This is a genomic window from Klebsiella sp. D5A (assembly GCF_001620885.1).
Taxonomy (GTDB): domain Bacteria; phylum Pseudomonadota; class Gammaproteobacteria; order Enterobacterales; family Enterobacteriaceae; genus Klebsiella; species Klebsiella variicola.
Map to the genome: position 1 here is coordinate 281,254 of NZ_KV407481.1, position 56,883 is coordinate 338,136.

A 56,883-nucleotide genomic window follows, 5' to 3' on the forward strand; every position below is an offset into this window, starting at 1 on the left:
GTCGCCGCAGGCGAGCTGTAAGAGAAGCGTGAAGCAGGCAGGGTGGGTTAAATGATATGTTAACTGAATGTTTGATGGCTGTTTATTTATATTATTTGGTAATACAAATAACCATTCTGAATAAATTCAAATAACACATTCAGTTGCGATATGTCGACAGTGAATACGCATTTCCAGGAAAAAAGTTTGATTACCTTTTGACAGCTTTGAGGTATTCGATTTATGCTGTTTACGGGAATAGGATGATTCTCATGGAATAACGTTTCAATTTGTAAATTGCCAAGGCTATTTATAAATTCACGACTGTTTGTATATTTTTTTATTCATTTAACCACCATGGCGGTGGGTAGCAGCTAAGGAGAGTTTTAAGTGATTAATTTAAATGGAAATTCATCATCTTCTCGTCAGGTCACATTTATTACCCATCCGTCAATTCAGAGCAAAGCTTTTGCCAGCTATCTGAGCGAAACCCTGATGGCACCAGTGGTTTTACAAAATATTAATAAACCACTGGCACAGCGCCTGGCGAAAGATTCTGTAATATTATTTGATATCGCAGTGTCAAATAAGAAATTAAATGGGGTATGGCGAGATATTATTCGACTGCAGGCAGATAATCCTCGTTTGTTGATTATTAATAGCGCACAAAAGTATGAGTTATACGAAATGGCGCAGTGGCCGGCTTTATATGGCGTGTTCCGCCATGACGATGATGAATCGCGCTTAATTGAGGGCGTTAAGGCCGTACTAAACGGCGAACAGACGGCTGAATTGAGCGTGATGCACCCGGCGATGTACGCTGCGGACCATGCATCGGCGCCCGTTGAGAACTCGCCACTCACCGAGCGGGAATGTGAGATCCTCAACGAGCTGCGCTGTGGGGCGACGAATCTGGATATTGCCCGTGCCCTGTTTATCAGCGAGAACACGGTGCGTACGCACCTGTACAATGTGTTTCGTAAACTGAGCGTGAAGAATCGCACTCAAGCGGTGAGCTGGGCGAACGAACATCTGCGCCACTAAGCGGTCGGAAGCGCGCCGTCAGCAATTTGCCGGCGGCGCAGGAGAGCAGAGCCTAAAAGCTCTGCTCGAAGTAGCTTTCCAGAATGACCACGGCTGAGGCCGAATCAACGCTGCCTTTATTCAGCGCGCGGTAGCCGCCGTGTTCAAATAAGCCTGCCCGAGCCTCCACCGTACTCAGACGTTCATCGTGAAGGACGATCGCGACGCCAAAGCGGCCATGAATTTTATTGGCGAAATTCCGCGCGCGCGCCGTCAGCGGTTGCTCGGTGCCGTCCATATTCAGCGGCAGGCCAACGATCACCGCCTCAGGCTGCCACTCTTTGAGCAGTTTTTCGATGACATTCCAGTCTGGTTTACCGTCCTGCGCCTTCAGCGCCGGTAACGGTCGCGCGGTAGCGGTGATGCGTTGCCCCACCGCCACGCCGATGCTTTTGGTGCCGAAATCAAAGCCGAGAAAGGTTCCGCTCATCATGCATGCCCCGCGACGCCTGGCATCGTCACAATGTCGATACCAATCAGTTTAGCCGCCTCGCGCCAGCGATCGGCGATGGGCGTGCGGAAGAGAATATTCTGGTCGGCAGGGGCGGTAAGCCAGGCATTATCTAAAATCTCCTGCTCCAGTTGCCCTTTCTCCCATGAGGAGTAGCCCAGCGCCACCAGTACGTTGCCCGGCTGCCTGTCGGTACCTAAGGTTTCAAGAACATCCCGCGAGGTGGTGACCACTGTGTTATCCGAAATGCGGATACTCGAGGAGAAGTCAGAGGGCGGGGTATGCAGAATAAAACCGCGGTCTTCCGCCAGCGGGCCGCCCAGCATCACCGGTTTATCCAGACGGATCTCCGGATTGCGCGGCTCCGGAACAATCTTGAGCTTCTCAAGGATCCCTTCCACCTGCAGATTTTCCAGCGGCTTATTGATAATAATGCCCATGGCTCCCTCGTCGTTATACTCGCAGATATAGACCACGGAGCGGCGGAAAATCGGGTCCTGAAGCGCAGGCATGGCAATCAGAAAGTGATGCTGTAAATTCATTGTCAGAGGTTCTGTTCCTGGTTCAAAAAGCAACACCCAGTATGCGGGCAAAGTAGAATAGTGTCGATGCACTTTATCTGGCTGGCGCCCGAGTGGCGCCTGGCTGGCGGCGTTTCACGAGCGCGGTCAACCGCGCTCGCTGCGCCATGAGCGGACGTTTATCCGCCCTGGTGTTTATTTGGTGATACGTCTTTCGATAGCGTCCATCAGCATGCCGGTGATCGAAATATCCGGGAAGGCGGCTTCAATCTCACGCACGCAGGTGGGGCTGGTGACGTTAATTTCCGTCAGACGGTCGCCGATGATATCCAGGCCGACGAAGATAAGACCTTTGGCTTTCAGCGTCGGGCCGACGCGGCGGGCAATTTCCCAGTCGCTTTCGGTCAACGGGCGAGCTTCGCCACGGCCGCCGGCGGCCAGGTTGCCGCGGGTCTCGCCGCCCTGCGGAATACGCGCCAGGCAGTAAGGCACCGGCTCGCCGTCCACCACCAGCACGCGCTTGTCGCCGTCTTTAATGGCGGGCAGATAGTTCTGCGCCATGCAGTAGCGGCTGCCGAGCTCGGTCAGGGTCTCCGTGATCACGCCGAGATTCGGATCGCCGGCTTTGACGCGGAAAATAGAGGCACCGCCCATGCCGTCGAGCGGTTTCATGATGATATCGCCGTGTTTTTCCCAGAAGGCCTTCAGCTGGGCTTTATTGCGGGTGACCAGCGTTTCCGGCGTCAGTTCTGAGAACCAGGCGGTGAACAGTTTCTCGTTACAGTCGCGCAGGCTCTGCGGCTTGTTGACGATAAGCGTGCCTTTCTCTTCCGCCCGCTCCAGGATGTAGGTGGCATAAATAAATTCGGTATCGAACGGCGGATCTTTACGCATCAAAATAACGTCAAGATCGGCCAGCGGCAGATCCTGCTCACCGGTGAAGTCATACCATTTATCGTAGTTCTGTTCGACGCTCAGCGTGCGCGTACGGGCGCGGGCTTCGCCGTTGATCAAATAGAGGTCGCTCATCTCCATATAATGGAGTTCATAGCCGCGACGTTGCGCTTCCAGCAACATAGCGAAGCTGGTGTCTTTCTTGATGTTGATGGTTGCGATGGGATCCATCACGATGCCGAGCTTGATCATGGTTCTTCTCCGTTAACGCCTCAACCTAAGTCGCCAAAACGCACCTGCAGGGCGGTGATGGCGGTGAGCGCAGTAGTCTCTGTACGCAGAACGCGCGGTCCCAACAGGATATCAGTAAACTGGTATTGCGCGGTCATCGCTATCTCTTCTGCCGATAGCCCACCTTCTGGACCAATCAGCAAACGGACGCGTTCAACCGGTAGCGGCAGCGTATTAATGCTGGCGCTGGCGCGCGGGTGCAGGTTGAGCTTCAGCCCGCTGTCCTGCTCGGCGCACCACTCTTCCAGCTGCATGGCCGGACGTATTTCCGGTACCACATTACGACCGCTCTGTTCGCAGGCGGCAATAGCGATTTTCTGCCACTGCTGGATCTTCTTCTGCAAACGTTCGGCGTCCAGTTTAACGCCGCAGCGCTCGGAAAACAGTGGCGTTATGAGGCTTACCCCGAGTTCGATCGATTTCTGGATAGTAAATTCCATTTTTTCACCGCGCGACATCACCTGGCCTAAGTGAATATGCAGCGGCGATTCACGATCGTCGGGTTCGCCGCTGAGCACTTCAACCGTGACATTTTTCTTGCCGGCCTCAGTGATGACAGCGTCAAATACCTGGTTACTGCCGTCAAAAAGCTGTAGGTGCTGACCTGCGGTCATGCGCAGGACGCGACCGACGTGGTTGGCCGCGTCATCGCTCAGCGCAATCTGGCTGCCGACAGTGAGGCGTTCTGGATGATGGATGCGAGGAATGCGCATGCTTGATATTCCGTTCGTTGCGCAGATGCCTGCTTCCCGCCACCGGGCGGGAAGCACAGGGCTGCAAATTAACAATTGCCGCTAGTGTAGGTTAGCTCTTTTGCGCCTGGCAAGCCTGCTGGACATACGGATTATGGTTGCCCTGCACTTTCGCGATGCGCTCATCGCGCTCACATTCCCAGGCGGTGACCGGGTACTGTTTATCCCAGGCGGTAAACAATTGAGTTTGCTGGCGGGAAAGATTCAGCTGGTAGCGGTCGCGCATATAGAAGTAGGTGCGGGCGATAGCGCCGCGGGCGCGGGCAGGGGGCTCGGCGACTTTATCTTTAAAATCGACCTTCATGGTGCACTGGCCGTACTGGCCTTCACCGCCGTTCCACTGGCTGTACATAAAGTTGCCGCGATCGCCATTGACTTCCCCTACCGCCGGCTGCAGGTTGTGCATATCGCTTTCCATCTTGCGGTACTCCGGATCTTTGGCGCAGTTTTGCCGCCCGCCTTCCTGCCAGCACTGGCGCTGATGGCCGAACTGCCACGCCGGCACCACGTGTTCCCATTCAACCCGGCTGGCGCGGTTCTCATTTTTACGCACTTTATAGCCGCAAGATTCCAGATCGATAACGCCTTTTTTACCCTGCCAGTCGATTTTACAGCCGCAATAAAAGTCGCCCGGAACGTCGGCGTTCACTTTGACGCCAGCGGCCTTGGCCTGGGAAAAACTATTAATACCGGCGGCCGCGAGCGGGCCACTGACTGCCGTGCTCAATACCGCAACGGCTAAAATATGCATACGGGACATCGTTAACTCCGTGTCAAAACGAGCCCGCAACGTAGCGAATGAGGGTGCTGGATGCAATCAGTCAGATCAGAAAGTTTCTAATAAATTCTGATGGTTATTTTTCAGCCACCAGCAGATCGCCGCAGTGAACGCAGCGGTAGGTGGCCTCGCCGCGCACCACCCGGTTATGGCGACGGACGGTGAGCTGATGCTGCTGACAGCGACAGCGGTAGGGGAAGGTGTTCTGGCGGACCGAATCGAGTTCAAAACGGTGAGTGCGACGCGCGGGAACGCCAAGGACGTTCTCCATCATCCATTTCCACTCTTTACCGTGCGGCGCGACGCGGCCAAAGTGCTGCCAGACCAGCAGGTGCGCCAGCTCGTGCGGCACCACTTCATCGATAAACTCCTGCTGATTTTCCAGCAGCAGCACCGGATTTAAACGAATTTCGTTTTTCTCCAGCCAGGCGGTGCCGGCGGAGGTACCGCGCTGCTGGTAGACCAGCGTCGGCTCAGCGTAGCGGCGTTCCAGTTTGAGGTTCGCTTTGGCGAGATGCTCCCGCAGGCTGCGCATCACGGCCTGCTGAATAGCGATGGGAATACGGGGTGTTTTCATAGCGCCAGAGGATAGTGCGACGGGCGGGGGAGAGCAAGAGGAAGCTTCCTCCCGGGAGGGGAGGAAGCTCAGGCGGGTTAGTCGCGGGCGCCGATTTCACGCAGCGGACGACCCTGCATCAGGTTACGTTCAATATGTTCCAGCGAGACGTTTTTGGTTTCCGGAATCAGCCAGATAGTCAGCAGGATAAACAGCACGTTCAGACCGCCGTACACCCAGAAGGTATTGGCGCTGCCCAGCGAGTTGAGCATGGTCAGGAAGGTGGCGCCGACAATCATATTGGCAATCCAGTTGGTCGCTGTGGAGCAGGTGATGCCGAAGTCGCGGCCTTTCAGCGGCTGGATTTCGGAACACAGTACCCAAATCAGCGGACCGGCGCTCATGGCGAAACCGACGATGAACATCAGCAGCATCAGGACGGCGATGTACTGCGCGGTAGAGGAGTGAATGCCGATGTGCATCATGCTACCCAGCACGCCCATGCCCGCGGCCATCACGATAAAGCCGAGGATCAGCGTTGGTTTACGGCCCCAGCGGTCGACCAGACCGATAGCGATAAAGGTGGCCAGCACGTTGGTCAGACCGACGATCACCGTCCCCCACATCTGCTCGGTGGTGTTGGCATAGCCCGCCAGTTCAAAAATCTTCGGTGCGTAGTACATGATGACGTTCATGCCGGTGAACTGCTGCATCACCTGCAGCAGAATACCGAGGAACACCGCGCGGCGGAAGTTACTGTTGTCTTTGAACAGCGACCAGCCGGACTGTTTCACCTTCAGGCTTTCGCGGATTTCGTCGAGCTCACGTTTCGCTTCGGCGCTGGTATCGCGCAGGCGCAGCAGCACGCGTTCGGCATCGACGAAACGACGTTTGGCGGCGAACCAGCGCGGGCTGTCCGGCAGGAAGATAACGCCGATCAGCAGCAATACCGCCGGAATAATGATCACGCCGAGCATCCAGCGCCACGCGCCGCTGTAGCTGAAAGCGGTGTCAGAGAGATAGGCACCGAGGATCCCGATGGTGATCATCAGCTGGTACATCGAAATCATACTGCCGCGGATTTTCTCTGGCGCGATTTCCGACAGATACAGCGGAGCCGTGTATGAAGCGACGCCCACCGCCAGGCCCAGCAGCACGCGGGAAACCAGCAGGATCTCGACGTTTGGCGCGGCAGCGGAGAACAGAGAGCCGGCGACAAAGAGGATGGCGCCGATCATCAGGCTTTTTTTACGGCCCAGTTTGAAGGAGAGCCAGCCGCTGCCGACCGCACCGACGGCAGCCCCGAACATCATGGAGCTGACCACCCACTCCTGGGTGTGGGCTGAAATCTGGAACTCATTGGCAATAAAGGGTAAGGCACCCGCAATAACACCGATATCAAGGCCGAACAGCAGGCCAGCCAGCGCGGCGAGGAAACAGACGAAGAACGTCATAGTCTTGTTCGAACGCCCTTGTTTTTTGTTGTCAGGCATAACGCCCTCCAGTTGAGTTATTGATTCTGTCGATGGTTAGGGTAGGACACTCGACGGTAAAAAAACGTGATTATAGTCACGGCTGTGTAATCGTTTACACAAAGGTAAAGAAACGTAATCCATTAAATGCTTTTTAAATCAGCAGCATATACAAGGATAGTCGACATTTTGAAAAACGGTAATCAGAGTTGACCGAAACAATATGTAACATTGTGAAAAATACCCGCACGCTATGCCTGTTATGGAAACAAAGGGGCAGTCATCATAATGTAATCGCTTTCATCGCGTTACCGCGTTTCGCTGAAGCGAAGCGCAGGGGGGAGGGAGACGGAAACAAAAAGGCCAGCGCGAGGCTGGCCTTGAAGAGAGGAAGCAGGGGTTATTTCAGACCGGCCGCTTCGCGCAGCAGAGCCGCTTTGTCGGTTTTTTCCCATGGGAAATGCTCGCGACCAAAGTGACCGTAAGCCGCGGTTTCTTTGTAGATCGGGTGCAGCAGGTCCAGCATCTGAATCAGGCCGTACGGACGCAGGTCGAAGAACTCGCGCACCAGCAGGGTCAGCTGTTCAGAAGGCACTTTCTCGGTGCCGAAGGTTTCCACCATGATCGAAGTCGGTTCAGCGACGCCGATAGCGTAGGAGACCTGAATTTCACAACGATCGGCCAGGCCCGCGGCAACGATGTTTTTCGCCACATAGCGCGCCGCGTAGGCTGCGGAACGGTCAACTTTAGACGGATCTTTACCGGAGAACGCGCCGCCGCCGTGACGAGCCATGCCGCCGTAGGTATCAACGATGATCTTACGACCGGTCAGACCGCAGTCGCCCATCGGGCCGCCGATAACGAAACGTCCGGTCGGGTTGATGAAGAATTTGGTCGAAGCGTTCAGCCATTCGGTCGGCAGGGTCGGCTTGATGATCTCTTCCATCACCGCTTCCTGCAGGGATTTCTGGTCGATGTCTTCCGCGTGCTGCGTGGACAGAACCACCGCATCGATGCCGACGATTTTGCCGTCGTCATACTGGAAGGTCACCTGGCTTTTCGCATCCGGACGCAGCCACGGCAGGGTGCCGTTTTTACGCACTTCAGCCTGGCGCTGCACCAGACGGTGAGCATAGGTCACCGGCGCCGGCATCAGCACGTCGGTTTCGTTGGTCGCATAGCCAAACATCAAACCCTGGTCGCCTGCGCCCTGTTCCAGCGGGTCGGCACGGTCGACGCCCTGGTTGATGTCCGGAGACTGTTTACCAATGGCGCTCAGAACGGCACACGAGTTGGCGTCAAAGCCCATATCGGAATGCACGTAGCCAATTTCGCGGACGGTGTTACGGGTGATCTCTTCGATATCAACCCATGCGCTGGTGGTGATTTCGCCGCCTACCAGCACCATGCCGGTTTTGACATAGGTTTCACATGCGACACGCGCTTTCGGATCCTGCTCGAGGATCGCATCCAGCACGGCATCAGAGATTTGGTCAGCAATTTTGTCAGGATGCCCTTCTGATACGGACTCAGACGTAAAAAGGTGTTTTGCCATATTTTATTTCACCTGTGGACGATTCGGATAGCTCATACTGTTGTGTAATGTGGCTTTGGTGGATAATCAGCGCAAAGCCGCGCAGGTAGCGACACGAGCAGTCTGAGTGTTAATCAGTATAGACGGATTAACTTCTGGATGGCTATTTTAGGTCAATTCTTGAGCCCATTTCCAGCCTTTTTTGATGGCGGTCGCATTTATGGGAAAACCCGCCTGGCAAATTTTCCTGACAACCGCGCAAACGCACACATTTTTATTTTGCTTTTTACCCTGCTTCTCGGTATAAAACGCCGCGCGCGGCTCATTAAAAAAGCGCACGGGGCATCGCCCTGTGGTGCCACTTCCAGCCGGGTTAAGCAGTCTGTATTTACAGAATCTCGCAGCGGCGTAGCGCCTGTTGCCCGGTATGTATAGCTTTGGCTTGTCGCCGACCCTGTCGCAGGGCGGTGTGGAGGTGATACCAGATAATGAACCAATGTTTTTCGCTTGATTCGTCGCGTCGTTCTGTCGCGCGTCAGCACTCCGCAACCTGCATCTCTCTCATGCAAACCAGCCGATGTTCACCCCATCTCGGCGCTTCTCAGGATTCCAGGGCCGGTCGGTCGTTAGAAAACTGAACAAGGGCGCTCTTGCCAGGCAAGAGTTTTCTCGTGGTTTCTCCGGACTGTCATACTCTGTTCGGCTACGTGTTTTACGATGATATGAATAAGAAACCGGTCGCGCAGTCGCAAAACCAGCAGATAGTGCTGGGCTTTAGGACTGTTCATGGGTTGTTATCGCATCTTTGGACTGCGATAGTAGTTAACTGTCTTACACTTATTATTAAAAATTGAGGTTCGCTATGTCTGACGACATGTCTATGGTTTCGCCTTCGTCAGCAGGCGAACACGGTGTACTACGTTCCATGCAGGAGGTAGCGATGAGCTCCCAGGAAGCCAGCAAGATGCTGCGTACTTATAATATTGCCTGGTGGGGCAATAACTATTATGACGTCAACGAACTGGGCCACATCAGCGTTTGCCCGGATCCGGACGTCCCGGAAGCGCGCGTGGACCTCGCGGAATTAGTCAAAGCCCGCGAGGCGCAAGGGCAACGTTTGCCGGCGCTGTTCTGCTTCCCGCAGATCCTGCAGCACCGCTTGCGCTCGATCAACGCCGCCTTCAAACGCGCGCGTGAATCGTACGGTTATAATGGCGATTACTTCCTTGTCTACCCGATTAAGGTTAACCAGCACCGTCGCGTGATTGAATCGCTGATCCATTCCGGCGAGCCGCTGGGACTGGAAGCCGGTTCGAAAGCCGAACTGATGGCCGTGCTGGCGCACGCCGGGATGACCCGCAGCGTCATCGTCTGTAACGGCTATAAAGACCGCGAATATATCCGCCTGGCGCTGGTGGGCGAGAAGATGGGCCACAAGGTCTATCTGGTCATCGAGAAGATGTCCGAGATCGCCATCGTGCTGGAAGAGGCCGAGCGCCTGAACGTGGTGCCGCGCCTTGGCGTGCGTGCGCGTCTGGCCTCGCAGGGCTCCGGCAAATGGCAATCCTCCGGCGGAGAGAAGTCCAAGTTTGGCCTCGCGGCGACCCAGGTACTACAGCTGGTCGAGATCCTGCGTGCCGCAGGGCACCTTGAGAGCCTGCAACTGCTGCACTTCCACCTCGGTTCGCAGATGGCCAATATTCGCGATATCGCCACCGGCGTGCGTGAATCCGCGCGTTTCTACGTCGAACTGCATAAGCTGGGCGTCAACATTCAGTGCTTTGACGTCGGCGGCGGTCTGGGCGTGGACTATGAAGGGACCCGCTCGCAGTCTGACTGCTCGGTGAACTACGGTCTGAACGAATACGCCAACAACATCATCTGGGCGATCGGCGATGCCTGCGAAGAGAACGGCCTGCCGCACCCGACGGTGATCACCGAATCCGGCCGCGCGGTGACCGCGCACCATACCGTGCTGGTTTCCAACATCATCGGCGTGGAGCGTAACGAATACACTGAGGCGACCCCGCCGGCGGAAGACGCCGCGCGTCCGCTACAGAGCATGTGGGAAACCTGGCTGGAGATGCACGAGACCGGCAACCGCCGCTCGCTGCGCGAATGGCTGCACGACAGCCAGATGGACCTGCACGATATCCATATCGGCTACTCCTCTGGCACCTTCAACCTGCAGGAGCGCGCCTGGGCCGAGCAGCTGTATCTGAACATGTGTCATGAAGTGCAGAAGCAGCTCGACCCGAGCAACCGCGCGCATCGTCCCATCATCGATGAGCTGCAGGAGCGGATGGCGGATAAAATCTACGTCAATTTCTCGCTGTTCCAGTCGATGCCGGATGCCTGGGGGATCGATCAGCTGTTCCCGGTGATGCCGCTGGAAGGGTTGAACAAGTCGCCGGAGCGCCGCGCGGTGCTGCTGGACATCACCTGCGACTCCGATGGCGCCATCGATCACTACGTGGACGGCGACGGGATCGCCACCACCATGCCGATGCCGGAGTACGACCCGGAGAACCCGCCGATGCTGGGCTTCTTTATGGTCGGCGCCTATCAGGAGATCCTTGGCAACATGCATAACCTGTTTGGCGATACCGAGGCGGTGGACGTGTTCGTCTTCCCTGACGGCAGCGTTGAGGTTGAGCTGTCCGACGAGGGCGATACCGTGGCGGATATGCTGCAGTATGTGCAGCTGGATCCGAACACGCTGCTGACCCAGTTCCGCGATCAGGTGAAAAATACCGGCCTGGACGACGCGCTGCAGCAGCAGTTCCTCGAAGAGTTTGAGGCGGGACTGTACGGCTATACTTATCTGGAAGACGAGTAACCATTGATGCCCGGTGGCTTAGCGCTTACCGGGCCTGCGAAGGTAGGCCGGATAAGGCGAAGCCGTCATCCGGCGGAATGCGATACTTACTTGAACCCGTATGCATTACCGGCGATAATTCACGCCAATAAGCGATTTATCTATCAAACCCTTCCTCGTCGGGCCTAACGACGCGGAGGGGTTTTTTTATACTTATTTTTTACGTTCCACGACTGCGAAAAGAGGTCATATCCATGAGCACTTTAGGTCATCAATACGATAACTCCCTGGTATCCAATGCCTTTGGCTTTCTGCGTTTGCCAATGAACTTCATGCCGTATGAAAGCGATGCGGACTGGGTCATCACCGGCGTGCCGTTCGATATGGCGACCTCCGGGCGCGCGGGTGGCCGTCATGGCCCGGCGGCTATCCGTCAGGTTTCCACTAACCTCGCCTGGGAGCACAACCGTTTCCCGTGGAACTTTGACATGCGCGAACGCCTGAACGTGGTGGACTGCGGCGATCTGGTGTACGCCTTCGGCGACGCGCGCGAAATGAGCGAGAAGCTGCAGGCCCACGCCGAGAAACTGCTGGCGGCAGGCAAGCGCATGCTCTCCTTCGGCGGTGACCACTTTGTTACCCTGCCGCTGCTGCGCGCCCACGCTAAGCACTTCGGTAAAATGGCGCTGGTGCACTTCGATGCCCACACCGACACTTACGCCAACGGCTGCGAGTTCGACCACGGCACCATGTTCTACACCGCGCCGAACGAAGGGCTTATCGATCCGAACCACTCCGTGCAGATTGGTATCCGTACCGAGTTCGACAAAGATAATGGCTTTACGGTGCTGGACGCCGGCCAGGTTAACGACCGCAGCGTTGATGACGTCATTGCCCAGGTGAAGCAGATCGTCGGCGACATGCCGGTGTACCTGACCTTTGATATCGACTGTCTGGATCCGGCGTTTGCGCCAGGCACCGGGACCCCGGTTATCGGCGGATTGACCTCAGACCGGGCGATCAAACTGGTGCGTGGCCTGAAGGATCTGAACATCGTGGGGATGGACGTAGTGGAAGTCGCTCCGGCCTACGATCAGTCCGAAATTACCGCTCTGGCGGCGGCGACTCTCGCTCTGGAAATGCTCTACATCCAGGCGGCGAAGAAGGGCGAATAAGCCGGGTAACCCCAACCCTCTCCCTTCCCGGGAGAGGGTTGCGCGCGGCACAGAGGGGTTATCAAGGCGCCGGGCGAGTGCTCCTGTGCGCCGGGAGAGGGCCGGCGCGCAGGAGAGGGGTCATTATTGCGTCAAAACACGTTAAACGGATATTCGACGTAGAACCGGACTTCATTCCCGCTGACGTTATAGTCGCTGGCGTTGCTGGACACGCGCAGCACCGAATAGCGTAATCTGAATTTCAAATCTTTCGCCACGCCGTTTTGTACCTGGTATTGAACCTGGTTGAACCATTCGTGTTCTTTGCCGTTGCTGGTCTCTGAAGTTTTAATGTTATCACCGCGCACATAGGCGGTGGTCCAGGTCAGCCCCGGTAATCCCAGCCCGGCAAAATCCAGTCCGTACGATGCCTGCCAGGAGCGTTCATCTTCACCGTTAAAATCAGACCAGTAGGAGTTGGCCAGCCAGATGGTGTTCCCGCCATCGCCGACGCCGCCCTGGTTCTGGTAACCGCCGTAGTGGTAACCGGTGCTGCCGCTGCTTTGCTGATAAGCGACTTTAAAGGTATGAATATCCCAGATGTAGCTGGCGGCCAGGCTCCAGATGCTATTGCTGCGACCGGTGCCATTGGCATCGGCATATTCTTGATCCAGGCGTGAGTTATAGCCGTTGAAATCGAGAACCAGCTGTTGGTTGGCGGCGAACGGCTGCTTATAGTTCAGGCCAAGATACTGTTTGTTCAGCACATCTTCGACGTGTGACGCGTACAGCGCGCCGCTGAGCTGGTCGTTGAACTGGTAGCTGGCCCCGCCGAAGGTCAGGCTTTTCAGGCCGCTATTATGGCTGTCGTCGCTTTTGCGCTGCTGGTCGGTGAGATAACCGGCGTTAATTTCCAGGCCGTCGATTTCGCGCGAGGTGAGCATGGTGCCGGTATAGCTCTCGTACAGCAGGCGTGAGTCGTCAGCGTAGACGATGGGCAGCATCGGGCGCTGGCTGCCGTAGCTGAGCACAGTATTTGAGAAGCGCATTTTGCCGGTAGCGCCGAATTTCGCGAGGTCGGATTTTGCGTGGCCGTCGTCATCCTGGGCGAAAAAGTCGATCCCGCCCGCGCCGCTGCGCCCACGACCGCCGTCAAGGCGCACCGCATACTGGGCGATACCGTCCACGCCGAAGCCGACCGGTCCCTGGGTAAAGCCCGATTCGAAGGTGGCGATAATCCCCTGGCCCCATTCGGCTTTATCCGGCAACCCATCGCGATAATCACGTTTGATATAAGCGTTACGCAAAAAGAGATCCAGATGGCTGTCGTCAATAAAGCCCTGACTGGCGGATTGTTGGCTGGCGAAAGTCGGCGTGGCGGCAATAATGCCAAGTGCGATTAACGATAATTCTTTTTTCACTGAAGGCACTTCTCTGTCTGTCGATATATTCAAGGGAATCACTGCAGTCGCGATATTCTCCTGAAATAATGTCGAAAGCAATCATTGTGTGAGCAATGGTATCGCCAGGAAACAAGCTGTGTGGCGCACGCCGGCTGCGTTTGGCGAAGAGGGGTGGACTATTTATTATCTGGAGGAACGCGGTTCTGAAAGGCGGATTGTGTACGCTGTTTTTTATTTGCCAAATAATATCTTGCTGAGTGACAGCGCTTAAAATAATTGGCTGTGACGAGGTGCAGCAATAATTAACGGTTTGTGCGCTTAAGTTATCAATTCATGCGGCTAAATATTTTTACAGGGATATAAAAAAGGGAGGCGATAATGCCTCCCGCTGTCGATTATTTAATCCCGTCGGCTTTCATGCGATCGCGAATATGCTGGGCGCGCGCTTCGGAGGCCGGGTGATCGTCAAACATAGAGCTCTGACGACCGGCTTCCAGCTTGGCCAGTTTTTCGAAGCTGGTGGCCAGTCCCGACGGATTGATGCCGCGCTTACGCAACAGGTCATAAGAGTAGTCATCCGCTTCCGATTCCTGACGCTGGGAGAACTGCGAGTTCACCAGTTTTTCGCCTAAATCGCCCAGCTGCGACTGCGACAGGCTGCCGACGATGCCGCCGGCGGAGGCCGCCGCCGCACGCACGGCGTTGGTCCCCAGCGCGACCTGCATGCCTTTCTTCACGTGGCCCAGCGCAACGTGACCCATTTCGTGGCCGATAACCGCTTCAACTTCATTATCGTTCATCAGGTCCATCAGCCCGCTGTAAACGCGGATGCAGCCGTTCGCCATCGCGAAGGCGTTCACATCCTTGGTCTCATAGACCTTGTAGTTCACTGGCTGGCCATTGATGTTATCGCCCAGCGCGGTCGCGATTTTGCTCAAACGCTGGCTGTATTCACTGCTGGCCGGGGCGATTTTTGCTTTGGCGTCCATCTCTTTACAGGCCTGGTCGCTTAAGGTTTTCACCTGCGCGTCGCTGAGGGAGTACGCCTGGAAGGCTTCGGCGCCTGAGCTGAGCAGACCATTGGAGTCCATGTTCTGACATCCGGTGAGGGTTGCTGCGATCCCAAGAGCAAGTACGGTTGAGCGAATTTTCATTTTTTTATCTTCCACAATCTTATGGTTGTTTATCCGACAATACGGCGACGGCAGGGAACCGTATTCTGCGTAAATTATAAAGAGTATCGCAGGATGCGGGCGAGCGGATTCCGGGGTAGCACAACCTGTTCCAGAGATTTCTTAAAGGGCAAAAGGATGCTCCATGTACATGACTTGTCGCTTGGGTTACATTGTTCACACTTTTTTCCGGCGTAGCCCAAAACGCGCTCTCGTCAAGTCGTTAAGGGCATGGCCTTCAACAGTCCGAACTGGAGTCAAAATGTCCTCACGTAAAGAGCTTGCTAACGCTATTCGTGCGCTGAGCATGGACGCTGTACAGAAAGCCAAATCCGGCCACCCGGGGGCCCCGATGGGTATGGCTGACATTGCCGAAGTGCTGTGGCGTGATTTCCTGAACCATAACCCGAACAATCCGGCCTGGGCTGACCGTGACCGTTTTGTGTTGTCAAATGGCCATGGTTCGATGCTGATTTACAGCCTGCTGCACCTCACTGGCTACGATCTGCCGATTGAAGAGCTGAAAAACTTCCGCCAGCTGCACTCCAAAACCCCGGGTCACCCGGAAGTCGGCTACACCGCGGGCGTGGAAACCACCACCGGTCCGCTGGGCCAGGGTATCGCTAACGCGGTCGGGATGGCTATTGCCGAGAAAACTCTGGCGGCGCAGTTCAACCGTCCGGGCCACGACATCGTCGACCACTTCACCTACGCCTTCATGGGCGACGGCTGCATGATGGAAGGCATCTCTCACGAAGTGTGCTCCCTGGCCGGTACTCTGAAACTGGGTAAACTGGTGGCCTTCTATGATGACAACGGCATCTCCATCGACGGCCACGTTGAAGGCTGGTTCACCGACGATACCGCGAAACGCTTTGAAGCCTACGGCTGGCACGTGGTGCGCGGCGTTGACGGTCACGACGCTGACGCCATCAAACGCGCAGTAGAAGAAGCGCGTGCGGTCACCGACAAACCGTCCCTGCTGATGTGCAAAACCATCATTGGTTTCGGTTCGCCGAACAAAGCCGGTACCCACGACTCCCACGGCGCACCGCTGGGCGACGCAGAAATCGCCCTGACCCGCGAAGCGCTGGGCTGGAAACACGCGCCGTTTGACATCCCGTCTGACATCTATGCCCAGTGGGATGCCAAAGAAGCCGGCCAGGCGAAAGAAGCGGCGTGGAATGAGAAGTTTGCTGCCTACGCGAAAGCCTTCCCGCAGGAAGCGGCCGAATTCACCCGTCGTATGAAAGGTGAGATGCCGTCTGACTTCGACGCCAAAGCTAACGAGTTCATCGCGAAGCTGCAGGCTAACCCGGCGAAAATCGCCAGCCGTAAAGCGTCGCAGAATGCTATCGAAGCCTTCGGCCCGCTGCTGCCGGAATTCCTCGGCGGCTCCGCTGACCTGGCGCCGTCCAACCTGACCCTGTGGTCTGGTTCTAAGCCGATCAACGAAGACACCGCGGGTAACTACATTCATTACGGCGTGCGTGAATTCGGTATGACCGCTATCGCCAACGGTATCGCGCTGCACGGCGGTTTCCTGCCGTACACCTCCACCTTCCTGATGTTCGTGGAATACGCGCGTAATGCGGTACGTATGGCCGCGCTGATGAAACAGCGTCAGGTGATGGTCTACACCCACGACTCCATCGGTCTGGGTGAAGACGGCCCGACTCACCAGCCGGTAGAGCAGGTGGCTTCCCTGCGCGTGACGCCGAACATGTCCACCTGGCGTCCGTGTGACCAGGTTGAATCCGCGATTGCGTGGAAATATGGCGTAGAGCGTCAGGACGGCCCGACCGCGCTGATCCTCTCCCGTCAGAACCTGGCGCAGCAGGAGCGTACCGCAGAGCAGCTGGCAAACGTCGCTCGCGGCGGTTACGTGCTGAAAGATTGTGCCGGCCAGCCGGAGCTGATCTTCATCGCCACCGGTTCCGAAGTGGAGCTGGCAGTGGCCGCGTGGGACAAACTGACCGCCGAAGGCGTGAAGGCGCGCGTGGTCTCCATGCCGTCCACCGACGCGTTCGACAAGCAGGATGCCGCTTATCGCGAATCCGTACTGCCGAAAGCCGTTTCTGCCCGCGTCGCGGTAGAAGCCGGTATCGCTGACTACTGGTTCAAATACGTTGGCCTGAACGGCGCTATCGTTGGCATGACCACCTTCGGTGAGTCTGCGCCGGCTGAGCAGCTGTTCGAAGAGTTCGGCTTCACCGTCGACAACGTGGTCGCTAAAGCGAAAGCGCTGCTGTAATGGCTGGTACGGTGCGGGCTGATGCCCTCACCCCAACCCTCTCCCACAGGAGAGGGTGCAAACACCAAAAACGGTAACCCCTGGGTTACCGTTTTGCTGTTACCTCGCCACCCGGCTTTTTGTATGCACTATTCTTCGAACATGTAAGCACCCTGTGAATTATTCCAAAAGAAATGTGACACAAGTCATATAGCTGGTTTATTGCGCTGGACAAACATTCCTTTTATTCCTTGTTTCGCTTATTCTAGCTGAAGCGTTTCAGTCGTTTAAATGTTCGACAATTAATCAATCAGTCGCAGTTTGCAGCTGGTAAGGTTCCCCTCAGAGCGTTGCTGGATTACTCTGTCAGCCACCTCAAAAAAGGGTCAGCCTTGCAGGAGATCTATGACCATTCGCATCGCGATTAATGGCTTCGGTCGTATTGGACGCAACGTGGTTCGTGCGCTATATGAGTCCGGGCGTCGTGCGGAAATCACCGTGGTGGCAATCAATGAGCTGGCGGATGCGGCAGGGATCGCGCATTTGTTGAAATATGATACCAGCCATGGCCGCTTCGCCTGGGATGTCCGTCAGGAGCGCGAACAGCTGTTTGTTGGCGATGATGCCATCCGCCTGCTACACGAGCCGACCATTGCGGCGCTGCCGTGGCGCGAGCTGGCGGTAGACGTGGTGCTCGACTGCACCGGCGTATACGGGAGTCGTGAACACGGCGAAGCCCATCTGCAGGCTGGCGCGAAGAAAGTGCTCTTCTCCCATCCTGGCGGCAACGATCTCGACGCGACGGTGGTCTATGGCGTCAATCAGGATGAGCTCCGCGCCGAGCACCGCATTGTCTCCAACGCCTCCTGCACCACCAACTGCATTATTCCGATCATTAAACTGTTAGATGATGCCTATGGCATTGAGTCCGGCACCGTCACCACCATTCATTCGGCGATGCATGACCAGCAGGTGATTGACGCCTACCATCCGGATCTGCGGCGTACCCGCGCGGCCAGCCAGTCGATTATTCCGGTGGATACCAAACTGGCGGCAGGGATCACCCGTATTTTCCCGCAGTTTAATGACCGTTTTGAAGCGATTGCCGTGCGGGTGCCGACGATAAACGTGACGGCAATTGACCTGAGCGTGACGGTGAAAAAACCGGTAAAAGCATGTGAAGTCAACCAGTTGCTGCAAAAAGCAGCACAAGGTGCATTTCATGGTATAGTTGACTATACGGAATTACCGTTGGTCTCGACAGATTTTAACCACGATCCGCACAGTGCTATTGTTGATGGCACGCAAACCCGGGTCAGTGGCGCGCATCTGATCAAAACGCTGGTCTGGTGCGATAACGAATGGGGCTTTGCTAACCGAATGCTCGACACGACGTTAGCGATGGCGGCTATTGGTTTCAGGTTCGACGCATAAACGTCGACAAAACTTTATGAATCAACGAGAGGATTCACCATGTCTGTAATTAAGATGACCGATCTGGATCTGGCTGGTAAACGCGTTTTTATCCGTGCGGATCTGAACGTACCAGTTAAAGACGGGAAAGTAACCAGCGACGCACGTATCCGTGCATCTCTGCCGACCATTGAACTGGCGCTGAAGCAGGGCGCGAAAGTCATGGTTACTTCTCACCTGGGTCGTCCGACCGAAGGCGAGTACAACGAAGAATTCTCTCTGCTGCCGGTTGTTAATTACCTGAAAGACAAACTGTCCAACCCGGTACGTCTGGTTAAAGACTACCTGGATGGCGTGGAAGTGGCTGCCGGTGAGCTGGTGGTTCTGGAAAACGTTCGCTTCAACAAAGGCGAGAAAAAAGACGACGAAGCGCTGTCCAAAAAATACGCCGCGCTGTGCGACGTGTTCGTGATGGATGCTTTCGGTACTGCGCACCGCGCGCAGGCTTCCACCCACGGCATCGGCAAATTTGCTGACGTGGCGTGCGCAGGCCCGCTGCTGGCCGCTGAACTGGACGCGCTGGGTAAAGCGCTGAAAGAGCCGGCTCGTCCGATGGTCGCTATCGTGGGTGGTTCTAAAGTGTCCACCAAACTGACCGTGCTGGATTCCCTGTCTAAAATCGCTGACCAGCTGATCGTCGGCGGCGGTATCGCCAACACCTTCGTTGCTGCCCAGGGCCACAACGTCGGTAAATCCCTGTACGAAGCAGACCTGGTTGATGAAGCTAAGCGCCTGCTGAGCACCTGTGATATCCCGGTTCCGACTGACGTTCGCGTCGCGACCGAGTTCTCCGAAACCGCAACGGCAACCCTGAAATCTGTTAACGACATCAAAGATGACGAGCAGATTCTGGACCTTGGCGACGTTTCCGCACAGAAACTGGCCGACATCCTGAAAAACGCCAAAACCATCCTGTGGAACGGCCCGGTTGGCGTATTCGAATTCCCGAACTTCCGTAAAGGGACTGAAATCGTGGCTAACGCTATCGCGGACAGCGAAGGTTTCTCCATCGCCGGCGGCGGTGACACCCTGGCAGCGATCGACCTGTTCGGCATCGCTGACAAAATCTCCTACATCTCCACTGGCGGCGGCGCATTCCTTGAATTCGTCGAAGGCAAAGTCCTGCCGGCAGTAGCGATGCTCGAAGAGCGCGCTAAGCAGTAATTCAGTTCAGGCGGGGAAACCCGCCTGTTTTTCAGCGCGCTTAAGGGCTCGCGAACCTTCTTCAACGGTCGAAGATACAGATACAGGACTAAGTAACATGTCTAAAATTTTTGATTTCGTAAAACCGGGCGTCATCACTGGCGACGACGTTCAGAAAGTGTTCCAGGTAGCGAAAGAAAACAACTTTGCACTGCCGGCGGTAAACTGCGTAGGTACTGACTCCATCAACGCCGTTCTGGAAGCTGCTGCGAAAGTTCGCTCTCCGGTTATCGTTCAGTTCTCTAACGGCGGCGCCGCGTTCATCGCAGGTAAAGGCGTGAAAACTGACGTTCCTCAGGGTGCTGCTATCCTCGGCGCTATCTCTGGCGCGCACCACGTGCACCAGATGGCTGAGCACTACGGCGTGCCGGTTATCCTGCACACTGACCACTGCGCGAAGAAACTGCTGCCGTGGATCGACGGTCTGCTGGACGCCGGTGAAAAACACTTCGCTGCTACCGGTAAACCGCTGTTCTCTTCTCACATGATCGACCTGTCTGAAGAGTCCCTGCACGAAAACATCGAAATCTGCTCTAAATACCTGGCGCGCATGGCCAAAATGGACATGACCCTGGAAATCGAACTGGGTTGCACCGGTGGCGAAGAAGACGGCGTGGACAACAGCCACATGGACGCTTCCGCCCTGTACACTCAGCCGGAAGACGTGGATTACGCCTACACCGAGCTGAGCAAAATCAGCCCGCGCTTCACCATTGCCGCTTCCTTCGGTAACGTACACGGCGTGTACAAACCGGGTAACGTGGTTCTGACTCCGACCATCCTGCGCGACTCTCAGGAATATGTTTCCAAGAAACACAACCTGCCGCACAACAGCCTGAACTTCGTCTTCCACGGCGGTTCCGGTTCTTCCGCTCAGGAAATCAAAGACTCCGTCAGCTACGGCGTAGTGAAAATGAACATCGATACCGACACCCAATGGGCGACCTGGGACGGTATCCTGCAGTACTACAAAACTAACGAAGCTTACCTGCAGGGCCAGCTGGGTAACCCGAAAGGCGAAGACCAGCCGAACAAGAAATACTACGATCCGCGCGTATGGCTGCGTGCTGCACAGACTTCCATGGTGACCCGTCTGGAGCAGGCATTTAAAGAGCTGAACGCGATCGACGTTCTGTAAGAAAAATCTGTTTCTTACCCTGAAGCCCGCAGCAATGCGGGCTTTTTTATTACTTTAACAACAGGATAGCGTGCAGGAAAACTGTGATCCATTTGGCAAAACGTGCACTTATTGTTTACCCTATAACCTGACTGCCCTGTTGCAGGCTGAGTTATTTACTTCCCCGTTCGGGGATTCATAAGGAATGTTAAATGGAAGATTTGAACGTTGTCGATAGCATCAACAACGCCGGGACGTGGCTGGCACGCAACCAGGAGCTGCTGCTGAGCTATGCCGTCAACATCGTGGCGGCGATCGTTATCCTGGTCATCGGGATGATCGTGGCACGCATCGTCTCTAACACCGTCAACCGCCTGATGCTGGCGCGTAAGATTGATGCCACCGTTGCTGATTTTCTCTCGGCGCTGGTGCGTTACGCGGTTATCGCCTTCACCCTGATTGCCGCCCTGGGCCGGGTAGGCGTGCAGACCGCCTCGGTCATTGCTGTGCTGGGTGCCGCCGGTTTGGCGGTGGGTTTAGCACTGCAGGGATCGCTGTCGAACCTTGCCGCAGGCGTACTACTGGTGATGTTCCGCCCGTTCCGCGCGGGTGAATATGTCGATCTCGGCGGTATCGCCGGCACCGTGCAGAACGTGCAGATTTTCTCCACCACCCTGCGTACCGCAGACGGCAAAATCGTGGTGGTGCCGAATGGCAAAATCATCGCCGGCAACATCATTAACTTCTCCCGCGAACCGGCGCGCCGCAATGAGTTTATCATTGGCGTATCCTACGATGCCGATATCGACAAGGTGAAGCAGCTGCTGACCTCGATTATCGAATCTGACGATCGTATTCTGCGCGATCGCGAAATGACCGTACGCCTGAACGAACTTGGCGCCTCATCGGTGAACTTCGTGGTTCGCGTGTGGAGCAAAAGCAGCGATCTGCAAAACGTCTACTGGGACGTGCTGGAGCGTATTAAGCGTGATTTCGACGCTAACGGCATCAGTTTCCCGTATCCGCAGATGGATGTTCATGTGGTACAACTGCCGGAAAAAGCAGAGTAAATCATCACTGACAGAGTCAGGCCGGCCATGCCGGCCTTTTTTAATGGCTCACTATTAGCTTAGCTTATTAATGATTAATACTTTCAATTTCCGCTAATAATCCATTCGCGTTATAGTCACCGCCACTCTCGAACACAGCGGAAAAATCCTTATGTTTACCTATTACTTTCAGGGCCTTGCCCTGGGAGCGGCAATGATTTTGCCGCTTGGCCCGCAAAATGCTTTTGTGATGAATCAGGGGATCCGTCGTCAGTATCACCTGATGATTGCCCTGCTGTGCGCGGTCAGCGACTTGCTGTTGATCTGCGCCGGTATTTTTGGCGGTAGTGCGCTGCTGATGCAATCCCCATGGCTGCTGGCGATAGTGACCTGGGGCGGCGTGGCCTTTTTGTTGTGGTATGGCTTCGGCGCACTGAAAACGGCGTTCAGTCAGAATCTTGAGCTCGCCAGCGCCGAGGTGATGCAGCAGGGGCGCTGGAAAATCATTATAACTATGCTGGCGGTCACCTGGCTGAACCCGCATGTTTACCTGGATACCTTTGTGGTGCTGGGCAGCCTGGGAGGGCAGCTGGCGGTGGAGCCGAAGCGCTGGTTTGCGCTGGGGACCATTAGCGCCTCTTTCCTGTGGTTCTTTGGCCTGGCGCTGTTAGCCGCCTGGCTGGCGCCGCGGCTGCGTACCGCCAAAGCCCAGCGGATCATCAATATTGTGGTCGGCGCCGTCATGTGGTTTATTGCGTTTCAGCTGGCAAAAGAGGGCGTCGGCCATATCCTGGCGTTGCTCAACTAAGCGTTGTCCGATGGACTTTCCTGCTGTACGCGCTAAGCTTGCTGGCATGCGTCCCGTAAGGGCGATTTAAGTAACATGGAGAAACGACAGTGAAGTTAAAAGTCTTAGCCCTGGCGGCAGCACTCGGATTTAGCACAATGGCGGCACAGGCAAACGAATTGCCAGACGGTCCGCACATTGTGACTTCAGGCACAGCAAGCGTTGCCGCGGTTCCGGATATTGCCACCCTGGCGATCGAAGTGAACGTCGCGGCGAAAGATGCCGCATCGGCGAAAAAGCAGGCAGACGATCGCGTCGCGCAGTATCTCTCTTTTCTTGAAAAGAGTGGTATCGCGAAAAAAGACATTAGCTCTGCGAATCTGCGTACCCAGCCTGATTATGACTATCAGAACGGGAAAAGCATTCTCAAAGGCTATCGGGCGGTGCGCACCGTGGAAGTGACGTTGCGCCAGCTGGATAAACTTAACGGCCTGCTGGACGGCGCGCTGAAGGCGGGACTGAACGAAATCCGCTCCGTTTCGCTGGGCGTTGCGCAACCGGATGCCTACAAGGATAAGGCGCGTAAAGCGGCGATCGATGACGCGGTGCATCAGGCACAGGAGCTGGCGGCTGGCTTCCACAGCAAGCTGGGGCCGGTCTACAGCGTGCGCTACCACGTCTCCAACTATCAGCCGAGCCCGATGGTGCGTATGATGAAGGCCGCTGACGCTGCGCCGGTTTCAGCCCAGGAAACCTACGAGCAGGCGACTATCCAGTTTGACGACCAGGTTGACGTGGTCTTTGAGCTGCAGCCAGCTCAGGCCGCCGCGCCAGCCGCGCCGGCGAAACCGGCGGAAGAGCCGAAACCAGCGCAGTAAGCGATAGAAACAAAAAAGCCACTTCCGGGAAGTGGCTTTTTTTATGCCGGGGATTTAATCCTGACGCAGCACTTTGTGGCCGTAATCAATAAGCGCATCGGTCACCCGGCGCATCATGCGGCTTTCCGGCGCAAAGCGGTGCCAGTACAGCATACGACGCTGGAACAGACCGGGCGTGAGGTCAATAAGCTCGCCGCTTTTCAGCTCTTTTTCGATTTGCAGATGCGGGATCATACAGCAGGTAGTGCCCTGGCGCGCCAGCTGCACGAAGGCTTCTGATGAGTTAACGATGTGGCAGGGGACGCTACCCGGCGGCAGGTCGAAGTTTTGCTGCAGGAACGCCTGATGCATATCGTCCAGATGATCAAAGGCGACGACCGGCGCTTTCAGCAGCGCAGAACGCGTCACGCCGTTCGGGAAATAGCGTTGCGCAAACTCTTTTGAGGCGACAAACAGGTAATCGAGCGCGCCGAGCTGATCCACCAGACAGCTTGGCAGCGCCTGCGGCTGGATACTCACTGCGCCCACCACTTCCCCACGGCGCAAGCGCTCCTGGGTGCGGGTTTCATCTTCCACCTGCAGGTTAAGACGAATAGGGGAGTCTGACAGAACATTGGCCAGCGCCGGCAGCAGCCAGGTGGCCAGACTGTCGGCGTTCACCGCCAGCGACAACAGCAGCGGCGTGGAGCCGGTCTGCTCGTCGCCCAGCCACTCTTCTTCCAGCAGTTCAACCTGGCGTAACAGGGCCAGCAGCTTTTGCCCCTGCTCGGTGGGGCGTGGCGGCACGGTGCGCACCAGCAGCGGCTGACCGAACATATTTTCCAGCTGCTTAATACGCTGTGAGACGGCGGACTGGGTAATACATAGCTTCTGCGCGGCGCGCTCAAATCCTCGTTCCCTAATCACCGCATCCAGCGCTTGTAGTGTCCTGTAGTCCGGTCGTTTCATTATTCTGGCGTGCCCCCATAACTAATCGTTATCTCGCACTATGACATAAATTTTTATTTGATACAGACGAAATTGGTCTGCTCAGTTGTGTGATCTGCATCGCAGGGACATTTCCACTGTCGATGTTCTATAATGCGCCACAGGCATTCACATCTCGGACCATAATTATGACGCAGGATGAACTGAAAAAAGCAGTAGGTTGGGCGGCGCTGCAATACGTACAGCCAGGGACCATTGTCGGCGTAGGTACCGGCTCGACGGCGGCCCATTTTATTGACGCGCTGGGCACGATGAAGGGGCAGATTGAAGGCGCGGTCTCCAGCTCCGATGCCTCTACCGAAAAGCTCAAAAGCCTCGGGATCCCCGTCTTCGATCTCAACAGCGTCGATCGCCTGGGGATCTATGTTGATGGCGCGGATGAGATCAACGGCCATATGCAAATGATCAAAGGCGGCGGCGCGGCGCTGACCCGCGAGAAGATTATCGCTTCGGTCGCCGATAAATTTATCTGCATCGCCGATGCCTCCAAGCAGGTTGATATTCTCGGCGCATTCCCGCTGCCGGTTGAAGTCATTCCGATGGCGCGCAGCGCCGTCGCGCGTCAACTGGTCAAGCTGGGCGGTCGTCCGGAGTACCGTCAGGGCGTGGTGACCGATAACGGCAACGTCATCCTGGACGTGCATGGCCTGGAAATTCTTGATGCTGTCGCGCTGGAGAATGCCATCAACGGCATCCCTGGCGTCGTGACCGTAGGGCTGTTCGCCAACCGCGGGGCCGACGTGGCACTGATCGGTACGGCCGATGGCGTGAAAACCATCGTAAAATAGTCTGTCCGCAGGGAGCCAGTCGGCTCCCTCGCAAATATTTTTTCACCTGGTGCAATTTGGTGACTTCTGTCACATTTATGCAACCATTCTGATTAACACGCTACCATTAATCTTCTTTCTGGTGTTTTGTCCTGTCATTTCCCTCTGGATGACATTTCTTCAGGACGGCGACGCAAACGTTCATATTGCCGCGATAGTTTTTTTTGATATGTTGCTGAGACGAACTTTCGTTCAGCACGACATCAGTTAAGACAAAACAGGACGGGGAAATGGCTAAGGTATCACTGGAAAAAGACAAGATTAAATTTCTGCTGGTTGAAGGTGTGCATCAAAAGGCAATCGATAGCCTTCGCGCAGCAGGTTACACCAACATTGAATTTCATAAAGGCGCGCTGGACTCCGAACAGCTGAAAGCGTCGATCCGTGATGCCCATTTCATCGGCCTGCGTTCCCGTACCCATCTGACTGAAGAGATTTTCGCCGCGGCGGAAAAACTGGTTGCCGTGGGTTGCTTCTGCATCGGTACCAACCAGGTCGATCTGAACGCCGCCGCGAAGCGCGGTATTCCGGTGTTTAACGCGCCATTCTCGAATACCCGTTCGGTGGCCGAGCTGGTCATCGGTGAGCTGCTGCTGCTGCTGCGCGGCGTGCCGGAAGCCAACGCCAAGGCGCACCGCGGCGTATGGAATAAGCTGGCGGTCGGCAGCTTTGAAGCGCGCGGCAAGAAACTGGGGATTATCGGTTACGGCCATATCGGTACCCAGCTCGGCATTCTGGCGGAATCGCTGGGGATGCATGTCTTCTTCTATGATATTGAAAATAAACTGCCGCTCGGCAACGCCACCCAGGTTCAGCATCTCTCCGACCTGCTGAACATGAGCGATGTGGTCAGCCTGCACGTGCCGGAAAACGCCTCCACCAAAAACATGATGGGTGCGGAAGAGCTGGCGCTGATGAAGCCGGGCGCGCTGCTGATCAACGCCTCCCGCGGTACCGTGGTGGATATTCCGGCGCTATGCGATGCGCTGGCGAGTAAGCATCTGGCCGGGGCGGCTATCGACGTCTTCCCGACAGAACCCGCCACCAACAGCGACCCCTTCACTTCGCCGCTGTGCGAGTTTGATAACGTGATCCTGACTCCGCATATCGGCGGTTCGACCCAGGAAGCGCAGGAGAACATCGGTCTGGAAGTGGCTGGCAAGCTGGCGAAGTACTCTGACAACGGGTCAACCCTGTCGGCAGTTAACTTCCCGGAAGTTTCTCTGCCGCTGCACGGCGGCCGCCGTCTGCTGCATATCCATGAGAACCGGCCGGGCGTCCTGACCGCCATCAACCAGATCTTCGCCGCGCAGAGCATCAACATTGCCGCGCAGTATCTGCAAACGTCGCCGCAGATGGGCTACGTGGTTATTGATATTGAAGCGGAAGAAGATGTTGCCCAGCAGGCGCTGCAGGCAATGAAAGCGATCCCGGGGACTATCCGCGCCCGTCTGCTGTTCTAATCATTTTTGCCTCTCGGGCAGGTCGCGTACCTGCCCGTTTTTTTCCCGCCCAACGCCCTCTGAGTGAAATTATCTTCCCCTGTCACATACCTTTGCGAGGCTCGCCGCAAACGGTAATTAAAGCGGGGAGGGCCCGTTGTGCCTGTTAGAAACGGACTTACGATAGGGGCGCAGCATGGGGCTGAAACGGGAAAGCCCTCACCGAGGCGAGGGCTAACAGGAGAAGGGTTATGATGAAGCTCGTCATCATACTGATTGTGCTGTTACTAGTAAGTTTCGCAGCTTATTAACAGTCAGTCAGGGGGAGGAGCAATCCTCCCTTACCCTTAACCTCTAAATTAGGTCAAGAATTCAGCAAAGTCAATCACCCGCCGCCTCACCAACTCCAGGTTTTTCCCGGGGTGATCACCGCCGGCAGCGGGATATCCCACTCTTCGCTTGGCAGGCTATCCACCTGCTGGCAGTCGTGCGCGTAGCCTACCGGCTGCAGGCGATACTGCTGCCAGTTTTGCAGCGTACGGTCGTAAAAACCGCCGCCCATTCCCAGCCGTTGGCCACTGACATCGAAGGCCACCAGCGGGGTCACCAGCACATCGAGTTCAGCGAGCGGCAGCACGTCCCGCACATCGAGCTTCGGTTCGCGGATTTTCAGGCGATTCACTATCAGTTGGCTCTGAGGATGGTAGTGTAAAAACAACAGGTTTCCGGGGCTAAACGGATGCAGCACCGGGAGATACACCCGCTTGCCGGCGCGCCAGAGCTGGTCGATCAGCGGCTGGGTGTCCAGCTCGCCGTCAAAGGAGAGGAACAGCGCCACGGTATGAGCGAGTATGACCGGCGGCCAGGCCATCATCCGCTCCGCGGCCTGTTGGGCAAACAGGCGCTGTTGCTCCGGGCTGAGCGCGCGGCGACGCTCGCGGATCTGCTGGCGAATATGCTGTCTGGAGAGCGGGATATCAGGCTGTAGGGTCATACAGGTCTCATTACGAGCAAGCGAAACAGTACGAGGAAGTGTAATACAGGGCGGCAGCAGCCGAAAACAGGAGTGTTGGGATAATGCGAACTAAAGAAGGGAATCTCCGAGATGCCGCCGCAGGCTGTAACCCTTGAACCCTTGGTTCAAGGTGAATGTGTCGTCACAGTTTTAAGGCTTCTCGGACGAACCGAGCATGCTCACCAACCGTGGAGCGCCACATTCTTGTGGTATGAAATATCGGCTCAGGGGACTGGCCCGCTTGCAAACATCTCAGAGAAATTTTGTTCTGGAATTACTCTAACACAGTTAACTGCAAAGTGTTATTCAAACTTTGACCCTGGTCTTTCGCTTATGCGACCTTGCTCAAGCAATGCCTGTTCAATGGTCTGCTGAAGCATCCGAATGCGCTGCTCCATGCTCGAAGCGTAGTCGCGGGTCTTCGCTTTTTCCTGAGTCAACTCATAGCTGATGTTCAACGCGGCGATGAAGACCAGCTGCTCAGTATTTGTGACTCTAGTGCGTTCTTTTAAATCTTGCAACCGCTGATTAAGGTCTTCAGCTGCCTGATTCAGGGCATCCCTTTGTTCAGGCGGGCAATTCACTCGCAGTGAACGGCCGAAAATTTGGAGATCTACGGGTTGTGCAGACATGCCACCTTCCTGCTGATTGACTGCGCTGCCTTCACATCCGAGCCTGGGTCTGCGAAGGGGCGACACTATAGCTACCCTGGTGCAGGGATACAAGCCCTTTTCTGGTTCACCAGGGTCCAAAGTGGTAGCATATCATGAATATTCCTCCCAACGATGACGAATGCGCATGTCTATACAGAACGAAATGCCTGGTTACAACGATGTAGACCAGTTACTGAACCAACAAGGGGTCGGCCTCACCCCAGCCGAAATGCACGGTTTGATCAGCGGATTGCTGTGCGGCGGCAACACGGACAGCAGCTGGCTGCCGCTGGTGCACGACCTGACCAACGAAGGGCTCGCCTTTGGTCATGAACTGGCCCAGGCGCTGCGTAACATGCATTCCGCCATCAGCGATTCACTGGATGACGACGGTTTCCTCTTTCAACTGTATCTGCCGGAAGGCGATGCGGTAAGCGTCTTCGACCGCGCCGACGCTCTCGCCGGTTGGGTCAACCATTTCCTGCTCGGCCTTGGCGTCAGCCAACCGAAGCTGGATAAAGTGAAAGACGAGACCGGGGAAGCGATTGACGATCTGCGTAATATTGCCCAGCTGGGCTACGATGAAGACGAAGATCAGGAAGAGCTGGAGATGTCTCTGGAGGAGATTATCGAGTATGTCCGCGTTGCCGCACTGCTGTGCCACGACACTTTTTCTCGTCAGCAGCCAACCGCACCGGAAGTCCGCAAACCGACATTACACTAACTAAAATTCGTTCAGGGGGCGTCATGACTCAGCAGGAATTTCTCTCGCGTCGCCAGGCGCTGCTGGCGCAGATGCAGCCAGGCAGCGCGGCGCTGATTTTCGCCGCACCGGAAGCGGTGCGTAGCGCAGATTCGGAATATCCCTACCGGCAGAACAGCGATTTTTGGTACTTCACCGGCTTCAACGAACCGGAAGCGCTGCTGGTGTTGATCAAAAGCGATGAAACGCACAACCATAGCGTGCTGTTTAACCGGGTTCGCGATCTGACCGCTGAGATCTGGTTCGGTCGCCGTCTGGGCCAGGATGCCGCGCCGGCGAAGCTCGGTGTGGATCGTGCGCTGGCGTTTAGCGAAATCAACCAGCAGCTGTATCAGCTGCTCAACGGCCTGGATGCTATCTACTTCGCCCAGGGTGAATATGCCTATGCCGATGAGATTGTGTTTAACGCCCTCGAAAAACTGCGCAAAGGCTCTCGCCAGAATCTGCAGGCGCCGAACTCGGTCATCGACTGGCGGCCCATCGTGCATGAGATGCGCCTGTTTAAATCTGCGGAAGAGCTGGCAGTGATGCGCCGCGCCGGCGAAATTTCCGCCCTTGCCCATACCCGGGCGATGGAAAAATGTCGCCCTGGCATGTTCGAGTATCAGCTGGAAGGCGAAATTCTCCATGAATTCAACCGCCACGGCGCGCGTTTCCCGTCCTATAACACCATCGTTGGCGGCGGCGAAAACGGCTGCATTCTGCACTATACCGAAAACGAATCCGAGCTGCGCGATGGCGATTTAGTGCTGATTGACGCCGGCTGCGAATACCGCGGCTATGCGGGCGATATCACCCGCACCTTCCCGGTTAACGGTAAATTCAGCAAACCGCAGCGTGAAATCTACGACATCGTGCTGGAGTCGCTGGAAACCGCGCTGGAGCTTTATCGTCCGGGCACCTCCATTTATGAAGTTAATCAGGAAGTGGTGCGCATTATGATTACCGGCCTGGTGCGGCTGGGGATCCTGAAAGGCGAGATTGACGAGCTCATCGCCAACAACGCCCACCGCCCGTACTTTATGCATGGCCTGAGCCACTGGTTGGGTCTGGATGTGCACGATGTCGGTAATTACGACACCGACCGTTCGCGGGTACTGGAACCGGGAATGGTGCTGACCGTCGAGCCGGGACTGTATATCGCCACCGATGCCGACGTGCCGGCCCAATATCGCGGCATCGGCATTCGTATTGAAGATGACATCGTCATTACCGAAGACGGCAACGAAAATCTCACCGCCAGCGTGGTGAAGAAGGCGGATGAGATCGAGGCGCTGATGGCGGCGGCGCGCCAGTCATGAGCGTGCTGATCGTCGGCGGCGGGATGACCGGGGCGACGCTCGCGCTGGCCATCTCCCGTTTGACCGGCGGCGCCCTGCCGGTCCATCTGATTGAGGCGCAGGATCCGCATTCGTCACGCCATCCCGGTTTTGACGATCGGGCAATTGCCCTGGCGGCCGGTACCTGCCAGCAGCTGGCGCGCATTGGTATCTGGCAGACCCTGGCTAAACGAGCGACGCCCATCCAGCGGGTCCACGTCAGCGACCGTGGTCACGCTGGTTTTGTGAACCTGGCGGCGGCCGATTACGGCTTGTCGGCGCTGGGGCAGGTAGTTGAACTCCACGATGTCGGCCAGCGGCTGTTTAGCCTGCTGCGCGAGGCGCCGGGCGTCACCCTGCACTGTCCGGCGAAAGTGGAAGCGGTCAGCCGCCGCGAGGAGAGCGTCAGCCTTACGCTTGAGGGCGGCGAAATCATCAACGGTAAGCTGCTGGTGGCGGCGGACGGTTCCCGTTCGTCGCTGGGCGCTCACTGCGGCATCAGCTGGCAGCAGCAGCCGTATGAGCAGATAGCGATCATTGCTAACGTTAGCACTGCGTTGCCGCACGAAGGCCGCGCCTTCGAGCGCTTTACCGAGCATGGTCCGCTGGCGATGCTGCCGATGTCGCAAGGGCGCTGTTCGCTGGTGTGGTGCCATCCGCAGTCGCGGCGCGACGAGGTACAGAGCTGGTCTGACGAACATTTTTGTCAGGCGTTACAGCAGGCATTCGGCTGGCGGCTGGGGCGTATTACCCATGCCGGTAAGCGCAGCGTCTATCCGTTAGCCTTAACCACCGCCACCCGTGCGGTGTCGCATCGCCTGGCGCTGGTCGGTAATGCGGCGCAGACGCTGCATCCGATCGCCGGGCAGGGCTTTAACCTCGGCCTGCGCGACGTGATGAGCCTGGCGGAGATGCTTGCCGATGCGCATGTGGCCCGCGACGATGTGGGCGATTATTCCCTACTGTGCCGCTACCAGGCACGGCGGGCAGGTGATAAAGCCGCCACTATCGGTGTCACCGATGGGCTGGTGCATCTGTTTGCCAACCGTTGGGCGCCGCTGGTGGCGGGGCGCAACGTCGGTCTGATGGCCATGGACTTATTTACCCCGGCGCGCGATGCGCTGGCGCAGCGTACCCTCGGTTGGGTTCCCCGTTAAGGAGTAAAACGTGCAAAGTGTTGATGTTGCCATTGTTGGCGGTGGAATGGTGGGACTGGCGGTAGCCTGCGGTTTACAGGGCAGCGGCCTGCGCGTCGCGGTGCTGGAGAAAGCAGCGCCGCAGCCTCTGGCCGCCGATGCGCCGCCGGCGCTGCGCGTTTCGGCGATCAATGCCGCCAGCGAAAAGTTGCTGACTAAGCTGGATGTCTGGCGCGAGATCGTCGCCCAGCGCGCCAGCTGCTATCACGGTATGGAAGTGTGGGACAAAGACAGCTTCGGCCGCATTAGCTTCGATGACCAGAGCATGGGCTTTAGCCATCTGGGCCATATTATTGAAAATGCCGTGGTGCATCACGCATTGTGGCAGAAAGCGCAGCGCTGCGCTGACGTCACCCTGCTGGCGCCTGCGGAACTACAGCAGGTGGCGTGGGGTGAAAACGAAGCCTTTCTCAGCCTGCAGGACGGCAGCATGTTGACCGCGAGGTTGGTGGTGGGCGCTGATGGCGCGAATTCATGGCTGCGTAATAAGGCCGATATTCCGCTGACCTTCTGGGATTACCACCATCATGCGCTGGTGGCGACGATTCGCACCGCTGAGCCGCATCAGGCGGTGGCACGCCAGGCGTTCCATGGCGAGGGTATTCTGGCCTTCCTGCCGCTCAGCGATCCGCACCTGTGCTCGATCGTCTGGTCGCTGTCGCCAGCGGAAGCGAAGCGGATGCAGGAGGCTGATGAAGCCACTTTCAACCAGGCGCTGAATATCGCCTTCGATAATTGCCTCGGCCTCTGCCAGCTGGCAAGCGAACGTGAAGTTTTCCCGCTGACCGGCCGCTATGCCCGTCAGTTTGCCGCCCACCGCCTGGCGCTGGTCGGCGATGCCGCGCATACCATCCACCCGCTGGCCGGGCAGGGGGTGAACCTTGGCTTTATGGACGCCGCCGAGCTTATCGACGAGTTGAGGCGCCTGCATGCGCAGGGGAAAGATATCGGCCAGCATTTGTACCTGCGCCGCTATGAGCGCAGCCGCAAACACAGCGCCGCGCTGATGCTGGCGGGTATGCAGGGATTCCGCGAAATGTTCTCCGGCAGCCATCCGGCGAAGAAATTCCTCCGCGACATGGGGCTCAAACTGGCCGATTCGCTGCCTGGCGTAAAACCGCAGCTGATTCGTCAGGCGATGGGCCTCAACGATCTCCCCGCCTGGTTACGTTAACCCCGTCACACTTCTTTTACCCGGCCTGCGTGCCGGGTTTTCTCCCTCATTTGAAATATTCTAATTTCACCTCTTTTTTCGCATTAGTTTTATTAATGCGCTCTTTTTTTTGTTAAAGAAATTAGGCCCGTAAAATCGCATAAAACACCATCATTACCTTATCGATGAAAGCTTGATGTTAATTTTATGTGGCATAAATCGCTTTTTTCCAGTCAATAACTCTGTAGGCTTTTCGGCGGATTTTAGTCATAAGCTAATGTGATGCCCTGAATGAGCTTATGGTTTAGCGCCGGGTTCGGTGGTAAGTTCAGGCAAAAGAGAACGTTTGCGTCGGCGTCCGTCAGCGGTGCCGTCGCCGAATTTCGTGGCGCAAAATCGCCGACAATCTCGTGGCTGGTTCCGTTTTATTCGATGAGGAAAAGATGGCTCAACAGACTCCGTTGTATGAACAACACACGCTATGCGGCGCTCGCATGGTGGATTTCCATGGCTGGATGATGCCGCTGCATTACGGATCCCAGATTGATGAGCACCATGCGGTGCGCGGCGATGCAGGGATGTTCGATGTGTCGCATATGACCATCGTCGATTTCCACGGCAGCCGGATCCGCGAGTTCTTGCGCTATTTGCTGGCCAACGATGTGGCGAAGCTGACCACCCCAGGCAAAGCGCTCTACACGGGAATGCTTACCGCCTCCGCCGGCGTCATCGATGACCTGATTGTCTATTTCCTTTCTGAAGATTATTTCCGCCTCGTTGTTAACTCCGCCACCCGCGAAAAAGACCTCGCCTGGATCTCCGAGCAAGCTGAACCTTACGGCCTTGAAATTACCGTTCGCGACGATCTGTCGCTGATCGCGGTGCAGGGCCCCCAGGCGAAAGCGAAGGCGGCGACGCTGTTTACTGATGCGCAGCGTCAGGCCGTGGAAGGCATGAAGCCGTTCTTTGGCGTGCAGTCCGGCGACCTGTTTATCGCCACCACCGGTTATACCGGCGAAGCGGGCTATGAAATTGCGATGCCGAACGAGCAGGCCGCTGATTTCTGGCGCGGTTTGCTGGACGCTGGCGTTAAGCCGTGCGGTCTCGGCGCGCGTGACACCCTACGCCTGGAGGCCGGGATGAACCTGTATGGCCAGGAGATGGACGAAGGCGTCTCCCCGCTGGCGGCGAACATGGGCTGGACTATCGCCTGGGAGCCCGCCGATCGTAACTTTATCGGTCGCGAAGCGCTGGAGATGCAGCGCGAAAAAGGCACCGACCAACTGGTTGGCCTGGTGATGACCGAGAAAGGCGTCCTGCGCGGCGGCCTGCCGGTCCGTTTTACCGATAGCGACGGTAATCAAAAAGAAGGCATTATCACCAGCGGCACCTTCTCGCCGACCCTGGGCTACAGCATCGCGCTGGCGCGCGTGCCGGCCGGGATTGGCGACACCGCGGTGGTGCAAATTCGTAACCGTGAAATGCCGGTAAAAGTGACTAAACCTGGTTTTGTACGCAATGGCAAAGCCATTGTGTGATTTCCCTTTTTTGGAGATGAATTGATGAGCAACGTACCAGCAGAACTGAAATACAGCAAAGAACACGAATGGCTGCGTAAAGAAGCAGACGGCACCTATACCGTCGGGATCACCGAGCATGCGCAGGAGCTGCTGGGCGACATGGTTTTCGTTGACCTGCCGGAAGTGGGCGCCACCGTTGAAGCGGGCGCTGATTGCGCCGTTGCCGAATCCGTGAAAGCGGCTTCCGATATCTACGCGCCGATTAGCGGTGAAATCGTTGCCGTCAACGAAGAGCTGAACGACTCTCCGGAACTGGTCAACAGCGACCCGTATAGCGACGGGTGGATCTTCAAAATTAAAGCCAGCGACGAAGCGCAGGTTGCCGCGCTGCTGGATGCGACCGCTTATGAAGCTCTGTTAGAAGACGAATAAATACGCTTCATCCTTCACGCTGCAGGGGCGTTGGCTTCCTGGCTCCCCCGGTCACTTACTTTTGTAAGCTCCCGGGGAGTCGCTGTGTCGCCGCCTTCCTGCAACGCGAATGATTTTGCGTATTCTGGCCCGGTAAGCATCAGCGCTTGCCGGGCAAACCAGTCAGACAATCACGATTCACCGCACGTTTCAGGAACCATCGCTCATGACTCAGACTTTAAGTCAGCTTGAAAACCGCGACGCCTTTATTGAACGTCACATTGGCCCGGACGCTCAGCAGCAGCAAGAGATGCTGAAGACCGTCGGCGCGGATTCGCTTAACGCCCTGATTGGCCAGATTGTGCCGCAGGATATCCAGCTGGCGACCCCACCGCAGGTGGGCGACGCGACTACCGAATTCGCCGCGCTGGCGGAGCTGAAGGCGATTGCCGGTCGCAACAAGCGCTTCAAGTCTTACATCGGCATGGGCTATACCGCCGTGCAGCTGCCGCCGGTCATTCAGCGCAACATGCTGGAAAACCCGGGCTGGTACACCGCCTATACCCCTTACCAGCCGGAAGTCTCCCAGGGCCGTCTGGAGTCGCTGCTCAACTTCCAACAGGTCACGCTGGATCTGACCGGGCTGGATATCGCTTCCGCTTCGCTGCTTGATGAAGCCACCGCCGCCGCTGAAGCGATGGCGATGGCCAAACGCGTCAGTAAACTGAAGAACGCCAACCGTTTCTTCGTTGCCGCCGACGTCCATCCGCAAACCCTGGACGTGGTGCGCACCCGTGCGGAAACTTTCGGCTTCGACGTGATCGTCGATGACGCCGACAAAGTGCTCGATCACCAGGATGTCTTTGGCGTGCTGCTGCAGCAGGTGGGCACCACCGGTGAAATCCACGATTACAGCAAACTGATCGCCGAGCTGAAAGCGCGCAAAGTGATTGTCAGCATCGCCGCCGACTTTATGGCGCTGGTGCTGCTGACGGCGCCGGGCAAGCAGGGCGCGGATATTGTCTTCGGTTCCGCCCAACGTTTCGGCGTGCCGATGGGCTACGGCGGCCCGCACGCGGCCTTCTTCGCGGCGAAAGATGAATTCAAACGCTCCATGCCGGGCCGGATTATCGGCGTATCGAAAGATGCGGCGGGTAATACCGCGCTGCGCATGGCGATGCAGACTCGCGAGCAGCATATCCGCCGCGAGAAAGCGAACTCCAACATTTGTACCTCGCAGGTTCTGCTGGCCAACATCGCCAGCCTCTACGCGGTATTCCACGGCCCGGCGGGCCTGAAACGTATCGCTGGCCGCATTCATCGCCTGACCGATATTCTGGCCGACGGCCTGCAGAAGAAAGGGCTGAAGCTGCGTCATGCGCACTACTTCGATACCCTGTGCGTCGAAGTGGCGGATAAAGCTGCGGTGCTGGCGCGTGCCGAAGCGCTGCAGATTAACCTGCGTAGCGATATTCACGGCGCGGTTGGCATTACGCTCGATGAAGCGACCACCCGCGAAGATGTGCTGAACCTGTTCCGCGCCATCGTCGGCGACGATCACGGTCTGGATATCGATACCCTGGATAAAGACGTGGCGCTGGATAGCCGTTCGATCCCGGCGGCGATGCTGCGCGACGATGCGATCCTCACCCATCCGGTGTTTAACCGCTACCATAGCGAAACCGAGATGATGCGCTACATGCATGCGCTGGAGCGTAAAGATCTGGCGCTGAACCAGGCGATGATCCCGCTGGGCTCCTGCACCATGAAACTGAACGCCGCGGCGGAGATGATCCCGATCACCTGGCCGGAATTTGCCGAGCTGCACCCGTTCTGTCCGGTCGAGCAGGCGGAAGGTTATCATCAGATGATCGCCCAGCTTTCTGACTGGCTGGTGAAACTGACCGGCTATGACGCCGTCTGTATGCAGCCGAACTCCGGCGCGCAGGGCGAGTATGCTGGCCTGCTGGCGATTCGCCACTATCACGAAAGCCGCAACGAAGGCCATCGCGATATCTGCCTGATCCCAAGCTCCGCGCACGGCACCAACCCGGCTTCCGCGCAGATGGCGGGTATGCAGGTCGTGGTCGTTGCCTGCGACAAAAACGGCAACATCGATCTTGCCGACCTGCGTGAAAAAGCAGAGCAGGCAGGGGCGAATCTCTCCTGCATCATGGTCACCTATCCGTCAACCCACGGCGTGTATGAAGAGACCATCCGTGAAGTGTGCGAGATCGTGCACCAGTTCGGCGGCCAGGTTTATCTCGATGGCGCCAACATGAACGCCCAGGTCGGGATCACTTCTCCGGGCTTTATCGGCGCCGACGTTTCGCACCTCAACCTGCATAAAACCTTCTGCATTCCGCACGGCGGCGGCGGTCCGGGTATGGGCCCTATCGGTGTGAAAGCGCACCTGGCGCCGTTTGTACCGGGCCACAGCGTGGTACAGATTGAAGGTATGCTGACCCGTCAGGGCGCGGTTTCCGCCGCGCCGTTCGGCAGCGCTTCCATTCTGCCGATCAGCTGGATGTATATCCGCATGATGGGCGCGGAAGGCCTGAAGCAGGCGAGCCAGAACGCGATCCTTAACGCCAACTATATCGCTACCCGGCTGAAAGAGGCTTACCCGGTGCTCTATACCGGCCGCGATGGTCGCGTGGCGCACGAATGTATTCTCGATATTCGTCCGCTGAAAGAAGAGACCGGCATTAGCGAGCTGGATATTGCTAAACGCCTGATCGACTTTGGTTTCCATGCGCCGACCATGTCCTTCCCGGTTGCCGGGACGCTGATGGTTGAGCCGACAGAATCGGAAAGCAAGGTAGAGCTGGACCGCTTTATTGACGCCATGCTGGCGATCCGCGCGGAAATCGACCGCGTCAAAGCCGGTGAATGGCCGCTGGAAGACAACCCGCTGGTGAACGCGCCGCACACCCAGGGTGAGCTGGTGAGCGAGTGGAACCATCCGTACAGCCGCGAGCTGGCGGTATTCCCGGCTGGGTTGCACAACAAGTACTGGCCGACGGTGAAACGTCTGGATGATGTCTACGGCGACCGCAACCTGTTCTGCTCCTGCGTGCCGATGAGCGAATACCAGTAAGTGGTGAATTAGCTAAACTTTTAAAGGCGCTGCGGCGCCTTTATTTTTTGGAGGGAAGGTATGGCGATAGCTCTGATTAGCGGCGCGAGCCGCGGCATAGGCCGGGCGACGGCGCTGCTGCTGGCGCAGGAAGGGTATACCGTCGCGGTTAATTATCATCACAACATTAACGCCGCCACCGAAGTGGTCAATACCATTGTTGAATCTGGCGGCAAAGCCACGGCGCTGCGGGCGGATATCAGCGATGAAGCGCAGGTGATGGCGATGTTTGAGGCGGTTGACCGCATGGGCGAACCGTTGACGGCATTGGTCAACAATGCCGGGATCCTGTTTACCCAATGTACGGTGGAGAGCCTGAGCGCTGAGCGTATTAACCGCGTGCTGGCCACCAACGTCACCGGCTACTTCCTCTGTTGTCGTGAGGCGGTAAAGCGCATGGCGCATCGGCATGGCGGCAAGGGCGGGGCGATAGTTAACGTGTCGTCGGCGGCCTCGCGCCTTGGCGCGCCGGGCGAGTACGTTGACTATGCCGCGTCGAAAGGGGCGGTAGATACCCTGACCACCGGGCTGGCGCTGGAAGTGGCGGCGCAAGGGATCCGGGTGAACGGCGTGCGTCCGGGGCTGATTTATACCGAGATGCACGCCTCCGGCGGTGAACCGGGACGCGTGGACCGGGTAAAAAATTCGCTGCCGATGCAGCGCGGCGGCCAGCCGGAAGAGGTCGCTCAGGCCATTGCCTGGCTGCTGAGCGACAAAGCGTCGTATGTGACGGGCAGTTTTCTTGAACTGGCGGGCGGGAAATAACCCGTAGATGTCTATTGCCCGGCGGCGCTGCGCTTGCCGGGCCTACAGGGTAACCTTCCCGGATGGCGGCTACGCCTTATCCGGGCTACCCAACGATGCGTACCCGTAGCCCGGCTGAGCGCAGCGCGAGCCGGGTAACCTTCCCGCATGCGGCTACGCCTTATCCGGGCTACCCAACGATGCCTACCCGTAGCCCGGCTAAGCGCAGCGCGAGCCGGGGAAACCGACGGTCTACCAGGAGGCCAGCCACAGCCTCAGGCGCATTCCCCAACCGCTGGTCCAGCCGGTGGTAACCGACTTCACCTCGCCTTGAGAAATGACCACCAGCGTTGGCGTTACCCGAATGTCCCACTGCCGCGCCAGTTGGCCGCTCGGGTCATTCACCGTCGGCAGCGTCATTTTCTTCCTGGTCAGCCACTTCTCCAGCGCGGCGTTATCGCCGGAACGCAGGGCTACCGTCAGCACATTGCCGCCGTCGGCGGCAAGTGATGCCACCGACGGCGTGGTATAGCGACAGACTCCGCACCAGGTCGCCCAGACGTACAGCAGCAGCGGCTTTTGCTGGCTCATGGCGTTCAGATCCAGCGTCCTGCCGTCGAGTGTCTGCAGCGATGTGGCGCTGACGTTTTGCGGCAGCGCGGGCTGGCGAAAATAATCCACCGCCAGGCTCACCGCCGCGCCAATCAGCAGCCACACCGCCAGCTCGCGCAGCCAGCGCCTGAATTTACTGGCCACGGGCTTTCCCCAGCTGTTCTTTCACCAGCCCCTCCAGGTCTTCAGCAGGGATCGCGCCGGCCACCATCTGATCGCCGATGATGGTCGCCGGGGTGCCCTGAATATTCAGCACCTGCGACAAAATCAGGTTCATCTTCAGCGAATCCATGGTCTTGTCATCAATACTGACGCCATCGGTGGCGGTTTTCTTCTGTGCGGCGGCGATACTGGCGTCATCGTGATAGCCTTTTTTCGCCATCAGCCGCTGATGCAGCGCCCAGAATTTATCGGGCTGCTGACGCCAGGTGGAGAGCGCGGCTTTAGCGGCATTCACCGAACTCTGCCCTTTAAACGGCAGCAGCTTAACGATGAGCTGAATATCCGGATTATCGTGGACGATTTTTTCCAGCAGCGGATCAAACTGTTTGCAGTAAGGACAGTTGTAATCGGTAAACGAGACGATTGTGAGTTTTGGCTCTTTCGCGCCGGTGCGCGGGCTATTCGGATCGTTAAACAGCAGCTGGGCTAACTGGTCATTACCGTTCGATTGCGGTTTTTCCGCCGGCGCGGCGAAGCTGAAGGCCGATACGCACAGCAGTAATAAGGCGGTGATAGCTCTCATGTTATTTTCCTTTAGCGGCGGACAGGGTGGCGAGAAGTTGTTCGCGGTCTAACAGCGCAGGCAGGATCTCTCCCTGCGGCAATCCCGGTCCGTAAATCTGGTTAAACGGCACCGCGGCGTTGCCGCGTGCGGTTAAAAACTGACTAATGTCGGCGGAGGGTCGGCTCCAGTCGCCGCGTAAGGCGACCACGTCTGGCGCTGATAGCGCCTGCTGGATGTCGTCGCGCAGCAGCACGTTGTATTTATTGGCTTTACAGGTCACGCACCAGTCGGCGGTGACATCAATAAATACCCGTTTATGCTCCGCAAGGCCGTTAGCGATAGCCTGCTCGCTGAGCGGCTGCCAGTTAACCCGGTCGCGGCGCGGGCCCTGGCCGTCCTGTTGGGCGACAAAGGCGACGGCGCCCGCCACCACGATGGCCAGAGCGCCCGCGCGCAGCGCCGTACGCCAGCGGTAGCGCCAGGCGGTGGCCAATAGCAGGCCGATGGCCAGAATCACCAGCAGGGTAAGCACCGGCGTGCGGCCGATGTGGATCGTCAGCAGGCTAACCAGCCATAGTGCTGAACCAAGCATCATTAGCCCCAACACCACGCGCAGATGATTCATCCAGCGGCCTGGACGTGGAAGTCGTTGCGCCAGCCCCGGCCAGGCGACAATAAGCAGCCACGGCAGGCTCATGCCGATCCCCATGGCGAAGAAAATCCCCCACAGCAGCGGCAACGGCGCCACCAGCGCCACCGACACGGCGGTACCGAGGAACGGCGCGGTACAGGGCGTCGCCAGCAGGGTGGCGAAGGCGCCCTGCCAAAAATGGCCCATCAAGCCGTTGCCGCCGCGGGTGGCGAGGAAGGTACTGGCGCTGGAGGAGAGACGGATTTCGAATAGTCCCAATAAACTGGCGCTGAACAGCACCATCACCAGTGCCATCGCGCTGATAAACCACGGGTTCTGGAACTGGATCCCCCAGCCGAGCGCCTGATTACCTAAGCGTAGCGCGGTCATCATCAGCGCCAGCGCCAGGAAGGAGACGACGATCCCGCATACCGAGGCGAGGAACTGCCGCCGCACCGCGCCGCGTTCGCGACGTTCGGTTTGCACCAATGAGCCGAGTTTCATCGCCAGCACCGGCAGCACGCAAGGCATGACGTTGAGGATAAGCCCGCCGGCCAGCGCCATCAGCAGCACCCAGCCTAACGCCAGCCCCGGCGCGGTACTGCCGGCGGCGATGGCGATTTGGCTTTCCTGCGCCTGGCCGCTATCGGCCAGCACCAGCGACAGCGTTTTGCCGCTCAGATCCGGCGCCGCTTCGCCCCAGCTATCGGTGACCGGTACGGTGGCGGTCAACGTATCGCCGCGGCTGGTAAAGCTCGGCGTGCCGAAATCGACATCCTCCATGCTGTCGATAAACAGCGCTGGCTGCTGCCAGCCGGCATCGCGGCGGGCGGTCACCGTCAGTTTGCCGCTGACGTAGCTGGCGGTCAGCTGCGAAGTCAGGCCATCGCGCAGCGGCAGCGTGCCCATCGCGCGGGTAAAATCATAATTAAATCGCTCCCCCGCCGGAGCCGTCATATCCAGCGAAAAGGGGTAGTCAGTGAGAATACAGACATTGCTGCAGGTAGAGAGCGTCAGGACGCCGCTAAGTGTCGGCGGTATTTTCCCGAGCAGGGTCATCGGGAAGCTGACGTCGCCGTGATACCCCTGAGTGGAAATACCCGCGACGTCGAAGCGCTGCGGCGTCGGCCAGCGCCAGTTCACCTCCAGCGGCGTGCGCCAGGCGATAGCCGGCGCGATGCCGCCTTCGCCCGGCGAACGCCAGTAGGTTTTCCAGCCCTTTCCCAGCGCTATGTCTAAAAGCAGGCGGGTGTCGCCATTGCTTCCGCTTTGCGCCCGCAGGCGCACGCTGGCGTGTTGATTGTCGGCGACGCGCAGCCAGCCGCTATCGGCGGCCTGGCTGACGGGCAGCCATAGCCAAAGCAGGCAGACCAGCAGTCGCCTGAATACCATAAACATAAATTTTCTCCGTAAGTAATAAATTAACCTGAGCTGTCAGGAGAATTAATCACTCACGGAAGACGCATAATCGCAGATGCACCCGCAATCGGGGTGGGGAGATAACGCGGGGAGGCCACTGGCGTTCGATACGCGGCGGGATCGCCGCCAGCACCGCCAGCAGCAGAGTGATAGCCAACAGCGCCCCTTCAAACAGCATCGGCGGAACGGCCATCAGCGACTTGGCGCTGAGCTCGCACGGCGTGACCGGCGCCTCGGCCTTATCCGGGTTTTGCTGTAGCGACGGGCTGTCGGCGGTGAGGTTCATGACCAGCGCGTGCATCCCGGCCATCCGCTGGGCGGTGCAGGTCAGCACCACCAGACAGGCCAGGAGGACAAAAAGAATGGCTTTGCGTTGTCGCTTAATCATGATCGCCTCAAATATTCACGCGGCCTATCTTATCGGGCGAACGCGTTTTGGCAATGGTAAAGCTGTAAAGAAGTGTCTGGCGGATAAGTGATTTGCCCCCTCCCGGCCGGGAGAGGGCGGTCAGTTACAGATTCTCACCGTTGCTGGCGATAACCGCTTTGTACCAGTTAAAGCTCTTCTTGCGCGAGCGGGACATGTCGCCGGTGCCGTCATCGTGTTTATTGACGTAGATGAAGCCGTAGCGTTTGCTGTACTGCCCGGTAGTGAAGGAGACGCAGTCGATGCAGCCCCATGGGGTATAGCCCATCAGATCGACGCCGTCATAAGTCACCGCTTTGATCATCTCTTCGACGTGGGCGCGCAGATAATCGATGCGGTAGTCATCGTTGATGCTGCCGTCAGCTTCGACTTTGTCGTAGGCGCCGAAGCCGTTTTCCACGATAAACAGCGGCTTCTGGTAGCGCTCATACAGTTCGCACAGGGCGTAGCGCAGGCCAACCGGGTCAATCTGCCAGCCCCAGTCGGAGGCTTTGACGTGCGGGTTCGGCACGCTGCCTTCGAAACCGGAAATGGCATCGCCGGTGCCGCCCTCAGCTTTCACCGCGTTGGTCATGTAGTAGCTGAAACCGAGGTAGGCGCAGGTGCCTTCGCGCAGGATCTGCGTGTCGCCGTCTTCCATTTTGATGTTGAAGCCACGGCGTTCCCATTCATTCAACACATAGCTCGGGTAGTAACCGCGCAACTGGACATCGGTAAAGACGTAGCGTTCGCGCATCGACTCCTGGGCGAACATGACATCTTCCGGTTTGCAGGAATAAGGGTAGAGGGCGACCATCGCCAGCATGCAGCCGACCTGCATGTCCGGGTTGATACGACGGGCCGCTTTCACCGCCAGCGCGCTGGCGACGAACTGGTGATGCAGCACCTGGTACATGGTCTCTTCCGGATTTTCATGCTCGGTATAGACCACGCCGGAACAGCAGTAGCCGAACAGCGGCGCGCGCCAGTTGCGCTGGTTATTGATCTCGTTGAAGGTCATCCAGTACTTCACTTTGTGCTTATAGCGCTCGAAGACCACCTCGGCGAAACGCACAAAGAAATCAACCACTTTACGGTTAGTCCAGCCGCCGTACTGCTGTACCAGATGCAGCGGCATTTCAAAGTGGGAAAGGGTGATCACCGGCTCGATGTTGTACTTCAGCAGTTCATCGAACATGTCATCGTAGAATTTCAGCCCTTCTTCATTCGGTTGAGTTTCGTCGCCCTGCGGGAAGATGCGGGTCCAGGCAATAGAGGTGCGGAAGCACTTGAAGCCCATCTCAGCGAACAGTTTGATGTCTTCTTTGTAGTGGCCGTAGAAATCGACGGCTTCATGGTTAGGGTAATATTTACCCGCTTCGACCTGGTGGGTGATTTCGCGCGGTACGCCGTGCGCCCCGCCAGTCAGCACGTCGCAGATGCTCGGGCCTTTGCCGCCTTTATTCCAGCCGCCTTCAACCTGATGCGCGGCGACCGCGCCGCCCCACAAAAAGTCTTTGGGAAGAGTCAATTTTTTCATCTTTGCTAATCTCTCTGAATAACTATTGCGATTGAGTCTAGCAAAGCGAAATTGAATGTCACGATATAACAAATTCCGCTAAAGGTAATATGTTACATCGAAAAAACAGGCTGTTATTTTTAGCTGATTTTGCGCGCTAATTTACGTCCCAGCGATTCAAGGATATAGATCACCGGAATTTGCGTTGTAATATCGTAGACGCCGCCGATGCGCGTCTGCGGCACGTGCCAGGAGAGATTGAAATCAGCCAGTTTCGCCAGTCGCGAATGCTCGTGGCTGGTAATCGACATCACCTTGCAGCGGTGCAGGCTGAACTGGCTGGCGAAGCGCAGGATCTCTTCGGTTTCGCCGGAGACGGAAAGCACGATCGCCAGCGCGTTACGGGCCATATCATTGGTTACCGGAAAATAGGGGTCGTCAATATGGTTGCTGAATTTACCGACGTTGGAAAAGAAGCGTGCGCCATATTTCGCCAGCGCGCCGGAGGTGCCGGCGCCGACGAAAATAATACGTTCCGAAGCGAGAATAATATCCACGGCCTGCTCGAGTAATTCATCGAACTCGTCATTATTGACGCTTTTAAAAAAGCTCATAATTTCGCTGGCGCCGATATTTGCCTGTTGAGGCTCATTCTGCTCAAGATATAATTTAAAGCGTACGCGAAATTCAGAGTAGCCCTCGCACTGCAGTTTGCGGCAGAAGCGCAACACGGTGGTGGTGGAGACCCCGGCGGCCTCGGCCAGTTCGCGGATGGTCATGTACATCACTTTGTCACGATTCTTAATGACATAGTGATAGACCATCATCTCAAGATTATTGAGACTGGCGACAGCGGCGTGGGAGAACATACTCACAGTGGCGAACTCACAATTCATAATGACCAGGACGGAATTATATCATGCAGGCCAATGACATTACCTTTTTTCAGCGTTTTCAGGAGGACATCCTTGCCGGGCGCAAAACGATTACTATCCGCGATGCGGCGGAATCGCATTTTAAACCGGGTGACGTCCTGCGCGTTGGGCGCTATGAAGATGACGGCTATTTTTGCACCATCGCCGTGACCGCCACCTCGACGGTGACGCTCGATACGCTAACTGAACAGCATGCTCAACAGGAGAATATGACCCTCGAACAACTGCGGCAGGTGATTAGGGAAATCTATCCTGCGGAAGATCGGTTTTATGTTATTGAATTCAAACGCCTTTAAATAAAACCGGCACAGCTGTTAGTTGAAATAACATTGTAACATTATGATTTTAATGTATTTACAAATATACATCGTTTTATTTTAGCTAACAGGTGTTCACTGGAATCATTCTCAGTTACCCTAAGTGGGCAATGAAAGCGTTCTTGTTTTCACGGAGTCAAATATGGTGCGCAAACCATTAATCACTCAGGGATATTCTCTGGCAGAGGAAGTTGCCAACAGCATCAGCCACGGGATCGGGCTGGTGTTCGGTATTGTCGGCCTCGTGTTGCTGCTGGTGCAGGCGGTAGACACCAACGCCAGCGCGACGGCGATCACCAGCTACAGCCTGTACGGCGGCAGCATGATTATGCTGTTCCTCGCCTCTACGCTCTATCACGCGATCCCGCATCAGCGGGCGAAACAGTGGCTGAAAAAGTTCGACCACTGCGCTATCTACCTGCTGATTGCCGGGACCTACACGCCGTTTTTGCTGGTGGGGTTGAATTCACCGCTGGCAAAGGGGCTGATGATCGTCATCTGGAGCCTGGCCCTGCTGGGGATCCTGTTTAAGCTGACCATCGCACACCGCTTTAAAATTCTGTCGCTGGTGACTTATCTGACCATGGGCTGGCTGTCGCTTATCGTGGTCTATCAGCTGGCAGTGAAGCTGGCGGTGGGCGGCGTAACGCTGCTGGCGGTCGGCGGGGTGGTGTACTCGCTGGGGGTCATCTTCTACGTCTGCAAACGTATTCCCTATAACCACGCTATCTGGCACGGCTTCGTGCTCGGCGGCAGCGTGTGTCACTTCCTGGCGATCTATCTGTACGTCGGCCAGTCCTGATAAACATTCCACGGTGGCGCTGCGCTTACCGTGGCTACGGTTATCTGCGGCCTGGAAATCCCACGGTGGCGCTACGCTTACCGTGGCTACGGTTATCTGCGGCCTGGAAATCCCACGGTAGTGCTGCGCTTACTGTGGCTACGATACTCTGCCGCCTGGAAATCCCACGGTGGCGCTGCGCTTACTGTGGCTACGGTATTTGCAGTCAAGTAGCCCGGCTAAGGCGCGAGCGCCGCAAGCCGGGAGTCATAACGCTTTATTACACGTCTTCCAGCGAATAGGGCAGCGGTTCGATGCGCAGGCTGCCGGCATCGTCGCGCACGCGGAAGATGCTGTCCGGCTCCATATCGTTATTCATCACTACCTGCACCAGCAACTGGCCATCATCCAGCTGAACCGCCGCAAGCACCGTCCCGGTGCGGCGCCAGTTGTCGCCCATTTTCAGCTCCAGATCTTCCCCCGCTTCCGGCACCCGGCTGGCGGTCCCTGACAGCGTCCACAGCGCACGCTTATTGGCGCCGCGGAATTTTGCCCGCGCCACCATTTCCTGGCCGGTGTAGCAGCCTTTCCTGAAGCTGATACCGCCCAGCGCCTGCAGGTTGGTGGCCTGCGGAATGAACTGCCCGCTGTTGGCGCTGTCGATAACCGGCAGACCGGCTTCAATATTCAGCGCCAGCCACTGCTGGCTGTTGTTGAGCTGCGCTTCGCCGCGCAGCGCATCGGTAACGCGATTGGCGGTGTCGACATCAGTCACCAGCAGGAAGCGTTCACCTGGATGTTCAAACCACAGCAGGCTGGTGGCGCCTTCGCTGACCACCGGGGCGGCCGCGTCGGGCAGGGCAGCGAACAGCGGCGCCAGCGCGGCGCGCGCCTGGAAGCCGGCCACCCCCAACAGAACCAGATCGTCGTTGGCGGCGATGGTGACTTTGGAGAAGACGGCATATTTTTTCAGTTCGGTCAGCTGTACGTCGCGCAGGCTGCGGCGCTCGATCCATGCGAAGCCGCCGTCGCGGCGGAATACGCGCAGATTGCTCCACATCTTGCCTTTGGCGTCACAGTGGGCGGCAAGCAGATGCTGAGCATCGGTGAGATTGCTCACATCGGCGGTAATCTGCCCCTGCAGATATTTTTCGCTATCCGGCCCGCTAATCGTCGCCAGCGCCCAGTCATCCAGGGTCATCAGCGTTAACGGCAGACGAGCGGAAGAGGAAGGCTGACGCGGAGGAAAAGGTGTAAAAGCCATAGTCATATCCTGAATCGCTTAACGCAGTGTGTGTGACCAATGGTAAAAGAGCTATAGTGCATTGCAAGTGCTTTCAACAGGCCATTTGTGCGCTGGCGTGAGACAGCCGCCTGACGCAGGGAATCAATAAGCCCATCATTATTATATGGTTTTTATGGAAGGATGCTCGCATTCAGCGATATTCCTGTAAAGTTACGGCAGAAAACGGGTTAAACTAACCTATATTTTGCTGCTGGAAGGTCAACATGGACATTAACAATAAAGCACGTATCCACTGGGCATGCCGCCGCGGGATGCGCGAACTCGACATCTCCATCATGCCGTTCTTTGAGTATGAGTACGATACCCTCAGCGACGCTGACAAACAGCTGTTCATTCGCCTGCTGGAAAATGACGATCCGGATCTGTTCAACTGGCTGATGAACCACGGCAAACCGGCCGATGCGGAGCTGCAGCGGATGGTAACCTTAATTCAGACACGGAATCGGGAACGTGGTCCTGTGGCAATCTGATCTCCGTATCTCCTGGCGCGCGCAGTGGTTTTCCCTGCTGCTCCACGGCGTTGTGGCGGCGCTGGTGCTGTTGGTTCCCTGGCCGCTAAGCTACACCCCGATCTGGCTGCTGCTGTTGTCGCTGGTAGTGTTTGACTGCGTGCGCAGCCAGCGGCGGATCCATGCCCGTCGCGGAGAGATAAAACTGCTCACCGATTCCCGTCTTCGCTGGCAAAACGCCGAATGGGAGATCCTCGGGACGCCGTGGGTCATCAATAGCGGTATGCTGCTGCGTTTACGCCATGTCGATACCCGGCGCGGGCAGCATCTGTGGCTGGCGGCGGATAGCATGGATGCCGGAGAATGGCGCGATCTGCGCCGGCTGGTGCTGCAAAAACCGGCGCAGGAGTAAGCGGCGTCAGGAGAAGTGTTCGGCCATTTCGCCGAGGATCTGCTCGCACCAGCTCTGGATGCGCTCGTCGCTCAGGTCGTACTGATTGGTTTCATCCAGCGCCAGGCCAACGAACAGTTGGCCATCGGCGATAACCGGTTTTGGACTGGTGAACTCATAGCCTTCGGTTGGCCAGTAGCCGACAAACTTCACGCCTTTGGTCGCCAGCTTGTCGTGCAGCATGCCCAGTGCGTCAAGGAACCATTCGCCATAGCCCAGCTGATCGCCCATGCCGTACAGTGCGACGATTTTGCCTTCCAGGTCCAGGGTATCCAGTTGCTCCCAGACCGCCTCCCAGTCTTCCTGAATTTCGCCGAAATCCCAGGTCGGGATGCCGAGGATCAGTACGTCGTACTGGCTCATCAGCGCGGGGGAATCGTCTTTCAGATTGTGCAGCGTCACCAGCTCAGGGCCGATGATATCGCGGATTTTCTCCGCAGCCATTTCGGTATAGCAGGTACTGGAGCCGTAAAAAAGACCTATATTCATCGCGTAAACGTCTCAATTCTTGCCGTGAATTGCGCCCAGTGTACCAGAAAGGCGGCCTCTTAAGGCATAATGAGACCGTATAACGAACAAAGAGGCCGATGTGAAACAGGATCTGGCACAAATCGAACAGTTTCTCGATGCCCTTTGGCTGGAGCGGAATCTGGCGGAGAATACGCTCAGCGCTTACCGTCGCGATCTGACGATGTTAGTCGAGTGGCTGCACCATCGCGGCCTGTCGCTGGCCAGCGTCGGCAGCGACGATCTGCAGGCGCTGCTGGCCGAGCGGCAAACCGGCGGCTACAAAGCAACGAGCACCGCACGTCTGCTCAGCGCCGTGCGCCGGTTCTTCCAGCATCTGTACCGGGAAAAAATTCGCCCGGACGATCCCAGCGCGCTGCTGGCTTCGCCGAAGCTGCCGCAGCGGTTGCCGAAGGATCTCAGCGAGGCGCAGGTTGAACGTCTGCTGCAGGCGCCGCTGGTGGAGCAGCCGCTGGAGTTACGCGATAAGGCGATGCTGGAAGTGCTGTATGCCACCGGCCTGCGCGTCTCGGAACTGGTTGGCCTGACGATGAGCGATATCAGCCTGCGTCAGGGCGTGTTGCGGGTCATTGGTAAAGGCAACAAAGAACGGCTGGTGCCGCTGGGCGAAGAGGCGGTAATGTGGGTAGAAAATTACCTCGAATATGGTCGCCCGTGGCTACTGAATGGCGTGGCGTCGGATGTCTTATTTCCCAGCCAGCGCGCACAGCAGATGACGCGTCAGACCTTCTGGCACCGCATTAAACACTATGCCGTCCTGGCGGGGATCGACAGCGCGAAACTCTCCCCGCACGTATTACGCCATGCCTTCGCCACGCATTTGCTCAATCACGGCGCCGACCTGCGCGTGGTGCAGATGCTGTTAGGACACAGCGATCTCTCCACCACGCAGATCTACACCCACGTGGCGACCGAGCGTCTGCGACAACTTCATCAACAGCACCACCCGCGGGCGTGAGTGCTGAACAAAAGGACTGAGTATGAAAAAAGGTTTATTGATGTTCACTCTGCTGGCAGCCTCGCTTTCCGGCGCGGCGCATGCCGATAGCGCGGCGATCAAACAGTCGCTGGCGAAGCTGGGTGTGCAGAGTACCGATATTCAACCGTCGCCGGTTTCCGGGATGAGCACGGTGCTGACCGACAGCGGCGTGCTGTACGTTACCGACGATGGCAAACACATCATCCAGGGGCCGATGTACGATGTGAGCGGCGCGCAGCCGGTCAACGTCACCAACCAGTTGCTGGTCGGTAAGCTGAACGCGCTGAGCAACGAGATGATTGTCTATAAAGCGCCGAAGGAGCAGCACGTCATTACCGTCTTTACCGACATCACCTGCGGCTACTGCCATAAACTGCACGAGCAGATGAGCGACTACAACGCGCTGGGCATTACCGTGCGCTATCTGGCCTTCCCGCGCCAGGGGCTGCAGAGCCAGGCCGAGCAGGACATGAAGGCCATCTGGTGTGCGAAAGATCGCAACAAAGCGCTGGATGACGCCATGAACGGCAAAGGCGTACAGCCGGCAAGCTGCAATGTGGATATCGCCAAACATTACACCCTCGGCGTGCAGATGGGCGTCAACGGCACCCCGGCGATGGTTCTCAGCAACGGTATGGTGTTGCCGGGCTATCAGGGGCCGAAAGAGCTGAAAGCGTTCCTCGACGAGCATAAAAAACAGACAAGCGGTAACTGATTCGCGTGAAACAACAGATACAACTACGCCGCCGTGAGGCGGTTGACGGCGTCGATCTCCCCGCCGACCTGCCGCCGCTGCTGCAGCGGCTGTATGCCAGCCGCGGCGTGCGCAGCGCGCAGGAGCTGGAGCGCAGCGTCAAAGGCATGCTGCCGTGGACGCAGCTCACCGGCGTTGAAAAAGCGGTTGAAATGCTGCATGAGGCTTTCGAGAAAGGGTTACATATTGTGGTGGTCGGCGATTTTGATGCCGACGGCGCCACCAGTACCGCCCTTAGCGTGCTGGCGCTACGCGCGCTGGGCTACGGTAACGTCTCCTATCTTGTGCCCAACCGTTTTGAAGACGGCTACGGTTTAAGCCCGGAAGTGGTCGATCAGGCGCACGCCCGCGGCGCGCAGATGATCATGACCGTTGATAACGGCATTTCGTCACATGCCGGTGTCGATCACGCCCATGCGTTGGGCATTCCGGTGCTGGTGACCGATCACCACCTGCCGGGCGAGACGCTACCGGCGGCCGAGGCCATCGTTAACCCTAACCTGCGCGATTGTGACTTCCCGTCGAAATCACTGGCCGGGGTGGGGGTGGCGTTTTATCTGATGCTGGCGCTGCGTACTTTCCTGCGCGATAAAGGCTGGTTCGACGCCCGCGGCATAGCCGCGCCGAACCTGGCTGAGCTGCTGGATCTGGTGGCGCTGGGCACCGTCGCGGACGTCGTGCCGCTGGATGCCAACAACCGCATCCTGACCTGGCAGGGGTTAAGCCGCATTCGCGCCGGCAAATGTCGGCCAGGCATTAAAGCGCTGCTGGAAATTGCCAATCGCGACCCGCAAAAACTGGCGGCCAGCGACCTCGGTTTCGCCCTTGGGCCGCGCCTCAATGCGGCGGGGCGGCTGGATGATATGTCCGTCGGCGTGGCGCTGCTGCTGTGCGATAACATCGGCGAAGCGCGCGTGTTAGCCAATGAGCTTGATGCGCTCAACCAGACGCGTAAAGAGATTGAACAGGGGATGCAGGCCGAAGCGTTGACCCTGTGTCAGCAACTGGAACGCAGCAGCGACACCCTGCCTGGCGGGCTGGCGATGTACCATCCGCAGTGGCATCAGGGGGTGGTCGGCATTCTGGCATCACGCATTAAGGAGCGCTTCCATCGCCCGGTTATCGCTTTTGCGCCGACCGGCGACGGCACGCTGAAAGGTTCCGGCCGCTCTATTCAGGGGCTGCACATGCGCGATGCGCTGGAGCGCCTGGATACGCTCTATCCGGGACTGATCCTGAAGTTCGGCGGCCATGCGATGGCGGCGGGTTTATCGCTGGAAGAGGCGCGCTTTGAGGAGTTTCAACAGCGCTTCGGCGAACTGGTGACTGAGTGGCTGGATCCCGCATTATTGCAGGGCGAGGTGGTCTCCGACGGCCCGCTGGCGGCGACGGAGATGAGCATGGAAGTGGCGCAGATGCTGCGCGATGCCGGACCATGGGGGCAGATGTTCCCGGAACCGTTGTTTGATGGCCGTTTTCGCCTGCTGCAGCAGCGGCTGGTGGGCGAGCGTCACCTGAAAGTGATGGTCGAACCGGTTGGCGGCGGCCCGCTGCTGGACGGTATTGCTTTCAACGTTGATACTTCCATTTGGCCGGACAACGGCGTGCGCGAAGTGCAGTTAGCCTACAAGCTCGACATCAACGAGTTCCGCGGCAACCGCAGCCTGCAGCTGATCATCGATCACCTCTGGCCAAATTGACAACAGTGTATGAATAAGGGCGCGAATCCGGTAGAATTCCGCTCTTATCACCGCATTTTGACAAATCCATTAAAAGAAACCGACCATGTTTGAAATAAATCCGGTAAAAAACCGCATTCAGGACCTCACGGAGCGCTCCGACGTTCTTAGGGGGTATCTTTGACTACGATGCCAAGAAAGAGCGTCTCGAAGAAGTAAACGCCGAGCTGGAACAGCCGGACGTCTGGAACGAACCTGAACGCGCCCAGGCGCTGGGTAAAGAGCGTTCTTCTCTGGAAGCCATTGTGGATACCCTGGATCAGATGTCCCAGGGGCTGGAAGACGTGGCTGGTCTGCTGGAGCTGGCGGTTGAAGCCGAAGACGAAGAGACCTTCAACGAAGCGGTTGCTGAGCTGGACGGGCTGGAAGAGAAGCTGGCGCAGCTTGAGTTCCGCCGCATGTTCTCCGGCGAATACGACAGCGCCGACTGCTACCTCGATATTCAGGCCGGTTCCGGCGGCACCGAAGCCCAGGACTGGGCCAGCATGCTGATGCGCATGTACCTGCGCTGGGCGGAAGCCCGCGGCTTTAAGACCGAAATCATCGAAGAATCCGAAGGTGAAGTTGCGGGCATTAAATCCGTGACCATCAAAATCATTGGCGATTACGCCTACGGCTGGCTGCGTACGGAAACCGGCGTTCACCGCCTGGTGCGTAAGAGCCCGTTCGATTCCGGTGGCCGTCGTCATACCTCCTTTAGCTCGGCGTTCGTTTATCCGGAAGTGGATGACGATATCGATATCGAAATTAACCCGGCCGATCTGCGTATCGACGTTTATCGCGCATCCGGCGCCGGTGGACAGCACGTTAACCGTACGGAATCCGCGGTGCGTATTACCCACATTCCGACCGGGTTGGTGACACAGTGCCAGAACGACCGTTCGCAGCACAAGAACAAAGACCAGGCCATGAAGCAGATGAAAGCGAAGCTTTATGAGCTGGAAATGCAGAAGAAAAATGCCGAGAAGCAGGCGATGGAAGACAACAAGTCCGACATCGGCTGGGGCAGCCAGATCCGCTCTTACGTGCTGGACGACTCGCGTATTAAAGATCTGCGTACCGGGGTGGAAACCCGCAACACTCAGGCGGTGCTCGACGGCAGCCTGGACCAATTTATCGAAGCAAGTTTGAAAGCAGGGTTATGAGGAACCAACATGTCTGAACAACAAGCACAGGGCGCTGACGCGGCAATTGACCTTAATAATGAACTGAAAACCCGCCGTGAGAAGCTGGCCGCGCTGCGTGAGCAGGGCGTCGCTTTCCCGAACGATTTCCGTCGTGACCATACCTCTGACCAACTGCACGCTGACTTCGATGCGAAAGAAAACGAAGAGCTGGAAGCGCTGAACGTTGAAGTGGCCGTTGCTGGCCGCATGATGACCCGTCGTATTATGGGTAAAGCGTCTTTCGTTACCCTGCAGGACGTTGGCGGCCGCATTCAGCTATACGTCGCGCGTGATGACCTGGCGGAAGGCGTTTATAACGACCAGTTCAAAAAATGGGATCTTGGCGACATCATCGCCGCCCGCGGTAAGCTGTTCAAGACTAAAACCGGCGAGCTGTCCATCCACTGCACCGAGCTGCGTCTGCTGACCAAAGCCCTGCGTCCGCTGCCGGACAAATTCCACGGCCTGCAGGATCAGGAAGCGCGCTATCGTCAGCGTTACCTCGATCTGATCTCCAACGATGAATCTCGCAACACTTTCAAAGTGCGTTCGCAGATCCTGGCGGGTATTCGTCAGTTCATGGTTGGCCGCGGCTTTATGGAAGTGGAAACCCCGATGATGCAGGTGATCCCGGGCGGCGCTTCCGCGCGTCCGTTCATCACCCATCACAATGCGCTGGATCTGGACATGTACCTGCGTATCGCGCCGGAACTGTACCTCAAGCGTCTGGTGGTTGGCGGCTTCGAACGCGTCTTCGAGATCAACCGTAACTTCCGTAACGAAGGGATCTCCGTTCGTCATAACCCAGAGTTCACCATGATGGAACTCTATATGGCATACGCGGATTACAAAGATCTGATCGAGCTGACCGAATCCCTGTTCCGCACCCTGGCGCAGGACATCCTCGGCAACACTGAAGTGCCTTACGGCGACCAGGTGTTCGACTTCGGCAAGCCGTTTGAAAAACTGACCATGCGCGAAGCGATCAAGAAATACCGTCCGGAAACCGAGATGGCGGATCTGGATAACTTCGATTCCGCGAAAGCGATCGCTGAGTCCATCGGCATAAAAGTTGAGAAGAGCTGGGGTCTGGGCCGTATCGTGACCGAGATCTTCGAAGAAGTGGCGGAAGCGCATCTGATTCAGCCGACCTTCATCACCGAATACCCGGCGGAAGTTTCTCCGCTGGCGCGCCGTAACGACGTGAATCCGGAAATCACCGACCGTTTCGAGTTCTTTATCGGCGGCCGTGAAATCGGTAACGGCTTTAGCGAGCTGAACGACGCTGAAGATCAGGCGCAGCGATTCCAGGATCAGGTTGATGCGAAAGCCGCCGGCGACGACGAAGCGATGTTCTACGACGAAGACTACGTCACAGCGCTGGAACACGGCCTGCCGCCGACCGCTGGTCTGGGTATCGGTATCGACCGTATGGTCATGCTGTTCACTAACAGCCACACCATCCGCGACGTGATCCTGTTCCCGGCGATGCGTCCGCAGAAATAATCGCCCTTAGCGAAATACAAAAAACCCGGCTTGCCGGGTTTTTTTATGTCTGATATGAGGGCCGAAGCCTGACGTAGCCCGGCGCAGCGCAAGCCGGGGGATCCCGGATAGCGGCGTAAATGCCTTATCCGGGCTACGCAATGGCGCAGAACCGTAGGCCTGTGCAAGCGTAGCGCCGCCAGGCATTAATGACAGGCACAGGGCTGCGCCTGGCCTGGAGAATAGTCAGCTTACCCGCGCAGACGCGCAACGAAATCGATCAGCGCCTGGCGGGCGTCCTGGTTTTCCGCTTCCAGTACCATCCACGGGCTAAACGCCCACGGCGTGGCGGCCAGCGCGCTTAACATCGTTTCCAGGTCAACCCACTGATAATCCATGACTTCATCGTCGTTAGGCTGCACTTGGCTGACCACGCGTGCGGCATACACCGGGCACACTTCGTTCTCAACAATGCCGTTAGGGGCGACCGCCCGGTAGCGGAAGGCCGGGTGAACCGGCGCGATATCGGCGATCTCCACGCCGAGCTCGAAACGACAGCGGCGTGTGACGGCCTGCTCGAAGGTCTCGCCCTGCTGGGGGTGTCCGCAGACCGAGTTGGTCCACACCCCGGGCCAGGCTTTTTTGCCCAGCGAACGACGGGTGACCAGAAACTGACCCTGCTGATTAAACAACCAGCAGGAAAACGCGAGATGCAAAGGGGTATCAAGCGTGTGGGCGGCATACTTCTCCAGCATACCGGCAGGTTGATCCTGCTCATCCAGTAAAATGACGTGTTCCCCGGCCATGACGACTCCTGAAAATAAAAAATGACCCGGCACAAACCCGCCGGGTCATGTACTCAGGCCACTAGGGTAGCCCATAAATGGGAGAAAGGCATTACCAAAACAAGCCCTGGAGGCTGGTCTGCGAGCGGCAGCCTGGGACTGCGGGGCGTGCCCTCCACGACGTGCGGTATGAACGTGAATCTTTTCGTCGCTGGCCGAACGTGATGCCAGAGGGTCATCTGTTAGCCTTCAGGGATGACGCCCTGCGCCGCGGGCTGGTATGATATTCGCCCTGATTGCGAGGTAAGTGGTTGTGTTAAGTGCAGGATGCCTGATGATGAAACGCTTTTATATGACACTGATGCTGGCGACAAGCCTGGTGCTGGCCGGTTGCTCCAGCACCTCCGACTCCGGTGCCACCTATACCGTCAAACGTGGCGATACCCTGTACGGCATCTCGCGCACCACCGGCACCAGCGTTCGCGATCTGGCTCGTCTGAATAACATCTCGCCGCCTTACACCATTGAGGTGGGGCAGAAGCTGAAGCTCAACGGCAGCGGCGCGTCAAAGACGACGAAGAAAAAATCTTCCTCTACGCGCACTGCGGCGGCCACCCCTTCATCTGCGGTACCTCAATCCTCCTGGCCGCCGGTGGGACAGCGCTGCTGGCGCTGGCCGACCAGTGGCAAAGTGGTCCTGCCTTATTCCACCGCCGATGGCGGCAATAAGGGCATTGATATTGCCGGGACCCGCGGGCAGCCGGTGTATGCCGCCGGGGCGGGCAAGGTGGTGTATGTCGGCAACCAGCTGCGCGGCTATGGCAACCTGATCATGATTAAGCACAGCGAGGATTACATCACCGCCTACGCCCACAACGATAAGCTGATGGTGAATAATGGCCAGAGCGTGAAGGCCGGCCAGCAAATTGCCACCATGGGCAGTACGGATGCCGACTCTGTGCGCCTGCATTTCCAGATCCGCTATCGGGCCACGGCCATCGATCCGCTGCGCTATCTGCCGCCGCAGGGCAGTAAACCTAAGTGCTAAAAGGTTATTTTATCGCCAGTCAGCATCTGGCAGGCTTGTCACAGGGTGCGTAAGGGCTATAATGCTTCTCGCACCTCTT

General features: G+C 57.2%; 57 protein-coding genes and 1 other RNA gene (1 of these 58 only partly in view). 35 read left to right on the forward strand and 23 right to left on the reverse strand.

The genetic code is table 11. The annotated features are described in order from the left end of the window. On the forward strand, positions 1–21 hold the end of the coding sequence (locus AS136_RS01390) for a type IV pilus twitching motility protein PilT (protein WP_016161830.1). Its footprint begins 960 nt before the window's first position; the window shows 21 of its 981 coding nt (coding positions 961–981); the start codon falls outside the window, past its left edge; it ends in the stop codon at positions 19–21. Between the two features lie 348 nt (positions 22–369). Continuing rightward, positions 370–1,023: a LuxR family transcriptional regulator gene (locus AS136_RS01395; RefSeq protein ID WP_004205179.1), complete on the forward strand. Its 654-nt coding sequence runs from the start codon at positions 370–372 to the stop codon at positions 1,021–1,023. Between the two features lie 52 nt (positions 1,024–1,075). On the opposite strand, the gene ruvX is transcribed toward AS136_RS01395, so the two are convergent. The 8 genes from ruvX to metK all read right to left on the reverse strand — a co-directional run bounded on the left by ruvX (position 1,076) and on the right by metK (position 8,332). Next, positions 1,076–1,492, reverse strand: a complete 417-nt coding sequence (ruvX, locus tag AS136_RS01400; protein WP_012540565.1) for a Holliday junction resolvase RuvX — start codon at positions 1,490–1,492, stop codon at positions 1,076–1,078. Beyond that, a complete protein-coding gene (locus AS136_RS01405; RefSeq protein WP_012540566.1) occupies positions 1,492–2,055 on the reverse strand; it encodes a YqgE/AlgH family protein in 564 nt (187 codons plus the stop codon). Before AS136_RS01405 ends, ruvX begins: the two co-directional genes overlap by 1 nt. 174 nt (positions 2,056–2,229) lie before the next feature. Then, entirely contained in the window at positions 2,230–3,180 is a 951-nt protein-coding gene (gene gshB / locus AS136_RS01410) for a glutathione synthase (protein WP_063266647.1), read from the reverse strand. 20 nt (positions 3,181–3,200) lie between these two features. After that, positions 3,201–3,932, reverse strand: a complete 732-nt coding sequence (gene rsmE, locus AS136_RS01415; protein WP_023323263.1) for a 16S rRNA (uracil(1498)-N(3))-methyltransferase — start codon at positions 3,930–3,932, stop codon at positions 3,201–3,203. 91 nt (positions 3,933–4,023) lie between these two features. Beyond that, a complete protein-coding gene (endA, locus tag AS136_RS01420; protein ID WP_008806460.1) occupies positions 4,024–4,731 on the reverse strand; it encodes a deoxyribonuclease I in 708 nt (235 codons plus the stop codon). A 94-nt stretch (positions 4,732–4,825) separates the two neighbouring features. Next, positions 4,826–5,326 (reverse strand): SprT family zinc-dependent metalloprotease, encoded by a 501-nt coding sequence (locus AS136_RS01425; RefSeq protein WP_008806459.1) that lies wholly within the window; start codon positions 5,324–5,326, stop codon positions 4,826–4,828. A gap of 77 nt (positions 5,327–5,403) precedes the next feature. Further along, a complete protein-coding gene (locus AS136_RS01430) occupies positions 5,404–6,798 on the reverse strand; it encodes a sugar porter family MFS transporter (RefSeq protein ID WP_008806458.1) in 1,395 nt (464 codons plus the stop codon). 379 nt (positions 6,799–7,177) lie between these two features. Beyond that, positions 7,178–8,332, reverse strand: a complete 1,155-nt coding sequence (gene metK, locus AS136_RS01435; protein WP_008806457.1) for a methionine adenosyltransferase — start codon at positions 8,330–8,332, stop codon at positions 7,178–7,180. Positions 8,333–8,470: 138 nt separating this feature from the next. Between metK and AS136_RS28945 the strand changes: the two genes are divergently transcribed. The 5 genes from AS136_RS28945 (at position 8,471) to speB (ending at position 12,304) form a co-directional block, all read left to right on the forward strand. After that, positions 8,471–8,746, forward strand: a complete 276-nt coding sequence (locus AS136_RS28945) for a hypothetical protein (RefSeq protein ID WP_136047534.1) — start codon at positions 8,471–8,473, stop codon at positions 8,744–8,746. A gap of 53 nt (positions 8,747–8,799) precedes the next feature. After that, a complete protein-coding gene (locus tag AS136_RS29300) occupies positions 8,800–8,949 on the forward strand; it encodes a hypothetical protein (protein WP_418268773.1) in 150 nt (49 codons plus the stop codon). A gap of 84 nt (positions 8,950–9,033) precedes the next feature. Continuing rightward, entirely contained in the window at positions 9,034–9,165 is a 132-nt protein-coding gene (gene yqgB, locus AS136_RS26140; protein ID WP_002916578.1) for an acid stress response protein YqgB, read from the forward strand. An 8-nt stretch (positions 9,166–9,173) separates the two neighbouring features. Beyond that, a complete protein-coding gene (gene speA, locus AS136_RS01440; protein ID WP_008806456.1) occupies positions 9,174–11,150 on the forward strand; it encodes a biosynthetic arginine decarboxylase in 1,977 nt (658 codons plus the stop codon). 233 nt (positions 11,151–11,383) lie between these two features. Beyond that, positions 11,384–12,304 (forward strand): agmatinase, encoded by a 921-nt coding sequence (gene speB / locus AS136_RS01445; protein ID WP_002916572.1) that lies wholly within the window; start codon positions 11,384–11,386, stop codon positions 12,302–12,304. A 131-nt stretch (positions 12,305–12,435) separates the two neighbouring features. Here the strand turns inward: speB and AS136_RS01450 are convergent, their stop codons facing one another. After that, positions 12,436–13,704, reverse strand: coding sequence for an OprD family outer membrane porin (locus tag AS136_RS01450; protein ID WP_023323262.1), 1,269 nt, complete (start codon positions 13,702–13,704; stop codon positions 12,436–12,438). Between the two features lie 377 nt (positions 13,705–14,081). Further along, the gene (gene loiP / locus AS136_RS01455) at positions 14,082–14,840 is read right to left on the reverse strand and encodes a metalloprotease LoiP (RefSeq protein ID WP_012540572.1); all 759 of its coding nucleotides are present in this window, start codon (positions 14,838–14,840) and stop codon (positions 14,082–14,084) included. A gap of 280 nt (positions 14,841–15,120) precedes the next feature. On the opposite strand from loiP, the gene tkt reads away from it, so the two are divergent. The 7 genes from tkt (at position 15,121) to AS136_RS01490 (ending at position 23,598) form a co-directional block, all read left to right on the forward strand. After that, complete coding sequence (tkt, locus tag AS136_RS01460; protein ID WP_023323261.1) at positions 15,121–17,112, forward strand: transketolase; 1,992 nt, start codon at positions 15,121–15,123, stop codon at positions 17,110–17,112. A gap of 384 nt (positions 17,113–17,496) precedes the next feature. Then, positions 17,497–18,525 (forward strand): erythrose-4-phosphate dehydrogenase, encoded by a 1,029-nt coding sequence (epd, locus tag AS136_RS01465; RefSeq protein WP_004205289.1) that lies wholly within the window; start codon positions 17,497–17,499, stop codon positions 18,523–18,525. 39 nt (positions 18,526–18,564) lie between these two features. Then, positions 18,565–19,728 (forward strand): phosphoglycerate kinase, encoded by a 1,164-nt coding sequence (gene pgk, locus AS136_RS01470; RefSeq protein ID WP_008806453.1) that lies wholly within the window; start codon positions 18,565–18,567, stop codon positions 19,726–19,728. Positions 19,729–19,825: 97 nt separating this feature from the next. Continuing rightward, positions 19,826–20,905, forward strand: coding sequence for a class II fructose-bisphosphate aldolase (fbaA, locus tag AS136_RS01475; RefSeq protein ID WP_008806452.1), 1,080 nt, complete (start codon positions 19,826–19,828; stop codon positions 20,903–20,905). A 191-nt stretch (positions 20,906–21,096) separates the two neighbouring features. Beyond that, positions 21,097–21,954, forward strand: coding sequence for a small-conductance mechanosensitive channel MscS (locus AS136_RS01480; protein WP_012967232.1), 858 nt, complete (start codon positions 21,097–21,099; stop codon positions 21,952–21,954). A gap of 151 nt (positions 21,955–22,105) precedes the next feature. Further along, entirely contained in the window at positions 22,106–22,741 is a 636-nt protein-coding gene (gene argO / locus AS136_RS01485; RefSeq protein ID WP_008806450.1) for an arginine exporter ArgO, read from the forward strand. Between the two features lie 89 nt (positions 22,742–22,830). Then, positions 22,831–23,598 carry an oxidative stress defense protein gene (locus AS136_RS01490; protein WP_012967233.1) on the forward strand — a complete coding sequence of 256 codons (768 nt, stop codon included), beginning with the start codon at positions 22,831–22,833 and terminating at the stop codon, positions 23,596–23,598. Between the two features lie 54 nt (positions 23,599–23,652). On the opposite strand, the gene argP is transcribed toward AS136_RS01490, so the two are convergent. Next, positions 23,653–24,546, reverse strand: a complete 894-nt coding sequence (gene argP / locus AS136_RS01495) for a DNA-binding transcriptional regulator ArgP (RefSeq protein WP_008806448.1) — start codon at positions 24,544–24,546, stop codon at positions 23,653–23,655. Between the two features lie 167 nt (positions 24,547–24,713). On the opposite strand from argP, the gene rpiA reads away from it, so the two are divergent. The 3 genes from rpiA to AS136_RS28070 all read left to right on the forward strand — a co-directional run bounded on the left by rpiA (position 24,714) and on the right by AS136_RS28070 (position 27,165). Next, on the forward strand, positions 24,714–25,373 hold the full coding sequence (gene rpiA, locus AS136_RS01500) for a ribose-5-phosphate isomerase RpiA (protein ID WP_008806447.1): 660 nt from the start codon (positions 24,714–24,716) through the stop codon (positions 25,371–25,373). A 269-nt stretch (positions 25,374–25,642) separates the two neighbouring features. Next, positions 25,643–26,875, forward strand: coding sequence for a phosphoglycerate dehydrogenase (gene serA / locus AS136_RS01505; protein WP_008806446.1), 1,233 nt, complete (start codon positions 25,643–25,645; stop codon positions 26,873–26,875). A gap of 230 nt (positions 26,876–27,105) precedes the next feature. Next, on the forward strand, positions 27,106–27,165 hold the full coding sequence (locus AS136_RS28070; RefSeq protein ID WP_001387081.1) for a type I toxin-antitoxin system Ibs family toxin: 60 nt from the start codon (positions 27,106–27,108) through the stop codon (positions 27,163–27,165). Between the two features lie 86 nt (positions 27,166–27,251). On the opposite strand, the gene AS136_RS01510 is transcribed toward AS136_RS28070, so the two are convergent. The 3 genes from AS136_RS01510 to zapA all read right to left on the reverse strand — a co-directional run bounded on the left by AS136_RS01510 (position 27,252) and on the right by zapA (position 28,501). After that, complete coding sequence (locus tag AS136_RS01510) at positions 27,252–27,848, reverse strand: 5-formyltetrahydrofolate cyclo-ligase (protein WP_023323260.1); 597 nt, start codon at positions 27,846–27,848, stop codon at positions 27,252–27,254. A 99-nt stretch (positions 27,849–27,947) separates the two neighbouring features. Next, positions 27,948–28,131: non-coding RNA, 6S RNA (gene ssrS, locus AS136_RS01515), on the reverse strand. Between the two features lie 40 nt (positions 28,132–28,171). Next, complete coding sequence (zapA, locus tag AS136_RS01520; RefSeq protein WP_004205298.1) at positions 28,172–28,501, reverse strand: cell division protein ZapA; 330 nt, start codon at positions 28,499–28,501, stop codon at positions 28,172–28,174. A 166-nt stretch (positions 28,502–28,667) separates the two neighbouring features. Here zapA and AS136_RS01525 point away from each other — a divergent pair, with 166 nt between their 5' ends. The 8 genes from AS136_RS01525 to AS136_RS01560 all read left to right on the forward strand — a co-directional run bounded on the left by AS136_RS01525 (position 28,668) and on the right by AS136_RS01560 (position 38,788). Next, a complete protein-coding gene (locus AS136_RS01525) occupies positions 28,668–29,246 on the forward strand; it encodes a YecA/YgfB family protein (RefSeq protein ID WP_008806444.1) in 579 nt (192 codons plus the stop codon). A 23-nt stretch (positions 29,247–29,269) separates the two neighbouring features. After that, entirely contained in the window at positions 29,270–30,586 is a 1,317-nt protein-coding gene (gene pepP, locus AS136_RS01530; protein WP_008806443.1) for a Xaa-Pro aminopeptidase, read from the forward strand. Then, complete coding sequence (ubiH, locus tag AS136_RS01535; RefSeq protein ID WP_008806442.1) at positions 30,583–31,761, forward strand: 2-octaprenyl-6-methoxyphenyl hydroxylase; 1,179 nt, start codon at positions 30,583–30,585, stop codon at positions 31,759–31,761. Before pepP ends, ubiH begins: the two co-directional genes overlap by 4 nt. A 10-nt stretch (positions 31,762–31,771) precedes the next feature. Beyond that, positions 31,772–32,974 carry an FAD-dependent 2-octaprenylphenol hydroxylase gene (gene ubiI / locus AS136_RS01540; RefSeq protein ID WP_012540581.1) on the forward strand — a complete coding sequence of 401 codons (1,203 nt, stop codon included), beginning with the start codon at positions 31,772–31,774 and terminating at the stop codon, positions 32,972–32,974. Positions 32,975–33,396: 422 nt separating this feature from the next. Then, on the forward strand, positions 33,397–34,491 hold the full coding sequence (gene gcvT / locus AS136_RS01545) for a glycine cleavage system aminomethyltransferase GcvT (RefSeq protein ID WP_023323259.1): 1,095 nt from the start codon (positions 33,397–33,399) through the stop codon (positions 34,489–34,491). Between the two features lie 24 nt (positions 34,492–34,515). Beyond that, positions 34,516–34,905, forward strand: coding sequence for a glycine cleavage system protein GcvH (gcvH, locus tag AS136_RS01550; protein WP_008806439.1), 390 nt, complete (start codon positions 34,516–34,518; stop codon positions 34,903–34,905). A gap of 205 nt (positions 34,906–35,110) precedes the next feature. Continuing rightward, on the forward strand, positions 35,111–37,984 hold the full coding sequence (gene gcvP, locus AS136_RS01555; RefSeq protein ID WP_023323258.1) for an aminomethyl-transferring glycine dehydrogenase: 2,874 nt from the start codon (positions 35,111–35,113) through the stop codon (positions 37,982–37,984). A gap of 60 nt (positions 37,985–38,044) precedes the next feature. Beyond that, positions 38,045–38,788: an SDR family oxidoreductase gene (locus tag AS136_RS01560; protein WP_008806437.1), complete on the forward strand. Its 744-nt coding sequence runs from the start codon at positions 38,045–38,047 to the stop codon at positions 38,786–38,788. Positions 38,789–39,019: 231 nt separating this feature from the next. Here the strand turns inward: AS136_RS01560 and AS136_RS01565 are convergent, their stop codons facing one another. From AS136_RS01565 to AS136_RS01590, 6 genes are all read right to left on the reverse strand, one after another. After that, positions 39,020–39,523 carry a protein disulfide oxidoreductase gene (locus AS136_RS01565; RefSeq protein WP_023323257.1) on the reverse strand — a complete coding sequence of 168 codons (504 nt, stop codon included), beginning with the start codon at positions 39,521–39,523 and terminating at the stop codon, positions 39,020–39,022. Then, the gene (locus AS136_RS01570; RefSeq protein WP_016161820.1) at positions 39,513–40,124 is read right to left on the reverse strand and encodes a DsbA family protein; all 612 of its coding nucleotides are present in this window, start codon (positions 40,122–40,124) and stop codon (positions 39,513–39,515) included. The genes AS136_RS01565 and AS136_RS01570 overlap by 11 nt, the downstream gene beginning before the upstream one ends. 1 nt (position 40,125) lies before the next feature. Then, the gene (locus AS136_RS01575; RefSeq protein WP_023323256.1) at positions 40,126–42,135 is read right to left on the reverse strand and encodes a protein-disulfide reductase DsbD family protein; all 2,010 of its coding nucleotides are present in this window, start codon (positions 42,133–42,135) and stop codon (positions 40,126–40,128) included. A 49-nt stretch (positions 42,136–42,184) separates the two neighbouring features. After that, positions 42,185–42,544 carry a hypothetical protein gene (locus AS136_RS01580; protein WP_012967243.1) on the reverse strand — a complete coding sequence of 120 codons (360 nt, stop codon included), beginning with the start codon at positions 42,542–42,544 and terminating at the stop codon, positions 42,185–42,187. 124 nt (positions 42,545–42,668) lie between these two features. Continuing rightward, entirely contained in the window at positions 42,669–44,102 is a 1,434-nt protein-coding gene (gene bglA, locus AS136_RS01585; protein ID WP_012540589.1) for a 6-phospho-beta-glucosidase BglA, read from the reverse strand. A gap of 119 nt (positions 44,103–44,221) precedes the next feature. Then, positions 44,222–44,950, reverse strand: coding sequence for a MurR/RpiR family transcriptional regulator (locus tag AS136_RS01590; protein ID WP_012967245.1), 729 nt, complete (start codon positions 44,948–44,950; stop codon positions 44,222–44,224). 50 nt (positions 44,951–45,000) lie between these two features. Here AS136_RS01590 and yqfB point away from each other — a divergent pair, with 50 nt between their 5' ends. Together yqfB and trhA are read left to right on the forward strand one after the other, a co-directional pair. Beyond that, a complete protein-coding gene (gene yqfB / locus AS136_RS01595) occupies positions 45,001–45,312 on the forward strand; it encodes a N(4)-acetylcytidine aminohydrolase (RefSeq protein ID WP_008806430.1) in 312 nt (103 codons plus the stop codon). A 163-nt stretch (positions 45,313–45,475) separates the two neighbouring features. Then, positions 45,476–46,135, forward strand: a complete 660-nt coding sequence (gene trhA / locus AS136_RS01600) for a PAQR family membrane homeostasis protein TrhA (protein ID WP_008806429.1) — start codon at positions 45,476–45,478, stop codon at positions 46,133–46,135. A gap of 259 nt (positions 46,136–46,394) precedes the next feature. Here trhA and ygfZ read toward each other — a convergent pair whose 3' ends face one another. After that, on the reverse strand, positions 46,395–47,378 hold the full coding sequence (gene ygfZ / locus AS136_RS01605; protein ID WP_008806428.1) for a tRNA-modifying protein YgfZ: 984 nt from the start codon (positions 47,376–47,378) through the stop codon (positions 46,395–46,397). A gap of 245 nt (positions 47,379–47,623) precedes the next feature. On the opposite strand from ygfZ, the gene sdhE reads away from it, so the two are divergent. Together sdhE and AS136_RS01615 are read left to right on the forward strand one after the other, a co-directional pair. Beyond that, positions 47,624–47,890, forward strand: a complete 267-nt coding sequence (gene sdhE, locus AS136_RS01610; RefSeq protein WP_002916312.1) for an FAD assembly factor SdhE — start codon at positions 47,624–47,626, stop codon at positions 47,888–47,890. Continuing rightward, the gene (locus AS136_RS01615) at positions 47,871–48,281 is read left to right on the forward strand and encodes a protein YgfX (RefSeq protein WP_002916310.1); all 411 of its coding nucleotides are present in this window, start codon (positions 47,871–47,873) and stop codon (positions 48,279–48,281) included. Before sdhE ends, AS136_RS01615 begins: the two co-directional genes overlap by 20 nt. A 6-nt stretch (positions 48,282–48,287) precedes the next feature. Here the strand turns inward: AS136_RS01615 and fldB are convergent, their stop codons facing one another. Beyond that, a complete protein-coding gene (fldB, locus tag AS136_RS01620; protein ID WP_008806427.1) occupies positions 48,288–48,809 on the reverse strand; it encodes a flavodoxin FldB in 522 nt (173 codons plus the stop codon). 100 nt (positions 48,810–48,909) lie between these two features. On the opposite strand from fldB, the gene xerD reads away from it, so the two are divergent. The 5 genes from xerD (at position 48,910) to lysS (ending at position 54,992) form a co-directional block, all read left to right on the forward strand. Beyond that, complete coding sequence (gene xerD, locus AS136_RS01625; RefSeq protein ID WP_008806426.1) at positions 48,910–49,806, forward strand: site-specific tyrosine recombinase XerD; 897 nt, start codon at positions 48,910–48,912, stop codon at positions 49,804–49,806. A 22-nt stretch (positions 49,807–49,828) separates the two neighbouring features. Further along, positions 49,829–50,542, forward strand: coding sequence for a bifunctional protein-disulfide isomerase/oxidoreductase DsbC (gene dsbC, locus AS136_RS01630; RefSeq protein ID WP_008806425.1), 714 nt, complete (start codon positions 49,829–49,831; stop codon positions 50,540–50,542). Between the two features lie 5 nt (positions 50,543–50,547). Beyond that, a complete protein-coding gene (recJ, locus tag AS136_RS01635) occupies positions 50,548–52,281 on the forward strand; it encodes a single-stranded-DNA-specific exonuclease RecJ (protein WP_008806424.1) in 1,734 nt (577 codons plus the stop codon). 85 nt (positions 52,282–52,366) lie between these two features. Further along, positions 52,367–53,465 (forward strand): peptide chain release factor 2 gene (gene prfB / locus AS136_RS01640; RefSeq protein WP_012540595.1). Its coding sequence is split into 2 segments (ribosomal slippage): positions 52,367–52,441 and positions 52,443–53,465, totalling 1,098 coding nucleotides; the frame shifts between segments, so codons are not numbered across the junction. Positions 53,466–53,474: 9 nt separating this feature from the next. Further along, complete coding sequence (lysS, locus tag AS136_RS01645; RefSeq protein WP_008806422.1) at positions 53,475–54,992, forward strand: lysine--tRNA ligase; 1,518 nt, start codon at positions 53,475–53,477, stop codon at positions 54,990–54,992. A gap of 230 nt (positions 54,993–55,222) precedes the next feature. Here lysS and idi read toward each other — a convergent pair whose 3' ends face one another. Next, on the reverse strand, positions 55,223–55,777 hold the full coding sequence (idi, locus tag AS136_RS01650; protein WP_008806421.1) for an isopentenyl-diphosphate Delta-isomerase: 555 nt from the start codon (positions 55,775–55,777) through the stop codon (positions 55,223–55,225). Positions 55,778–56,090: 313 nt separating this feature from the next. Between idi and actS the strand changes: the two genes are divergently transcribed. Next, complete coding sequence (gene actS / locus AS136_RS01655) at positions 56,091–56,804, forward strand: amidase activator ActS (RefSeq protein ID WP_063266648.1); 714 nt, start codon at positions 56,091–56,093, stop codon at positions 56,802–56,804. Positions 56,805–56,883: the final 79 nt, after the last annotated feature.

Excerpts from the sequence above, each read along its gene's own strand:
- ruvX (WP_012540565.1), bottom strand. The coding sequence starts at position 1,492 with ATGAGCGGAACCTTTCTCGGCTTTGATTTCGGCACCAAAAGCATCGGC.
- AS136_RS01405 (WP_012540566.1), bottom strand. The coding sequence starts at position 2,055 with ATGAATTTACAGCATCACTTTCTGATTGCCATGCCTGCGCTTCAGGAC.
- gshB (WP_063266647.1), bottom strand. The coding sequence starts at position 3,180 with ATGATCAAGCTCGGCATCGTGATGGATCCCATCGCAACCATCAACATC.
- rsmE (WP_023323263.1), bottom strand. The coding sequence starts at position 3,932 with ATGCGCATTCCTCGCATCCATCATCCAGAACGCCTCACTGTCGGCAGC.
- endA (WP_008806460.1), bottom strand. The coding sequence starts at position 4,731 with ATGTCCCGTATGCATATTTTAGCCGTTGCGGTATTGAGCACGGCAGTC.
- AS136_RS01425 (WP_008806459.1), bottom strand. The coding sequence starts at position 5,326 with ATGAAAACACCCCGTATTCCCATCGCTATTCAGCAGGCCGTGATGCGC.
- AS136_RS01430 (WP_008806458.1), bottom strand. The coding sequence starts at position 6,798 with ATGCCTGACAACAAAAAACAAGGGCGTTCGAACAAGACTATGACGTTC.
- metK (WP_008806457.1), bottom strand. The coding sequence starts at position 8,332 with ATGGCAAAACACCTTTTTACGTCTGAGTCCGTATCAGAAGGGCATCCT.
- AS136_RS28945 (WP_136047534.1), top strand. The coding sequence starts at position 8,471 with ATGGCTATTTTAGGTCAATTCTTGAGCCCATTTCCAGCCTTTTTTGAT.
- AS136_RS29300 (WP_418268773.1), top strand. The coding sequence starts at position 8,800 with ATGAACCAATGTTTTTCGCTTGATTCGTCGCGTCGTTCTGTCGCGCGT.
- yqgB (WP_002916578.1), top strand. The coding sequence starts at position 9,034 with ATGAATAAGAAACCGGTCGCGCAGTCGCAAAACCAGCAGATAGTGCTG.
- speA (WP_008806456.1), top strand. The coding sequence starts at position 9,174 with ATGTCTGACGACATGTCTATGGTTTCGCCTTCGTCAGCAGGCGAACAC.
- speB (WP_002916572.1), top strand. The coding sequence starts at position 11,384 with ATGAGCACTTTAGGTCATCAATACGATAACTCCCTGGTATCCAATGCC.
- loiP (WP_012540572.1), bottom strand. The coding sequence starts at position 14,840 with ATGAAAATTCGCTCAACCGTACTTGCTCTTGGGATCGCAGCAACCCTC.
- tkt (WP_023323261.1), top strand. The coding sequence starts at position 15,121 with ATGTCCTCACGTAAAGAGCTTGCTAACGCTATTCGTGCGCTGAGCATG.
- epd (WP_004205289.1), top strand. The coding sequence starts at position 17,497 with ATGACCATTCGCATCGCGATTAATGGCTTCGGTCGTATTGGACGCAAC.
- pgk (WP_008806453.1), top strand. The coding sequence starts at position 18,565 with ATGTCTGTAATTAAGATGACCGATCTGGATCTGGCTGGTAAACGCGTT.
- fbaA (WP_008806452.1), top strand. The coding sequence starts at position 19,826 with ATGTCTAAAATTTTTGATTTCGTAAAACCGGGCGTCATCACTGGCGAC.
- AS136_RS01480 (WP_012967232.1), top strand. The coding sequence starts at position 21,097 with ATGGAAGATTTGAACGTTGTCGATAGCATCAACAACGCCGGGACGTGG.
- argO (WP_008806450.1), top strand. The coding sequence starts at position 22,106 with ATGTTTACCTATTACTTTCAGGGCCTTGCCCTGGGAGCGGCAATGATT.
- argP (WP_008806448.1), bottom strand. The coding sequence starts at position 24,546 with ATGAAACGACCGGACTACAGGACACTACAAGCGCTGGATGCGGTGATT.
- rpiA (WP_008806447.1), top strand. The coding sequence starts at position 24,714 with ATGACGCAGGATGAACTGAAAAAAGCAGTAGGTTGGGCGGCGCTGCAA.
- serA (WP_008806446.1), top strand. The coding sequence starts at position 25,643 with ATGGCTAAGGTATCACTGGAAAAAGACAAGATTAAATTTCTGCTGGTT.
- AS136_RS01510 (WP_023323260.1), bottom strand. The coding sequence starts at position 27,848 with ATGACCCTACAGCCTGATATCCCGCTCTCCAGACAGCATATTCGCCAG.
- zapA (WP_004205298.1), bottom strand. The coding sequence starts at position 28,501 with ATGTCTGCACAACCCGTAGATCTCCAAATTTTCGGCCGTTCACTGCGA.
- AS136_RS01525 (WP_008806444.1), top strand. The coding sequence starts at position 28,668 with ATGTCTATACAGAACGAAATGCCTGGTTACAACGATGTAGACCAGTTA.
- pepP (WP_008806443.1), top strand. The coding sequence starts at position 29,270 with ATGACTCAGCAGGAATTTCTCTCGCGTCGCCAGGCGCTGCTGGCGCAG.
- ubiH (WP_008806442.1), top strand. The coding sequence starts at position 30,583 with ATGAGCGTGCTGATCGTCGGCGGCGGGATGACCGGGGCGACGCTCGCG.
- gcvT (WP_023323259.1), top strand. The coding sequence starts at position 33,397 with ATGGCTCAACAGACTCCGTTGTATGAACAACACACGCTATGCGGCGCT.
- gcvH (WP_008806439.1), top strand. The coding sequence starts at position 34,516 with ATGAGCAACGTACCAGCAGAACTGAAATACAGCAAAGAACACGAATGG.
- gcvP (WP_023323258.1), top strand. The coding sequence starts at position 35,111 with ATGACTCAGACTTTAAGTCAGCTTGAAAACCGCGACGCCTTTATTGAA.
- AS136_RS01560 (WP_008806437.1), top strand. The coding sequence starts at position 38,045 with ATGGCGATAGCTCTGATTAGCGGCGCGAGCCGCGGCATAGGCCGGGCG.
- AS136_RS01570 (WP_016161820.1), bottom strand. The coding sequence starts at position 40,124 with ATGAGAGCTATCACCGCCTTATTACTGCTGTGCGTATCGGCCTTCAGC.
- AS136_RS01575 (WP_023323256.1), bottom strand. The coding sequence starts at position 42,135 with ATGTTTATGGTATTCAGGCGACTGCTGGTCTGCCTGCTTTGGCTATGG.
- AS136_RS01580 (WP_012967243.1), bottom strand. The coding sequence starts at position 42,544 with ATGATTAAGCGACAACGCAAAGCCATTCTTTTTGTCCTCCTGGCCTGT.
- bglA (WP_012540589.1), bottom strand. The coding sequence starts at position 44,102 with ATGAAAAAATTGACTCTTCCCAAAGACTTTTTGTGGGGCGGCGCGGTC.
- AS136_RS01590 (WP_012967245.1), bottom strand. The coding sequence starts at position 44,950 with ATGTTCTCCCACGCCGCTGTCGCCAGTCTCAATAATCTTGAGATGATG.
- yqfB (WP_008806430.1), top strand. The coding sequence starts at position 45,001 with ATGCAGGCCAATGACATTACCTTTTTTCAGCGTTTTCAGGAGGACATC.
- trhA (WP_008806429.1), top strand. The coding sequence starts at position 45,476 with ATGGTGCGCAAACCATTAATCACTCAGGGATATTCTCTGGCAGAGGAA.
- ygfZ (WP_008806428.1), bottom strand. The coding sequence starts at position 47,378 with ATGGCTTTTACACCTTTTCCTCCGCGTCAGCCTTCCTCTTCCGCTCGT.
- sdhE (WP_002916312.1), top strand. The coding sequence starts at position 47,624 with ATGGACATTAACAATAAAGCACGTATCCACTGGGCATGCCGCCGCGGG.
- fldB (WP_008806427.1), bottom strand. The coding sequence starts at position 48,809 with ATGAATATAGGTCTTTTTTACGGCTCCAGTACCTGCTATACCGAAATG.
- dsbC (WP_008806425.1), top strand. The coding sequence starts at position 49,829 with ATGAAAAAAGGTTTATTGATGTTCACTCTGCTGGCAGCCTCGCTTTCC.
- lysS (WP_008806422.1), top strand. The coding sequence starts at position 53,475 with ATGTCTGAACAACAAGCACAGGGCGCTGACGCGGCAATTGACCTTAAT.
- idi (WP_008806421.1), bottom strand. The coding sequence starts at position 55,777 with ATGGCCGGGGAACACGTCATTTTACTGGATGAGCAGGATCAACCTGCC.
- actS (WP_063266648.1), top strand. The coding sequence starts at position 56,091 with ATGATGAAACGCTTTTATATGACACTGATGCTGGCGACAAGCCTGGTG.